This window comes from Hominimerdicola aceti (assembly GCF_025567495.1).
Lineage (GTDB): Bacteria > Bacillota > Clostridia > Oscillospirales > Ruminococcaceae > Hominimerdicola > Hominimerdicola aceti.
In genome coordinates this window covers 1-57,671 of sequence record NZ_JAOQJZ010000011.1, presented here as the reverse complement: position 1 = coordinate 57,671, position 57,671 = coordinate 1, and the positions used below count along the sequence as shown (strand labels likewise).

Sequence of the window (57,671 nt, the reverse complement as noted above, 5' to 3'; positions counted from 1 at the left end):
GCCACAGAGAGCGAGTTTGTTCTTCTTGACGCACCGACCCTTTTTGAAGCAGGTGCGGATAAGCTTTGCAGTGTTATCGTAAGCGTTGTGGCAGACTTTGGCATAAGGCTTGAAAGGATAACCAAAAGGGACGGCATTTCGGCGGAGCTTGCAAAAAAGCGTTTTTCTTCTCAGCATACTATGGAATTTTTCAAGGCTCACAGCGATTTCGTCATTGAGAACAACGGCTCTGTGAATGACACATTCCAAAAGACCTGTGAGGTCATAGAAACAATAAAGGAAAGATATAATGGCGGCTAATGGAAAAAACAGCAGGCGTAAAAAGAAAAGGCACATAAAAAAAGGTCCCGTACTCATAGCAGTCATACTTCTGCTGTGCGGTATAGGCTGGCTCACATACCTTTATCACGAGCAGATAATCAACAAGGCAAAGGATATTCCGAACTCTTTTTCATATCCTACAGATTATGAGGAGTATGTAATAAGATACAGCACCAAGTACAAGTGCGACCCTGTGCTTGTGTTCTCTGTAATAAAAGTGGAAAGCGGCTTTAATAAGGACGCTGTTTCATCAGTGGGTGCCAGAGGTCTTATGCAGCTTATGGAGGACGCATACGATTGGATAAAATATCGCCTTGACGATCAGCGTGACAACACCTATGACGATATGTTCGACCCTGAACTTAATATCCAATATGGCACATACTATCTCAGCTATCTTATGGAAAAGTATGACGGCTCTGTAGAGCTGACAGCGGCGGCATATCACTGCGGAATGAATCTTGTTGACAGTTGGATAGAAAACGGCACTGTTGACCCTGATGATTTCAAAGTCAGCGACATACCTGACGAAAATGACCAGACTTCAAACTATGTGCGCAAGATACGCAAAGCCTATGACAATTATAAGGATATACTCAGCAGTCATGGGGATATTACAGAAAACAGTTAAGAAAAACCATTTGCAGGGGCGAACAGTGTCCGCCCATTGTAACGCAGTTTCAATAAGAATACATTAAAAGGAGGACTTTACAATGGATAACAAGAAGAAAGAAAAGTCCGAGGGCGAAAAGCTTGCAGAAAAGCTTCTTTCGGATAAGAAAAACGGTGGACTTCGCCTTAGCGAAGAAAAAATCAAAAAGGCAGACAAGTTCTGTGAGGGCTATAAAAGCTTTCTGAACACCGCAAAGACAGAGCGTGAGGCTGTTATCGAGGCAGTGGCTCAGGCTGAAAAAGCAGGCTTCAAGCCTTATGAAAAGGGCAAGAAGTATGACGCCGGCGACAAGTTCTATTTTGTAAACAGAGGAAAGGCTATCATACTTACAGTTATGGGCAAGGACGGTCTTGAAAAAGGTATCAGACTTGCTGCCGCTCATATCGACTCACCACGTCTTGACCTTAAGCAGAACCCACTTTACGAGGACAAGGAGCTTTGCCTGTTCAAGACACACTATTACGGCGGCATAAAAAAATATCAGTGGACAACTGTTCCAATGTCACTTCATGGCGTTGTTATAAAGGCTGACGGCGAAAGCGTTACAGTAAATATCGGCGAGGACAAGGACGACCCTGTTTTCTGCGTAACTGATATCCTGCCACACCTTGCAGACGCTCAGATGAAAAGACCTGCTCCACAGCTCATCAAGGGCGAGGAGCTTAATCTGCTCATAGGCTCCAGACCATTCAGAGATGACGCTGTTTCAAACAAGGTAAAACTCAACATAATGGCTATCCTTAACGAGAAGTACGGCATCGTAGAGGACGATTTCGTTTCTGCAGAGCTTGAAGCTGTTCCTGCATTCAAGGCACAGGACGTTGGCTTTGACAGAAGCATGGTAGGCTCTTATGGTCAGGACGACAGAGTTTGCGCATACACAGCTTTGCAGGCTATCCTCAAATGCAAAGACCCTAAAAAGACCTGCATGACCATACTCACAGACAAGGAAGAAACAGGAAGTGACGGCAACACAGGACTTAACAGCTCATATCTGCCATACTTCATTGCTGACCTTGCAAAGGTATACGGACTTGAGGGCAGAAACGTTATCTCTGCTTCCGAGTGCCTTTCAGCAGACGTAAATGCGGCATATGACCCAACATTCTCAGAGCCGTTCGAGATAAGAAACTCATCACAGATAAACTACGGCGTTGTTGCCACAAAGTTCACAGGTGCAAGAGGCAAGTCAGGCACTTCCGATGCTTCTGCTGAGTTTGTGGGCAGAGTAAGAAAGCTCTTTGACGAACACAACATCGTTTGGCAGACAGGCGAGCTTGGCAAGGTAGACGGCGGCGGTGGAGGAACTGTCGCACAGTATATCGCAAACCTTGACATGAACGTTATCGACGTTGGCGTACCAGTGCTTTCAATGCACGCACCATTTGAGATAACCTCGAAGATAGACACTTATATGGCATATAAGGCTTTCTCAGTTTTCTTTGCTGACTAATTTGATATCAAATAAGCATATCCGCTTTCCCATTTGGGGAAGGCGGATCTTTTTTTGTCCCCATTGCGACAATTTTTCCATCCAAGCAGTGCTATCATAATATCAAAGGGAGGAACGCCATGAAAATTTACATAGATATACTCCTTGTGACAAACGCCATTATGACGCTTATCATGCTGGAAGCGGCAGGCAGGATATGTCACAAGGTCATAAGTCCGCTGCGGCTGTTGACAGCTTGCTCGGTGGGAGGACTTTCGTCGCTTGTTATGACTATAGACAGCAGAGGATATTTCACTGCAGTTCTTATTGTGGTGATAAAGCTTGTCAGTGCGGTATTCTCAGTGCTTATAGCCTTTGGGTGTAAAGACCCTTGGCAACTACTTCGATACTTTATAATATACAGTGCCGTGAACGCAGTTTTCACGGGTATAGTGGTGACCCTTTGGCAGATATCAGGGAGCAAGGTGATTTTTTTCAGAAACCTCACTGTGTATTTTGACATCTCTCTATTTAAGCTTGCCCTTGCCTGCGGTATAACATATGGTCTGCTCTGTCTTTATGAGAACATCACACGCAGGTGTTTCAACAGGGCCGCAAAATACGAAGCCATATACGAAAATGGTGGCTTTATAGTGAAAGTCCCTGCCATTTGCGACAGTGGGAACAGGCTTTGCGACAGCTTCACAGGAACGCCAGTGGTGGTTTTCTGCTGTGACAGGCTTTTCTATCACTACGACCTTGACCGTGACGAGCCTGACCCTTTAAGCGGTTTCAGGCTTATCCCCTGCTCTACTGTCAGCGGTGAGGGAATTATCCACATAACCGCCGCAGGGAGCGTAAAGATAATCGACGATAAAGACCGTGTACACAACGTCAGGTGCTATGTGGGCATAAAGCCCTCGCTGAACGGAAAGTCACGGGCTATATTCAACCCCGCATTGCTGGGATAATACAGGAGGAATACAAATGACCACACTTAAAACACTCGCTCTAGGGCTGAACAGATTTTTGAGCCGTTTGTTTTCAGACGACCCCGAAACTATAGATTACCTAAACGGTGCAGATTCGTTACCGCCGCCCCTAAACAAAGAGGAAGAGAAAAAAGCCTTTGAGCTTCTTGAAACAGACCCGAAAAAAGCCCGAGAACTGCTTATCGTGCATAATCTCAGGCTTGTGGTATATATAGCAAAGAAGTTTGAGTCAACAGGCACAGGCATAGAGGATCTTATCTCAATAGGCTCTATAGGGCTTATCAAGGCGGTGAACACCTTCTGTCCTGATAAAAACATCAAGCTTGCGACCTATGCTTCACGGTGCATAGAAAACGAGATACTTATGTTTCTTAGAAAATCAAATCAGTATAAAAATGAAATATCCATAGACGAACCGCTGAATGTTGACTGGGACGGCAATGAACTGCTTTTATCCGATATTCTAGGCACCGATGACGACACCGTGAACAAGGGCATAGAAAGCGAAGTTGAGAAACAGCTTCTTCTGGAGGAGATCGAAAAGCTCTGCCCTCGTGAAAAGCAGATAATGAAAATGCGATTTGGGCTTTCAGGCAAAAAAGAAATGACCCAGAAGCAGGTCGCTGATGAAGTCGGTATATCCCAATCCTACATATCAAGACTTGAAAAGCGGATAATAAAATCCATACGGCGAAATTTAGAAAAAATATGCTGACTAAAAAACTGGCGAACACGCAAAATGTTCACCAGTTTTTATGTTATATGGGATAATTTTGTTTTCACAGCAGTGTAATTCTTCTCAGAAATAGGGATCACCTTGCCATATGTAAGCTCTATTCTGTAACGGCTTATGCGACTTACATATTCAGGATTTACAAGATAATTTTCATGACAGCGCACAAACATATCCCTATATCGTCTTTCAAACACCTTAAGGCTCTGCACTGATTCAAATGAGCCGTCAATGGTATATATGACGCAGTGACTGCCGCTGCTTTCCACATAAGCTATCCATGACCTATCCAGAAAAACAAGCGACCTGTCTACGCCATTTACTATCACTCTCTTTGTACGCCTTTCACCTGAACAGACATTTTTCTTGTATATTTCTTCATAATGTACAGGATATATCCTGTCACGTTCATCATATTTAATGGCATTGGAAATGTGACAAAGCTTTATTTTTTCTACGCCGTTCTCGCTCACCCATGTAAACTGTATCCTTTGATCTGCTCTCCCAACACTGCTGTCAGGCCAAATCGTATCCAAAATGAAAAACATTATGACCTCGCAGGAACATTCCGTAAGACCTATGGAAAACACCTTTAGGTCGCTGAGCACAAATTCAAGCTTGTGGTCTTCTTGCGAAAAAGCATCGACAAGCGCCTTTCTGGTGCGTATCACATGCTTCTCAGCGGGACCTATCCAAAGAATGTCTTCATGACAGGCATTAAGAAAGCTGTCTATCTCGTTATTGTAGTACTTAGTGAGAATATCGGCTGAACGTGTTTCAAGAACTCTATATTCCATGAAATCAAATCCTCCGTTTGCTGAATTAATTTGTACATTTTTTATTGTTTCTTCTATTATACGACATTTTTATTATTTTGTCAATAATACTGACACAATTTCATTTTCGCAAAATTTCGACAGATAAACTATGTATAAATTCTTCAGAAGTTTTATTGTAATTTTAAAGCATATGTGATATACTTAGACCATACGATAAATGAAAGGAGAAGATATCTTGGCGATAGATAGATTTTATGCGGTGATACCCGCTTATGAGCCTGATGAAAAAATGCTGGCTGTTATTGACGATATATCTTCATTGACCGATTTTCATATAATTGTCATTAATGACGGCAGCGGCAAGGATAAGCTGCCGATTTTTGCCGAAGCTGCAAAAAAAGCCATAGTTCTCACCCATGAGGTAAACAAAGGCAAGGGGCGTGGCATAAAAACCGCACTTGAATACATAAAAGAACATGAAGCCGATACTGTGGGCATCGTCATTGTGGACGCAGACGGACAACACAAGGTGGAGGATATAATAAGGGTGTCGGAAGCCCTGAAAAGCTCCCCTGACAAGCTTATTATGGGTTGTCGCAGATTTTCGGGAAAGATACCACTGCGAAGCAAATTCGGCAACAACATCACAAAATTCGTTTTCTCATTTGCCGCAGGAGTAAAGGTAAGCGACACGCAGACGGGTTTGCGTGGCTTTTCCTCAAAGCTCATACCTTTTATGCTATCAATAAGCGGTGACAGATATGAGTTTGAGATGAATATGCTACTTGAATGTGCAAGAGAAGGCATAATATTCTATGAAGTGCCTATCGAAACAGTTTACCTTGGCAAAAACGAGTCATCACATTTTAATCCTATCAAAGACTCATGGAGGATATACAAGGATATACTAAAATTCTCCTGCTCATCACTTCTTAGCTTCTGCGTGGACTATATTTTCTACAGCATTTTCGCAATGATAAGCGGGAACGTAGCGTTTTCTAACATATGTGCAAGAGTGATAAGCTCCATTTTCAACTTTTCCATGAACAAAAAATTCGTCTTTAAAAATAAGGAAGGCATTGCAAAGACAGCCGCAAAATACTTTCTGCTTGCCGCATTAATACTAGCTGCAAACACAATAATGCTAGAGCTATGTGTGAAATATCTCATACACAACAAATATATCAGCAAAATACTTATAGAAGTGCTGCTTTTCTTTATAAGCTGGGCGGCGCAAAAAAGTTTCGTTTTCAGAAAGAGGGAAAGAAAAATTGACGAATAAGACAAAAAAGCCAATGCCTGTCTGGGCAATGATCATAACGGACGTTGTGCTTACAGCGGCAGCCATAGGCGTATTCATGCTTTTTGACTACGTTATGCCGCAAAGTTCAGGAGTAAAGGGAGAAGTGATCGCAACAGTTGACAGCTCCGCAGAGGGTAGCTTCACCCTGCCAAATGCGGCTGACAACTCGCAGGCAGAAAGCACTGCGCAGGACGACAGCGAGCCTGCAGTTACCACAACAGCTCCGCAGGCAGAAAAGGCTACAACCACACTGCGTACTGAGCAGACCAACCACAGAAACTGGGGCAATCAGGACACTGCCGACTATCGTTCAGACCAAAACGCTATAAGCAGTATAACAAACGGTGCCATAACCTCTGAGGAGCTTGGCTCGGCTTCAACTGACAATGCTCAGGTGACAGTATACAAAAAATCTATCGGTGAGGGCAGCAACAAGATAACCTATTTTGTAGCTGATGTTTATGTCACAAGCGCAAGCGAGGTAAAAGCCGCCTTTGCAGACGGAGAATTCGGTAAGAACATCAAGGACTCAGTATTCAGTATGGCGGTGGAAAACAACGCTCTTTTCGCCATAAACGGTGATTTCTATGGTAATTCAGAACGCAGTATCGTTATAAGAAACGGTATAAAATACCGTGATGATGTCAACGACGCAGACGTGTGCGTGCTGTTCACAGACGGCACAATGCAGACCTACTCCCCGTCTGAATATGACAGCGACGCTGTTATAGCAAAGGGTGCATGGCAGGCTTGGAACTTTGGTCCTGCACTTCTTGACGGAAGTGGCAACGTTCTTGAAACGTTCAACACAACAAAATATCTCAACAGTGCAAATCCACGTTCAGCTATCGGCTGTGTGTCGGCAGGCCACTATATTTTCGTGACAGTTGACGGCAGAAACGAAGGCTACTCAAAGGGCGCAACTCTCAGCGAGCTTGCGGCTATCATGAGTGATGAGGGCTGTATGTCTGCGTTCAATCTTGACGGTGGAAAGTCCGCTATGATGTACTTCAACAAAAGCATTGTGAACGCTCCTGACGGCGGTGGACGTGACCTCAGCGACATTATCTATATAGGAGGATAAAAATGAAAAGACTAAGCAAAATTCTCCCACATATCACGATAATACTTGCGGGAATGTTCATTGTATTCTGGATATTGGATATACTCAACCCTACAATGAATTTCATAAACAGAAAAATATCCAACAAGCTTCTGCTGGCATTTTGCATATCAGCCATAATAACAGCGATACTAGCGGTCTACTATCAGCGCAAGAGCGACAGAAAAGAATAGAACTAATGCAGAGTCACACGGCTCTGCATTTTTTTATGGTCAGATTTTCCTAAAAATATCTGTATAGTTCCTGATTGAAAGGTAATAATTATATTATCACGGCAGCATAAAATGCTGCTTTTTAACAGGAGCGTGCGATGCAGTACAATAAAGTTGAGATAAGCGGAGTGAATACCAATGAGCTTAAAACGCTGAAAGAGTCGGAAAAGCTGGAGCTTTTGAAAAAAGCCCATTCAGGTGACAAGAAAGCCCGTGAGGAGCTTATAAACGGCAATCTCAGGCTCGTGCTGAGCGTTTTGCAGAAGTTTGTGAGCCGAAGCGACTCCCCTGACGACCTTTTTCAGGTGGGTGTTGTGGGGCTTATCAAGGCGATAGATAATTTCGATACCTCTCTTGATGTGAAGTTTTCTACCTACGCTGTGCCTATGATAGCAGGAGAGCTTAGAAGATTTCTTCGTGATTTTCAACCCATGAGGGTGAGCCGTTCTCTCCGTGACCTTGCTTATAAAGCAATGCAGGCGAAAGAACAGCTCATATGCGAAAACCAGAAAGAGCCTACTGTTGAGCAGATAGCAGACACTATCACCGAAAAGCCTAGTCAGGTGGTCATTGCCCTTGAAGCCATAACCGACCCGGTCTCACTCTATGAGCCTGTGTATTCTGACAACGGCGATGCTCTTTATGTATTGGATCAGGTGAGCGACTCCTGTGACGATAAAAGCTGGCTTGAAGAGCTTTCATTGAAGCAAGCCATGAGCGAGCTTCAGCCTCGTGAACGTAATATACTCTTCCTGCGCTTTTTCAAAGGACAAACTCAGGTGGAGGTAGCAAAAAATATTGGCATCTCTCAGGCACAGGTATCACGGCTTGAAAAAGGTGCATTGGAACACATCAAAAAAAGTATCTAACTTCTGTCGCAATACGTTAAATCGACATTTATGAATATTTTTGTTATATACAATTACATTAAGGTCACTTTTTTGAAACAATTTGATTAATAATGTGCCATTAAAGTTGCTTGTAGTCAAAAAATTTGATATAATAATATAGGAGTTGTTATGTTAAATCGTCATAAGGGAGTTGAAGTGTATGCTGACTGATTATTCGGTCCTTATTTCCGAGTCATATGACGGCCAGCATAAACTGTTGACCGAGGAACTGAAACGCAAGGGTACAAAGGTCCATATATGCGGTGATACTGAAATAGAGCTTGAGATAGGTGCAGTAAAATATACTCCTGACGTTATCGTTATTGACTGTTGTAAGCTGGGATATAAAAAGCTTTTGCATTTTCGTGAGATACTTCACGAAGATGACATTCATCCCATAATATATAACATCTACACTTATGATGACACAGAAACGATCCGTATTCTTCTCGATTATGATGATATTCTGCACATACTTATGCCATACAACGCTAAGAACGTATGCCACTATATGCTTGACAAGCTAAAAAGGATACCTGTCGATCCTGATATCCTTAGACAGAATATTTCAAAGGAGATACATAGGATCATAACATCAACGGGCATAAACCGCAAGCATTCAGGATATGACCATATCTACTACATGATATTCCTTATTATATTCAAATATAACGGTAAAAAAGTACAAATAGGCGAACTTTATAAGGACATTGAAAAACAATACGGAAAAAGCACTGCGGCTATTGAACGCTCAACAAGAAGTGCTATAGTTTCAGGCTGGGAAAAAATGAAGCCTGTGGATAAGCAAATGCTTTTTGAAAGTTGCCTTGCTAACGGAACAAAACCTACAAATGCAATGTACATAAACACCATAGCTTTATATATAAAGCATTTGTATAACGATCAGTTGGAGATGTATTACAAAAACAAAAACGATCATACATAGGACGATCCCCAAAGTGCATACCTATTATAAAGGGTATGCACTTTTTTTGAAAGGGGAAGGTTTCATGATATGTAGTTTTTCAAGCTTACGAAATAAAGAGGTCGTCAATATGCGAACAGGACTGAAAATAGGCTATGTTGATGATATAGAAATGGATACTCAGGGAGCGAATATAGTTTCACTGATCGTCTATGGCAAACCAAGGGCTTTCGGTATCATGGGCAGAGATGAGGATATTATCATAAAATGCTCGGATATCGAGCTTATCGGCGAAGATACCATACTTGTAAAATTCAACGATAGTGCAGTATGCACAAAGAACAGAACTGTAAAAATTGAAAATTTGTTAAAATAAATTGTCGTAAGCTCTTGAAATGAAATAGAAAATATGATATAATATTAAAGCAATTCGCACGGACAGGTTTTTGCCGTTGGTCCTGCCGTAAGACAGGTGAAAGCAAGTAAAGCCGTTCGGAGGATAAAAACATCTGCATAAGCAGAAATCTAAAACCAAACAGGAGGTTACTACAATGGGAGTAGTATCAATGAAGCAGCTTCTTGAAGCTGGTGTACACTTTGGTCACCAGACAAGAAGATGGAACCCTAAAATGGCTCCATACATTTTCACAGAAAGAAACGGAATTTACATCATCGATCTTCAGAAGACCGTTAAGAAGCTTGAAGAAGCTTATATGTTTATCCGTGACATCTCAGCTAATGGCGAAGAGGTACTTTTCGTAGGTACAAAGAAGCAGGCTGGAGATTCTATCAAGGAAGAGGCACTGAGAGCTAATGCACATTATGTAAATGCAAGATGGCTCGGCGGTATGATGACAAACTACAAGACGATCCAGCAGAGAATCAAGAGACTTGAGCAGCTCCACACAATGGAAGAGGACGGCACATTCGACCTTCTCCCTAAGAAGGAAGTTGTTAAGCTGAAGCTTGAGATAGAAAAGCTTGAAAAGTTCATGGGCGGTATCAAGAACATGAAGAAGCTTCCGGGCGCACTTTTCGTTGTTGACCCAAGAAAGGAAAAGATCGCTGTAGCAGAGGCTAAGAAGCTTGGCATACCTGTAGTAGCTATCGTTGACACAAACTGCGATCCTGACGATGTTGATTATGTTATCCCAGGTAACGATGACGCTATCAGAGCAGTTAAGCTTATCGCTGGTTGCATGGCTAACGCTATAATCGAAGGCAGACAGGGTGAGGACGCTGAGTCCGCTGAAGAGGCAGATAAGGTGGAAGAAGCTGACGAGGCTGCTGAATAAGAGCTGAAATTTCAGGCAGGCATTTATAGTATATTTGTCTGCCTATTTCGATATAAAACACTAGGAGGAATAATAATGGGTAAGGTATCCGTAGCAGAGATCAAAGAACTTATGACAGCAACAGGCGTTGGCATGATGGACTGCAAGAAGGCTCTTGTAGAAGCTGACGGCGATATGGAAAAGGCAGTAACACTTCTCCGTGAAAAGGGACTTGCTACACAGGCTAAGAAGAGCGGCAGAGTTGCAGCAGAGGGTATCTGCACAGCTGTAGTTAAGGGCAACGTAGGCTGCGTTCTTGAAGTAAACATCGAAACAGACTTTGCTGCTAACAATGATGAGTTCAAGGCTTTCGTTGCAGCAGTTGCTGATACAGTAATCGAGACAAACCCTGCTGACGTTGACGCACTTAAGGCAACAAAGATCAGCGGTGGTGACAAGACAGTTGAAGAGACACTTCAGGATCTGTTCATCAAGATCAGAGAGAACATGGTAATCAGAAGATTCAAGAGAATGGAAGGCATTCTTGTTCCTTACGTTCACGGTGCAGGCAGCATTGGCGTTATGGTAAAGCTTGATTCTGATATCGCAGCTGACAATGCTGAACTCCTTGCTGCTGGTAAGGACTGTGCACTTCAGGTTGCAGCTATGAATCCTGCATACCTGAACAGAGAGGCTGTTCCTGCTGACGCTCTTGACAAGGAGAGAGAGATCATGCTGGCTCAGATGGCTGAAGATCCTAAGATGGCTAACAAGCCTGAGCAGGTTAAGCACAAGATCATCGACGGTAAGATCGGCAAATACTATTCTGAGAACTGCCTCCTTGAGCAGGCATTCGTTAAGGATGATAAGGTATCTGTTGGCAAGTACGTTGAGTCTGTAGCTAAGAAGCTTGGCGGCAAGATCGACGTTGTTGAGTACGTTCGTTTCGAGAGAGGCGAAGGCGTAGAGAAGAAGGAAGAGAACTTCGCTGACGAAGTTGCAGCAATGACAAAGTAATCTTTCTGACATAAATGAAAATCCCTCGGTGGTGAGCCGAGGGACTTTTTTTATGGGCTTTTGATTGTAACTTGTCAAGTTTTATTATACTGCGTCATTGAAGTAATGTGTGATTTGAGTGACAGATACAGAAAAGAGGATGAAGCCCGTGGTGAGGCACGTGGTTTTATTAAAGGCAGGGCAAAAGAAATAATTTGCTTTGCTAAGGATATCAACTACACATATGAAGAAACCAAAGCAAGGTTGAAGCAACGTCTGAACATTAATGACGACGAGGCTGAAAACTATATGAAACTGTACTGGGATGAGAAATAAGATAAGAAGCGGCATCCTCTGAACTTATAGCTCTTGACTTTTTATTAGCATTGTGATATAATAAAAATGACAAAAGGGTACTGCATAAGCCTATTGGCTAAGCGGTTTCTCCCAAAGATTTAGTGAAAAGAAACACCGTTACTTGTGAGATTATTGGCGGTGTTTCTTTTCGTGAGGGTTTGCCAAAGAAAAGTCTATTTTGTCAAGTAAAAGCGAAACGAAAAGCCCACTCAGTTTTGTAACTGAGTGGGTGTTTCTTTTCGTAAGCGTTTGCCAAAGAAAAGTCAATTCGCTCCTGCTGGGATGGAAATCCCTTGCATGGTCTGTTTTTTAGAGTAGGGTGCGGAGGATTTGACGGGTACATTGCATTTATTTCATCATACTCAAAACAAAGCCCCTCGGTTATAAGCCGAGGGGTTTTGTTTATGCTTTAAAATATTCAAGGACAGCGTCCAAACTGTCCATTTTCTTGTACACCATTGACAATATCTCATCTGTCGGTGCAATAAGATCTGGCACCATTATTGGTATCATCTTCGCATTGTAAGCCGCCTTTATGCCATTGTAAGAGTCCTCTACAGCAACAGTTTTCTCATGCCTTACTCCCAGCTTTTCACAGGCAAGTAAATATATCTCAGGCTGTGGCTTTGAATGTTTTATCATATCTCCGCCAATAATCACATGGAAATAATCAAGCAGACCTGCTCCCTTTAGATTTTTGATAACCCCTTTGTAAGACGTTGATGAAGCAAGTCCTACCTTTATATCACGCTCTTTAAGATAAGAAAGCAACTCCCTTGCTCCGCTTTTCAGAGGCAAACCACGCTCAGCGATAATATCTGCACAAATGGCTTTTGCTTCGTCATAAAGTTCGGGTATTGATACTTTGTCACCATATGCGGCTTCTAGGATAGCCATTGTATCAACAGTGCTTCTGCCAATGCACTTCATAGCATTTTCGTGAACGTTGGTCAGACCATATTTCTTTCCAAGGCGCTCCCAGCTTTCAAGACCTATTACTTCGCTGTCGAAAATAACGCCGTCCATATCGAATACGATTCCGTCAAGTTCTGATAATTTCAAACCCACCACGCACCTCACTTGAAATACATATACAGATTACATTTTATCATGCCGTTGTAAAGCTTGCGCTTTTTGTCAGCCTTTTTGCCGAAAAACACCTCAAACTCCTCATGTGGGGAGATTATATAGCATGGGTTCTCCTTTGACGGGCAAAGTCTTTGTCCCATTTTCTTATAAAGCTCCTCGGCTTCCTTTATTTCAAGCATACGCTCGCCATATGGGGGATTGACAATTGTTATCGAACCCTCTATCTGGCTGTATTTTGAGATATCCTGCTGTTTTACTGTAAGCTTTGAGCCTACTCCTGCCTTTTTAGCGTTGTTTCTTGTTAGCTCAACCGCTATATCATCAACATCAAAGCCAAATGCCTTGAATGCACCCTGCCTGTCGATAGCGTCCATAGCCTCGGCTCTTGCATTGCGCCACGCTGTTTCAGGTATCTGTGACCACTGCTCTGCCGCAAAATTTCTTCTCAGACCAGGTGCAACTTTCAGTGCCTTGTATGCCGACTCAATAAGAAATGTACCTGAACCACACATAGGATCCACCACAACTGAGTCCGCACGAACTCTTGCAAGGTCAACTATACCTGCGGCAAGTGTTTCCTTGATAGGTGCGTCGTTGGAATTTCTTCTGTAGCCACGCTTGTGAAGTCCTACACCTGATGTATCAAGATAGATAGTCGCAATGTCCTTATGGATAGCAAACTGTATCTGATGTTTCGCTGCAGTTTCCTCAAAATAGCTTATGCCATAGGCTTTTTCAAGTCTTTTAACGCAGGCTTTTTTGATTATCTTCTGACAATCAGGGATAGAATGAAGCTTTGAATTAAGGGCATGACCCTTAACAGGGAAAGCGTCTTCCCTGCCGATAAAATTCTCCAGCGGAAGATTCATAACACCGTCAAAAAGCTGTTCAAAGCTTTCTGTTCTAAAGCTGCCAAGCTCGATAAGTACACGCTCTCCTGTGGCGATCCAAAGATTTGCCTTTGCAAGCACGTCAAAGCCACCTTCAAAGCTTATCTTGCCGTCAGTTGTGGTAAGATTTTCACCGCCTATCTTTTTTATCTCATATGCAAGCACGCTTTCAAGCCCGAAATGGCATGGAACGCACATTCGCAGTTTATTTTCCATAATGATTTCCTTTCAAAAAAGCCTCCATAGAGTTATGGAGGCTTTAATTTTAATGATTTCCGCTACAATACTCAGGCTCGTTGGACTTCTTGTAATATCCAGTTGCCGTGCTATAGCATGAATTTGACGCAAGCTTACCTGTCTTTGTGCAGTAGGTGAGCTTTTCAACTGTATCAGGCATTTTGAAAGTCTTGTCAAATGACTTATGCTTCTCATTCTCAGCGATATCACCAAAAACGTTCTTCCAAATCGCACCGATATTCTGATACTCGTTCGTAGGGATAGTGGCAGGGTTTTCATAACCTATCCAGATACCTGAAACGTAGTCAGGAGTACAGCCTACAAAAGAGAGGTCAAACCAGTCAGATGAAGTACCTGTCTTACCGACAAGGTCAGTATTGTTTAGCTTAGCATATCTACCAGTACCGTCCTGCTGAGTTATAACATTCTGCATCATTCTGTTCATAACGTAAGCAGTAGACTCGCTGATAGCCTGCTTGTATCCGTCGCTCTTTTCATAGATAGCGTTTCCGTCAGCGTCCTCTACCTTTGAAACGTAGGTAACATCATACTTCTTACCGCCATTGCCGAATATCATATAAGCGCCTACAAGCTCCTCAAGCTTAGTACCATTTGTAAGACCGCCGACAGTTACTGGTGAATAGTCAGCGTCGGAGTCTGCAAGCGTAGTGATGTCAAGCTTTTCCTTAAGGAAGTTATAGGAATAAGCAGGTGTCATTTTTTTGATAAGCTGTGCAGGAAGCGTATTAAGCGACCTTGTGAGCATTTCCACAGTTGTAAGCTGCTGATAAGACCAGTTTGCACTGTCGCCTGTTTCAGAATAGTTTACAGGCCACTTTTTGTCCTTGCCCTTTACCTTAATAGTGATAGGCTCATCAGTGAACAGCGTTGACCATGTCATAAGGTCCTGATCCAGCGCTGGAGCGTATGACGCAATAGGCTTGATACAAGAACCTGGTGAACGTTTGGCATCAGTAGCAATATTATAAACTCTCGACTCCTCTTTCTTATCACGTCCGCCAACGATAGCCTTAACATTGCCCTGATAGTCCATGGCGATAAAGCCTGACCATAGAGTATCGTCCTTTTTGTTCATTTCATAGGTGGTGAAATTGCTTTGCTTTTGCATTTCCTTTTCCACCTTCTTCTGCATACTTCTGTCAACAGTGGTATATGCAGTAAATCCGCCGTCATAAAGTCTTGCGGAAGCGTCCTCCCATGAAATGCCATAATAATCAGCGATTATCTGTATAGTCTGATTGATAGCAGCGTCCATGAAATAAGATGTCGGACCCTGATCTTTTGTTTCGTCCTCATAGATAGTTGAGCTTGTATATGTTATATCACCTGTTATTTTAAGCTCATAGTTGAGGGCTTCGTTATATTCCTGCTCAGAAATTGCACCGTTATCGAGCATATGATCCAGCGTATACTTCTGTCTGAGCTTGTTGTTTTTCATATTATCATATGGGTTGTTTGCAGCAGGCCAGCTTGTCATACCCGCAAGTGAAGCTGCCTCAGCAAGGTTAAGATCCTTTACGTCCTTGCCAAAATAGAAGTTTGCAGCAGCCTGAACTCCGATGATATCATACTCCTGAGTTGTCAGTGGCACAAGGTTAAGATAGCTTTGGAGGATATCTTCCTTTGTGTAGGTCTTTTCCACGTTGATAGAACGGAAGATCTCTCGTATCTTACGCTCGATACCATGGATAGAATCTCTGGAGTCATCACCCGTGATGTTCTTGATAGTCTGCTGAGTGATAGTCGAACCACCTATCTGTCTGCCGCCGTATATCGGTATGAATACATTGACAAATGAAGCGAACGTTCTCTTGAAGTCAACGCCGTCATGAGAATAAAATCTCTCGTCCTCGGTGTACACAAAAGCATCCTGAACATACTGAGGGATATCCTCAAGATCAGCCCATACAACGTGCTTATTGCTGTTTTTCAGAGCATAATAAAGGTCATACTCCTGTGAATCCTCATCATCTTCATCATAGTCAGGGTTGACAGACAAAAATCTCGAAATGTTGCTTGTTTCCGTCTTGTCCAGGCTGATAGTTGTTGTGGTATCTGCAAAGTTAAGGACGTAAATAGTCAGAACTGTTGCAAATATAGAACAGGTGATAATGAGTATCAGGAATATCGACAGCAAAGCTGTGCCTAATATTTTGAGAACTCTGACAGCAGGATTAGTGGATCTTTTCTTTTTGCGTTTTTTCACTGCCGTGTTTTTTATTTCATCCATAAATTTAACCTTTCGTCTTTATTTGATCTGATATTATTATACCACATACGAATCAAAAAGTTAAGTCTTTTCGGTAAATCTTTAGTTTTTTCTAAGGATTTTTTGACAGAACAAAGCTGCCGTTATTTCATTGAAAATAAAAAACGAGGGCGATCACTCGCCCCCATGAATTTTATTGCTTATTCAGCGTCCTCAGAAGCCTCGTCATCAGCAGGAAGCAAAGCTCTCATAGACAGGCTGATCCTTTTCTTGTCGAGATCAATCTCTGTGATCTGGCAATCAACTACCTGACCTACAGAAAGGATATCTGCAACATTGTTTACTCTCTGGTTAGCGATCTGAGAGATATGGATAAGACCGTCAATACCGTCAATGATCTGTGCAAAAGCACCAAAGCTTGTGATAGAAACAACAGTAGCCTTAACTACCTGACCTACCTCATAGTTAGCCTTGAAGATCTCCCATGGATTCTCAGAAGCCTTCTTATATGTCAATGAAACCTTCTTTGTTTCGCTGTCGATATCCTTGATAGTAACAGTGATCTTATCGCCAACAGAAACAACGTCTGAAGGGTGCTTGATCCTGTTCCAAGAAAGATCCATTCTTCTGATAAGGCCGTCAACACCACCGAGATCTACGAATACGCCGTAATCTGTGATAGACTTAACTGTACCCTCTACCTCAGAACCGATCTGAGCTGTCTCAAAGAACTTAGCCTGAGCTGCTGCTCTTTCCTCTCTTGCTACTGCACGGATAGAACCAACTGCTCTCTGCTTAGCCTCGTTTACCTCAAGGATCTTGAAGCTTACTGACTGCTTGAGCAGATCGTTAAGATCGAAATCTCTTCTTGGAGCTGCCTGTGAAGCAGGGATAAATACCTTAACACCGTTAGCTGATACGAGTACGCCGCCCTTAACAACGTTTGTAACTGTACCTGTAAGTGTAGCGTCAGCCTCCTTAGCCTCAACTATCTTCTGGAAACCAAGAACTGCGTCAACCTTCTTCTTAGAAAGTGTAACGATACCCTCCTGGTCATTTGTCTTAAGAACGATCAGATCGATCTTGTCGCCTACCTTTACGATATCCTCTGGCTTCTTAGTAGGATCATCTGTAAGTTCAGATGCAGGAATATAGCCTGTGTGCTTTGTTCCGATATCTACGGCTACTTCACCGTTATTGATATCGGTGACAACGCCCTCAACCTTCATTCCCGTATGTATTTTTTTCAGAGTCTTTTCCAGTTCCTCCTCAAAATTAAATTCTTCGTCAACATTGTTCAACATTTCACTCATGGTCTGTTGTACCTCCTTGATTATATAAGCCGGCGTCGATGCACCAGCAGAAATCCCGATAAATTTTGCACCTGATAAGTCAATATCACATGCCCTCAGTCCTTCGGCGTCCTCCACAAGCCAACATTTGCAATATTCATCGCATATGGCTTTAAGCTTGTGAGTATTGGAGCTGTGCAGCCCTCCGACTATTATCATTATGTCGGCAGCCTTCGCAAGCTCCGCCGCCTCCTTCTGTCTTTCAGAAGTGGCACTGCATATGGTGTTATACACCACAGCTTCAGGCAGATACCTCTCAAAAAGCTCTTCGCACTTTCTCCACATATTCTTATTATACGTTGTCTGAGCCAGAATTGCAACCTTTTTTGACGAAAAATCTTTCTCTTTCACCAAATTTTCAAAATCGTCACATGAACTGAACACATAACTCTCTCCGCTGCAATGACCTCTTATACCCATTATTTCCGGGTGAGCCTCATCACCTGCGATAAGAATAACGTATCCCTCGCCCGATTTTTCGGCTGCTATCTTGTGTATCCTTGCCACAAAGGGACAGGTAGCGTCAATTACTTCCGCACCTACCTTTGCAAGCTTTTCATACACGTCCAGTCCAACGCCGTGGGATCTGATAACAACTGTCTGGTCTTTCGTGACCTTATCCACATCGGTGGAGTAAACTCCTTTTGCTTCAAGGTCAGAAACTACGTTTGGATTGTGAATGATTGGGCCTAACGTTACAACATTATTTCGGTTATCTAATTCATTATACACTATTTTTACGGCTCTGTCTACACCAAAACAGAAACCTGCGGTCTTTGCAACGCAAATTTTACACTTTGTTAACATTTAATGTACCAACTCCGTGATATTTTTCATGATCTCGTTCTTGATAGTCCTAAGAGAATGAGGGTCGGTGGCTGTAACGCCTATCTCGCCAGGCACTATAGGCTTGCCAAATCTTACAACTACACGCTTTCTGAATTTGAGCTTGCCCTCGAAATTGATACCAACAGGGACCACAGGCACCTGAGCCACAGCCGCCACCAATGCAACGCCTGTTTTGCCCTTTCCTACCTTGCCGTCCTTTGAACGTGTTCCCTCGGGGAATATAACAAGGTTTCTTCCCTTTTCAAGCTTCTCTATAGATGTATCTATGACCTGAGTGTCGCCCTTTCCTCTTGTAACAGGGAATGCTCCGAACGCTTTTATAAGCAGGGTGAAGAACACATTCTGATGAAAAAGCTCCTCCTTAGCCATATAAGAAAGCGGCACTCTTGTTGGCAGTGCGATAAAAACAGGGTCCTGATAGCTTCTGTGATTTGATGCGAATATATTCCCACCGTCCTTTGGGATATTTTCCGTACCCTCGAAAGTGATGTTAAAATACAGATGATAAAGTCCGATAACGATATATCTCAGCACTGTGTACCAAAACATATGGAAATGACCAAGCCTGTGTTCTTTTTTCACAGGTCTCACCGGCATTATCTCTTTTATCTTACGCTCTTTTTTTTTAGTCTTGTCGGTTATTACCTTGTAGATAGCCTCAACAGACTCTTCAAGAGTCAACTCAGTAGAGTCCACCTCAACAGCATCATCAGCCTTTTTCAGCGGTGCTATCTCTCTGTGTGTATCGTTATAGTCACGCTGGATTATATCCTGCAATACCTCGTCATATGTAGACTTGTCGCCCTTTTCCTGAAGCTCCTTGAAACGTCTTTCTGCTCTTGCCTCTGGAGCGGCTGTGAGAAATATCTTCACGTCAGCGTTTGGCAAAACCACAGTACCGATATCTCTGCCATCCATGATGATGTTGTTTTCTTTTGCGATATTCTTCTGAAGTTCAAGCAGAAATTCTCTTACCTCAGGTATAGCAGACACCTTTGACGCACCCATGGATATCTCAGGCGTTCTTATTTTGTCTGAAACGTCCTCGTCATTGAGCATTACTCTCTGCCCTGCTTCTGTGTAGCAAAGCTTTATGGATATCTCACCAAGAAGGGGTTTTATCTGCTCAGGGTCTGAAAGGTCTGCACCCTTGCTTATAACATAATAAGCTATAGAGCGGTACATCGCACCTGTGTCTACATATACATATTCAAGCTTTTTCGCTACCGCCTTTGCGATAGTGGACTTTCCTGCTCCGGAAGGTCCGTCGAGAGCCACGTTTATTCCCATATTAAAATCTCCTTATCCTATTTTATCCGCACAGCTATACGCCGTGGAAAACGCTATCTGCAAATTAAAGCCCCCTGTATAAGCGTCAACGTCAAGCACCTCACCGATAAAGTAAAGTCCTTTACACAGCTTTGACTCCATTGACCGTGGGTCTATCTGCGAAACATCAACTCCTCCACGGGTGATGATAGCTTCCTCTACAGGGCGCATACACTTCACCGTGAACGTTAGCTTTTTCACTGTGGAAACAAGCCTTTCACGCTCCTCACGGGTTATCTGATTGACCTTTTTCTCAGGGTCGATGCCGCACCTTTTTATTATAAGTGGTATTATCTTTGAAGGCAGCAGTTTGCCCAGTGAATTCTGAAAATCCCTGTTTGGAAAATCACCGAAATCACGAAGTATCCTGCTGTCAAGCTGTTCATGGCTCAGTGCAGGTTTAAGGTCGATATCCATATAATACCTTGACTTGTTCATATCACCAAGGTGAGCCGAAGCCGAAAGTACAAGAGGTCCGCTCAGACCAAAGTGTGTGAAAAGCATTTCCCCAAGCTCGTGGAAAAGTGGTTTATCTCTGTCCTCTTCACGAAGCGTCAAGGTGCAGTTTCTAAGGGAAAGCCCCATTGCAGAAGCACATTCCTCACGCTCATAAGTGACTACAGGGCAAAGTGACGGAGTTATTGCCGTGACCTTATGCCCCACAGACTTCGCAAGCCTATAGCCGTCGCCTGTTGAGCCTGTCCGTGGATAGGACTTTCCGCCAGTTGCAACGATAACGCTGTCTGCGTAATAATCCCCATGCTCGCATTTAAAACCCTCTGCTCTGCCGTCCTTTATGATAAGCTCTTTTACCTCATCGTCGATAAACTGCACACCACTGTCCTCGCAGGCTTTCACAAGTGCTTTTACGATATCCTTTGCGTTGTCGCTCACAGGGAAAACTCTGTTGCCACGCTCAGTTTTAAGCTCCACCCCAAGGCACTCAAAAAAGCTCATAACGTCCTCTGGAGAAAATCTGCTCAGTGCTGAATACATGAACTTGCTGTTGCGTGGGATATTTTTCATAACAGTGTCAGCGGTACAGTTGTTTGTGACGTTACACCTGCCCTTTCCTGTTATCATGAGTTTTCTGCCCTGACAGCCGCTATGCTCGATAACAGCAACGCTCTTTCCACGCCAGCCAAGCTGAACTGCGCAGAACATTCCTGCCGCACCTGCGCCTGCTATAACTGCGTCAAATCTTCTCACTGTGTATCTTCCTCGCTTTTTGCGTAAACATCATACTCAGCCCATACCTTTTCAAGACGTTCAAAGGTCTGGGACACTCTGTCGATATTTCTTATGGATACCGCAACGATAAGTGCATTTATAAGGCTCAGCGGTGCAACGAGAGAGTCAACGAACGAAGCCATATCGCTTCTTGCAAGAAGCAGGCTGTCTGCATACTTTGCGATAGGCGAAGCCTTTGAGTCTGTTATAGCTATAACGTTCGCACCGTTGCTCTTTGCATACTTCAAAGCCTTGACAGTCTGCTTTGAATACCTCGGGAAAGATATGCCTATCATGGCGTCCTTTTCGTCTATTCTCATTATCTTTTCAAAAAGCTCGGAAGTAGTCGTACTCTGAACAAGCTTTACATGTGGGAAAATAAGTCCAAGATAATAAGCAAGGAACGAAGCGATAGAAGCTGCACTTCTCGTACCCATTATGTAAAGGGTATTGCAGGATACGATAGTGTCAACGGCATTGTTAAAGTCCTCCTTTGAGGTTTCCTCCAAAGTACGCCTTATCTTGTCGATGTCGAGGTTGAGTACCCTTTCAAGCACGTTGTCACTGCTCATAAGGTCGGAAGTGACCTCTATTCTCTGAACAGTTGTAAGCTTGTTTCTCATAAGCTCCTGCAAGCCTTTTTGAAGGGCAGGATAGCCGTCATAGCCAAGCTCCGAGGCAAATCTTACCACCGTTGATTCGCTGACGCCCACGGTTTTTCCAAGCTTCTGAGCCGTCATAAAAGCCGCTTTGTCATAATGGGAGAGAATGTAATTCGCAATAAGCTTGTGTCCCTTTGATAAGCCTGAAAGCTTTTCATTGATAAGCGTAAATAAATCTTTTTCCATTTCTATCTATACCTTTCAGCATATATTTAAGCCCACAGATCCTCCTGTAGGGCGAGTATCCTTTTTCTTCTTGCTTCTGTTTTGTCCTTATCTGGGATATAAACGCCGTCCTTTAAAATAAGCACGTAACCCTCATGAACGTCTTTTGTTTCAGAAAGCGGTATATCCTTTTTTTCACCCTGCTCAGTTTCGCACACGGCATAGCCGTTTTCTATCCTGTCAACTATAAGAATCTCTTCCATATCACTTTTCACCCTTTTCAGCAGAAACGCTCAGACCCTCGCCATCTGAGCTGAAAACTATCGTTCCCACATCTGCAGTGACATACAAATGGGAAGCATATTTTTTCAGCCTTGTGACAGTTTCCTCGTGTGGGTGACCATACTTGTTGCCCTTGCCGCAGGATATAACAGCATATCTCGGCATGACCTTGTTAAGAAAATCGACCCCCGAAGAAGTGGAACTGCCATGATGACCTGCTTTAAGCACCTTTGCGGAAACATCATAACCCTGAGAAAGTATATCTTTCTCTTCAGTGGTCTCGCAATCCCCCGTGATAAGAAAGCTGTTCTCACCGTCTGTTATCTTCACAAGGGTGGAATAGTTATTAAGATCATCATAATCCTTTTTTGGTGTGAAAAGCTCCACCTTACAGCTTCCAAGCTCAAATTCCATAGGCTTTGCCTGTGTTATCTTCAAGCCCTTTGCCTTTATGCTTTTGAGCATTTTCTCATATATCGTTGTGGTGGGCGTCATATCAGCCTTAACTTTCGGCATAATGAATTTATCCACCTGAAACTGGTCTATTATCTCGCTCATTTCACCAATATGGTCAGCGTGAGGGTGGGTGGCAATGAGATATTTTAACTCTGTCACTCCCTGCTTTTCAAGATATTTTTCTATTTTATTACTGTCATCTTTATCGCCGCTGTCAATGAGCATAGCCTCGCCTTGTGATATCACAAGGGTGCTGTCGCCCTGACCAACGTCGATAAAATGCACCTCTGTCTGAGCGTGTTCCGCCGGCTTGTCCTCAACGCCTGCCTTGATAAGCAAGCTGTCGAAAGAAACTAACCCTGTCAGGTCAAGCACTGTAAAAAGCAGCACCACAAAAACCGCTATGAGCGTTACCGCCTTTTTAAGCGGTGCTGTCGAATTTTTCTTTTTCGCAGATCTGCCTGCCATGTTATCCCTTTCCGCCTGAGCTATCTTCTTGCCTGCATTTCAGCCCATTCTTCTTTTGTTATGTTTATCTTTCGTGCCTTAGAGCCTTCCTGTGGTCCTATTATGCCCATTTCCTCTATCTCGTCCATGATACGGGCGGCTCTAGGGAAACCGAGCTTTAGCTTTCTTTGCAAGAACGCAGTGGAAGCGTTATTTGTCTGCACGATTATGGATATTGCCTGATTTACAAGGTCATCATCAGGATTTACGGAAACATTATCGCTGCCTGCCGAACCGCTGTCCTTAGGCTGTGGAGTATTCTCCTCCACCTCTGCGATAACTTCATCACTGTATTCTGCGGTATGCTCGTTCTTGAGGAAGTTTACAACCTCTCTTATCTCAGAAGTCGCTGCATAGCCGCTCTGCATTCTTATAGGCTTTTTAACGCCAACAGGCTTATAAAGCAGGTCACCATTTCCAAGAAGCTTCTCTGCACCGCTTTCATCAAGTATAACTCGTGAGTCAACATTGCTGGATACACTAAGAGAAACTCTCGATGGGATATTTGACTTGATAAGTCCTGTCAACACGTCCGCTCTAGGGGACTGTGTTGCGATTATCATATGTATTCCTGCCGCACGAGCGAGCTGTGCAAGTCTTAAAACTGAGTCCTCTACCTCGCTTCTCGCAGCCATCATAAGATCGGCGAACTCATCGACCACAATAACTATCTGCGGCAGCAGGTCGATCTTTGCACGGACTTCGTCCTGCTCCTCGGCAGGCTTATTGCGTTCTTCAAGAACCATGTCGTTAAACTCCTGCAAGTTCTTTACATTGTTCGCCTCGAACATAAGATAACGCTTGTTCATTTCATTTACCGCCCAGCCAAGCGCACCAGCCGCCTTTAAAGGCTCGGTAACAACAGGGATAAGCAAATGAGGTATCTTATTATAAATAGGAAACTCGACTTTCTTAGGGTCGATAAGTATAAGCTTTACTTCGTCAGGGGACGCATGGTAAAGTATAGAAAGTATGATAGAGTTTGTAAAAACAGATTTACCTGAACCTGTTGTACCTGCAACGAGCATATGCGGCATTTTGGCGATATCGCCGATAATGATATTACCCTCGATATCCTTGCCCACTGCAAAGGTAAGCTTGCCCTTTGCCTTTCTGTATTCCTCGCTGTCGATAAGCTCACGGAGAGAAACCGTATCTCTATGATCGTTCGGCACTTCTATGCCTATGCACGCCTTGCCCGGCACAGGAGCTTCGATACGAACGCTCATTGCCGCGAGGTTAAGTGCGATATCGTCTGCAAGACCCGTTATCTTCGACACTCTTACGCCTGCTGCAGGCTGAAGCTCATATCTTGTAACAGACGGACCTCTGTGTATGCCCACGATCCTTGTTTTAGCGCCATATGTTTCAAGCGTTTCCACAAGCTTCGCAGATTTCTCTTGTATCTCCTGCTGGACTATCTCGGAAGCCACAGGATTATTAGCATATTTGAGTATATCCACAGGCGGATAAACGTAAGCAGATATTTTATTATCTTTCTCAAAGAACGTTGTCTGACCGTTCTTATCAACATTCACTACTGGTGGCTTAACAGGCTCATCCTTGGACTTCTTTTCTTCTCTGCTGTCGCCTATGGCGTTTTCTATTATCTTTTTAAGCTCCTCATTATCGGTAGTCTTAGCCGTTTCTTCAAGCTTTTCATGTGTTATCACAGGAGCTTTCACAGGGTGGACCGGCATATCTATCTTTGAAGCGTCCACCTTGTCGGTAGCTTCTTCCGCCTCTGCAACAGGCACAAAGGCTTCCGCCGCAGTGTCAGGGCCATCATCAGGATAGAACTTTGCAATATCCACTCTGCCGTTACGCTTAGGTTCTTTCTTCTCTCTTGGAGGCTTCGGAGGCTGAGCCGCACGCTCGATACGCTCCTCGTTCACCGCTTCATAGCTCTTTACAAAAGGCTTTGAAATCGCTTTGAGAAGCTGCGGAAGCGTAACATTTGTAAGCAGCATTATAAAAGTGAACGCCACAAGCACGATAACGATACCTGCGCCAACTCTTTTGAAAAGCGAAAGCAAAGGCCAGCCAAGCAATGCGCTTGCAAGTCCGCCGCCACGGAGCTGTTTTCCATCATTGAAAAGCCCCACAAGTTTGAGCCAGAACGAACTTCCGTCCACAGAGCCCACTTGGATTATCTGAGCCATGCCGCTTATAAGAAGCATAAGAACGCTTCCCTCCACCACCTTCGCTATGACCTTGTTGTGTGTCACATCTGAAGCTATCATAAGGGCAACATAGATGATCATAGGTGCAAACAGAAATACTGTCACGCCGAAAAGTCCTCGGTTCAGCTCATGGAGCCATTTCCACAAGCCGTCCCCCTCCACGAACGTGATAAGCAATTCAAGTATGCCAAAAAAGAAAAGTATGTAAGACCAGAAGCGTCTGTTCTCTCTTTCTCTCACTGCTGTCATGGAATTTGACTGTGGCGGCTTGCTCTGAGGCTTTTGCTGTTTTGTATTCTTTTTTGCAGCTTGCGCAGGCTTTTGTGCGGGCTTTTTCTTTGCCGCTGTCTGCTTTGGCGCAGGCTTTGAGCCTTTCTTTTGAGCTGCCATTTATTTTACCATTCCTTTCGGTATTTGTCTTATTTAAGCAAATAAAGGCAAAATGTTATTTGCCTTTATAACCCACAAAAAAGCCTGAAAACAGAATTTCAAGCTTTTTCACAGAAACTGTATTATCTTATGTCATTACTTTGCAAAGGATATAGGGTGACCCATGCACATCTCGATAAATGAGATAACAAGGACTATGACGCCAAGCACAAGGGTATAATAAGCAAACACCTTGAATTTATCCGTTTTAACGAGCCAGTTTACAAGCTTGATAGCACAAAGTCCCACAAATGCGGCAACTACAAATCCAACTGCACAGCTAACCCAATCTATATCAGCATGTGTTGAAACTGCATCCTTGACTTCAAGCAGACAGCTCATAAGTATAACAGGTATGCCCAGAATGAAAGAATACTTTACCGATGTTTCTCTGGTCATGCCTGAGAAAAGTCCTGCTGAGATAGTCGAGCCTGATCTTGAAACGCCAGGCAACAGTGCAACTCCCTGAAAAAGTCCGACCGTTATTGCGTCCTTATAAGCTATATTGCCCTGAGTCTTTTTACCCTTTACACAGCGGTCTGACATAAAAAGTATTGCCGATGTATAAAGGAAACAAAGACCCTCTGCAAAAATGCTTGAATCCTCTGCAATGCCCTCAAACCAGCCCTTAAATGGCAGGAACGGTACAAGGCAGAAGCAGGAAACTATTATCATAACTATCATACGCCGTGGAGGATTCATATTTTTAAGAGTGAACTTGCCCGTAAAAATATCCTTTATCATAACGCCAAGCTCTTTTATCATATCCCATATTGTCTTCCTGAAAGCCACAAATACTGCTACCAGCGTGCCAAGGTGAAGTATCGCCGAGAAAAACAAAGCTCCCTCTCCGCTGTTTCCTGTAAAATGCTGATACAGTGAAAGATGTCCTGAACTTGAAACTGGAAGAAACTCCGTCAAGCCCTGAATTATAGCCTGAAAAATCGCATTGATGATACCCATTGCTGTCCTCCGAAATTTTGTTGTTTGTCAGAGATAAAAGCCGTCACGGCTGAGATAATGTGCCGGGTCTGTGTCCACAGCAGTATCATCACCCTCAAACTCTTCTCCGATATCTACGTCAGTCCTGAATACGTCATAAAGGTCGATTATTGTCTGAAACATTTTCAGCTTTCTCCTTTTCAGAACTGTTTTCTATCATATCATAAAGGCAGTCTATCGCCTCGGAAAGCCCTCCGAGCCTGTCGATAAGCCCCTCTTTTACAGCCTGCTCCCCGTCGATAACAGAACCAACGTCCATTACAAGCTCGCCCGTTGACATCATAAGCTCACGGAAACGCTCAGGCTTTATGGCTGAATTATCGCACACAAAGCGAACTATCCTTTCCTGCATTTTATCAAAATAAGAAAGCGTCTGAGGTACTCCCAGCACAAGCCCGTTCATTCTAACAGGGTGTATAGTCATTGTGGCGCTTGGCACTATAAATGACTTTTTCGCACACACCGCCAACGGCACGCCTATGGAGTGACCTCCGCCCACAACCATTGACACAGTAGGCGTTTTCATACTAGCAATAAGCTCTGCAATGGCAAGTCCTGCTTCCACATCTCCGCCCACAGTGTTGAGGATTATCACAAGTCCCTCGATGCTTCTATCCTGCTCGATAGCAACAAGGGCAGGTATGATATGCTCATACTTGGTGGTCTTGTTTTGTGCAGGCAAAATATAATGTCCCTCCACCTGACCGATAATGTTCAGGCAGTGTATAACGTGCTTTGCATCTGGCAATGTGACAGAACCCATTTCCTTTATCTGCCTTATATCCTCAGCAAGCTTTTCGCTCTCTACATTTTCTTCTTGTTCAGACACTCAGATACCTCCCGTTCTTCATTAGTAACTTTCGTCACAAGAGAAGTATTTGCAGTGTTCATTGAAAATATGCAGGAAAACCGCCACACCTTTAATATAATAGCACAAGTTCTACCTAATGTCAACAACTTGCAAGGGCTAAAAAAAACAATTTTGCAGGAAATTTACGCTATCCTGCAAATTATTTATAAAAAGTTTAAATCTATTTTTGATACTCCTCAGCAAGCACCTGTTCACACCAAAGTATAAGATCCGCGAAATCTTCCTTGTCAAGATAGGAGAAATACTTGTTCACAGCCTCACCCTCAGCAGCTTCTATGGTGTCCGTCAGGCAATAGCCGTCAGAAGAAATAGTTATCTCTGTTTTGGTGTTCTCTTTAAGTCCTAGAGTTATCTGTATAAAATCAAGTCCCGGATCTTTAGACGGCGCCGTCCTGTATGAAGCGTTGCCGAAGCTGTCTATCATTTTCACAAGCTCGTTGTAATCATCATGATCGGCAAGATAGCATTCTCCGTATTCTCCGCCTACTTTCACACAAACCTTTGCATATGCGCCCTCGTAGATATCATAATTATAAAAGTCATCAAAGCAAGCATAGTATATGCCGCCATTCTTTGTGAGCTTATAAAAGCCTTTGTACGCCTTATTTGTATCTATGCTGTCGGCTGATATCTTCTCAACAGAATCCCACTTATCCGAGCCGTCTGATGACACAACATTTTTACCGTCAGGAATCATAAGTGAATAAACAGCGTCCGTGCCGCTGTCATCAGCCTGCGACTCATATGTATAAAGGCTGTCAGCGGAGAATTTCTTATGCTTATAGTCACTTAAATTTCCGTCGCTGTCATATTTCATATACTGCATAGGAGCGTTGCGCTCCTTATCATAAGAAAGCTGTAGAATACCATTGCTCACCACAGTTATTTCAGTGTACTCATCAGCTTCAAGCACAACGTTTCCCGACTTGTCAAGAAGTCCCACTGCTCTGCCGTCACGATAAGTGAAGAAAAGATCCGCAAGAAGCTTTTCACATTTATATTCCTCAAAAGGCTGCTCCTCAACCTCGGCAACATACTGAGTGCTGTCAAAGCTTGTATAAAGCTTTCGTGAAAGCTCGTCAAGGCTTTTTATTTTATTCAGAAACTCCGGAAATTTGTATTCCTTGACCTTCACATTGCTTGGTTGAGCTGAGTCGCTTGTCTTTATCTGCGACACCGCAGACGACTGTGTTGTTTCTTTGTCTTTTTCACAGCCGAACATAGAAATTGTCAGCGTCAATGCAAGCGCAAGAGCCGCACATTGTTTTCTTTTTGTCATCGTTATCCCCTCGTATTTTATTTTGTTATCTCACAGCACGAGCCGTTACACTATATTATAATACACAAATCTGATTTTTGCAAGATATATTAAAACTTTTTATTCTTTATCATAGCAGTATGGTAATACGCTAAATGTTATAAAAGTGTTAAATGTTTAAAAGTGCCTTTACATATAGAATGTTTTGTGCTATAATATCCTAGTGGCAGTGTTGACATTGATAAATATCTGCTACTAATTTTGCTGTTTTATGGCAAGGAGGATAAAATTAAATGGTTAGAGCGATTGTCGGCGCAAACTGGGGCGACGAGGGTAAGGGCAAGCTTACCGATATGCTTGCTGAAAAGTCTGATATAGTAGTAAGATTTCAGGGCGGTGCTAACGCAGGACATACTATTGTAAATCACTACGGAAAGTTCGCTTTGCACACTTTGCCTTCCGGCGTATTCTATGATCACACAACAAATATTATCGGCAACGGTGTTGCACTTAATATCCCTGTATTTTTCAATGAGCTTAAAAAGGTAACTTCCGAAGGCGTTCCAATGCCTAAGATACTTATTTCCGACAGAGCGCAGATGGTAATGCCATATCACGTTTTGTTCGATCAGTACGAAGAAGAAAGACTCGGAAAGGCAAGCTTCGGCTCAACAAAATCGGGTATCGCACCTTTCTATTCTGATAAATATGCAAAGATAGGTTTCCAGGTACAGGAGCTGTTTGATGAGGAAGCCCTCAAGACAAAGATCAAGAGAGTTCTTGAAACGAAGAACATTCTTCTTGAACACCTTTATCATAAGCCTCCTATCGACGCTGACGAGCTTTTCAATACTCTTATGGAATACAAGGAAATGGTAGCACCATACGTTTGCGACGTATCTGCATTCCTTTGGAACGCTATCAAAGAGGGCAAGAACGTTCTTCTTGAGGGTCAGCTTGGCTCACTGAAGGATCCTGACCACGGTATCTATCCAATGGTAACATCTTCATCTACACTGGCAGCATACGGTGCTATCGGTGCAGGTATACCTCCTTATGAGATAAAGACTATCGTAACTGTTGTTAAGGCTTATTCTTCCGCAGTAGGCGCAGGCGCATTCGTTTCTGAGATATTCGGTGACGAGGCTGACGAGCTGAGAAGGAGAGGCGGCGACGGTGGAGAGTTCGGTGCAACAACAGGCAGACCTAGAAGAATGGGTTGGTTCGACTGCGTTGCAACTAAGTATGGCTGCCGTATCCAGGGCACAACAGACGTTGCTTTCACAGTAGTTGACGTTCTGGGCTATCTTGACAAGATACCTGTATGCGTAGGCTATGAGATAGATGGTGAGGTAACAACAGACTTCCCTACAACAGGAAAGCTTGAAAAGGCAAAGCCTGTTTTTGAAGTTCTCGACGGCTGGAAGTCAGACATCAGGGGAATCAAGAAGTATGAAGATCTTCCTGAAAACTGCAAGAAGTATATCGACTTCGTTGAAAAGCATATCGGCTTCCCTATCACAATGGTTTCAAACGGACCAAAGAGAGAGGACATCATCTACAGAGAAAGCCCACTTTCAAAGTAATTTCAGATATCACAAAAGGCTGCGGCAAAAAGTCGCAGCCTTTTTTCTATATTTTTGCCTTGTTAAGGAGATAGAGGATATCTTTCGGTGAATAGACTTCTATTGCTCCGTCACGGAGAAGCGCACACTGTCCTGCGTATTTCTCGCTGAAAATGTCATGAGGCGGTATAACAAAAACGTCTTTATTCTGGGATAAAGCATGATTTACAGTATTCAGGGTGCCGCTGCGTATTCCTGCTTCAACCACAAGAACGCAATGTGAAAGTGCCGAAACAATGCGGTTTCTTATACGAAAATTCTCAGGAACAGGTCTTGCCTGCGGGAAAAATTCCGATATGGCTACCCCATGTGTTGCTATCTCACGCTTGAAGCCCGTCCTGCCACGAGGATAATCATATTCTAGCCCACAGCCCATAACAGCTACAGTGCTTCCACCTGCACGCATCGCACTGCGGTGTGCGGCAGTGTCGATACCCATAGCAAATCCGCTTATGATATTAACCCCACGTTCTGCAAGAAAGCTTGAAAACTCCTCCGCCACGGCTACAGAATAATCGCTTGGTTCTCTAGTGCCGATAATGGCAACGCTCTTTTCAATAGACAGACAGCTTACATCGCCACGGCAGAAAAGCACAGCAGGTGGACATTCTATCTGTTTCAACCGTTCAGGATAAAGAGGATCGTCAGGGGTGAGGATGTATATACCCTTTTTCTCGCAGTATTCAGCCACCTGTTTCGCCTGAAAGAACGTACAGCAGGATATCTTTTCAGCCTCCTGCTGAGTAACATATCCACAGCGCAGTGACAATAGATCATCGCACATTTCTTCAACGCTGTCATAATATGACATAACGTCCCACAAACGCTTGTCCGCAGGTCCGAACGCAACATCGAGCCACAGCCACAACAGCTTTCTATCTGTATTTTCAAGCATTTTTCCCGCACCTCCAGTTGTCAGATTTCTTTTAATCTTATTGTATCATATTTTATTGTTAAAAACAACAAAATTTTATAGCATTTTGGTTAAATCAAACGATTTCGGTTGAAATGGGCAAGACCATATGTTATAATGGATATTGAAAATTTGAACTTGAAAGGATAGTTGCTTAATGGTAAACAAGCTTGACCTCAGCGGAGAATGGCTGCTGTGTCTTGACAAGGAATGTAAGGGTACTGACCTTGTTTTTGATGATACAATAAACCTTCCAAACACTACTTCCAACGCTAAAAAAGGCGAATACAATACTGAGAGAGAAACAGGCTTTCTTACAGACACATATAAATTTGAGGGCTTTGCATGGTTCAGAAAAAACGTTGACTTCTCTGCTCTGCAATGTGAAAATCTTAAACTTTATCTTGAAAGAACAAGAATAACTGAACTTTATATAGACGGCAAAAAGATAGGCAGGCAGGAGAGCCTTTGCACTCCGCACATCTATGACCTGAACGAGTATATCGGTACTGGCGTGCATGAAATGACTATCTGCGTTTCAAATGTTGGCTACAAGACCAAGGGCGGACACCTGACTTCACCTGACACTCAAACCAACTGGAACGGAATCACAGGACGCATCGAGCTTATAGGCTACAAAAACGCTCACGCTGAAAATGTTATGCTTTGGTGCGATATCCACAGCAAGACAGTAAGAGTGACTGCTGACATAACAGGGGGAAAAGGCGGAAAAGCTGTCATAAGCGCTGAGAGCTTCAACAGCGAAAAGAACCATACACCTGCTGTGCAGAGCTTTGAATACACAGACGGCAAGCTTGACGCTTTATACAAAATGGGCGACGATTGCCTGCTTTGGAGTGAGCATGAGCCTAATCTCTACAAGCTGAGAATAGATATCGACGGCGACATGAGCGAGCATATCATCGGTATGCGTGAGTTCAGAACTGAGGGTGGAAAGTTCACCATAAACGGCAAAAAAACCTTTCTCAGAGGAAAACATGACGGCATGATATTCCCTAAGACCGCTTTTGCACCTACCGACCTTGAGGAATGGCTGAGGATAATGAAGATATCAAAGTCATACGGCATGAACCACTACCGTTATCACACCTGCTGTCCCCCTGAGGCTGCGTTTATCGCTGCGGATATGCTTGGAATTTATATGGAGCCACAGCTTCCTTTCTGGGGAACTATCACAGAAGAGGGCGAGGAAAACCACAATCAGGAGGAGCAGGATTTTCTCGTTGAAGAGGGCTTCAATATGCTGAGATACTTCGGCAACCACCCTTCTTACTGCATGATGTCAATGGGAAATGAGCTTTGGGGCTCAAAGAAGATACTCAACGATATAATAGGCGGTTATAAGAAGTTCGACAGCAGACACCTTTATACACAAGGCTCAAACAATTTCCAGTGGTTCCCTAACGTTATAGAAAATGACGATTTCTTTGTTGGCGTAAGACTTGCAAATGACAGGCTTATAAGAGGCTCATACGCAATGTGTGATGCTCCTCTCGGTCATATTCAGACTGACAAGCCTGCGGCAAATCACGATTATGACAGCATTATAAGACCTAAGAAGCAGGCAAGCTCCACAGAAGTTTCTGAGGACGGCACTGTTCAGATACAGTACGGCACGACCATGAAAACTGTCAAGGCAAGCGAAGCTGACGCAGATTTTATCCCTGAAGTGCCTATCGTTACTCACGAAATAGGTCAGTATGAAACTTATCCGAACTTCAAGGAGATAGAGAAATACACAGGCTCCCTTAAAGCCAGAAACTTTGAGGTATTCAGAGAAAGACTTGATGAAAAGGGTCTGCTTCCGCTGGCTGAGGATTATTTCAAATGCTCAGGCAAGCTTGCTGTGCAGTGCTATAAGGAAGAAATGGAGGCTGTTTTCCGTTCAAGACTTCTTGGCGGTTTCCAGATACTCGATATTCAGGATTTCAGCGGTCAGGGTACTGCCCTTGTGGGTGTACTTGACGCATTCATGGACAGCAAGGGACTTATCACAGACAGCGAGTGGAGAGAGTTCTGCAATGACGCTGTTGTAATGGCGCGTTTTGACAGCTATGTTTTCGAGGCAGACAGCAGTTTCAAGGCGCACACAGAGCTTTGCAATTACAGACCTGACCTTAAAGAAGGCAAGCTTATTTGCACTCTCACTCTTGAAAACGGTGATGTCATTGGCAAGGTCGAAAAGAATTTTGTTGCAGAAGGCAACTACACTGACATTTGCGATGTAGAGTTTACTCTCCCACAGGTAACAAAGAACACAAAGGCTGTGCTTGCACTTGAAATTGAGGGTACTGACATACACAATCACTATGACCTTTGGGTGATACCGACAGTTGAAAAGACAGATATAAGCGGCGCATACATTTTTAACGAGGTAAATGACGAAGCTGAAAGTCTGCTGAAACAGGGCAAGACAGTGCTTATCGTCCCTGACCTTTCAAGGCTTGAAAATTCTATTGAGGGCTTCTACTGTCAGGACTTCTGGTGCTATCATATGTTCTGTATCATCTCACAGATGATGAAAAAACCTGACCCTGTTGGCACAATGGGACTTCTTATCGACACCGAACACCCTGCTCTTGCAGGCTTTGCAGGGGAAAAATACTCAACGCCACAGTGGTGGGAGATAGTTCAGAACTCACGCTCGGTTATTCTTGACGACTTTAAGGGCGAGAAAAATGTTATCGTGAGAACTATCGACAACTTTGACCGCAACCATGATCTTTCACTCCTCTACGAGTATGAAAAGAACGGCGGCAAGGTGGTAGTTTGCTCATGCGATTTTGATAAGCTTTCCAAGTCACCTGAGGGACGTGCGTTCATAAAGTCTGTTGTTGACTATGTAAGAAACTAACAGAATATTTATTGCTAAGGGCTGTACTGTTTTGCGGTACAGCCCTTATTATGTTTGTGCTTGTTGCATAAAACGCCCGCAAAACATTTGTCTGATATAACAAAAGTGCCGACACTACAGTGGCATATGGTTCACTTATTACGAAAAATGTGTTATAATTTAGGTGTATGTTATACAGGAAGGTGATGTTAAGTGCCAAAAGTAAAACGTTATAAATACAAGAATATTGCAGCGGCTCTTGCCATACTGCTTTTGATCATTCTGGGAATATCTACATCGTGCAGTTCAAAAGCTGACAGCCCTAAGAAAATTTCCGACAACTCGTCAAACTCCTCTACGGTCAAGGCTGACAGCAGCAGTAAAAAAGCTGTAAAAAAGCTTACGGGCAATTATATGTATGTTACCGCAAAAAACAAAACCGATATGGTAAATGGAGATCTTATTCTCGTTAATGGCGACCACTCATTCACCGGTACAGTGAATAACACAGACACAGTTTATTCCTATTTGTTTGACAAGAACGGAAGTCAAATAATGTCCACCAGCAGCACTCAACTGACGGCTAAAAAAGAGACCTTTGAAGCCTTTGGCAAAATGGGCAATGATTTTTATTCTGACAAGAAGATATCAACACTTATGATAAACACAGCTATGCCTGCGGAAGATGATGAAGACAGCAGCTCTGCCTGCTACGAGCATGACACTGGACTTGCCTTTGACCTGCATCTTTATGACGCAAGCACAGGCGCATATCCTGAGTTCACAGGCGAGGGAGATTATAGTTGGATATCTGAAAACTGCTGGAAATACGGACTTATCCTCAGATACCCAGAGGACAAAGCTGACATCACAGGTGTAAGCCCTATGGCTTATCATTTCAGATATGTTGGTATACCACACGCTGAGATAATGACAGCAAACAAGCTTTGCCTTGAAGAATACATAGATTTTGTCAAGGACTATACATTTGAAAAACCGCTCACATTCACGGCTTTTGATGACACTGAGTATTCAGTTTACTACGTTGCCGCAGACAAGGGCAGCACCACGAACGTGCCTGTACCACTTGATGACAGCAACAATGAGCGTCCTAACACTATCTCAGGCAACAACGTTGACGGTTATATCGTCTGCGTGAATATGACAGAAAATGCAGCACCTGCTGACTCGTCCTCTCAGACAGACCAGCAGGCGGCTACAGAATAAATTTTTTCGGAGGAAATAAAATGCTTAAAGAAACAGTAGAAATAAAAGTAGATTATGAAAAGGCTGGCGTTTCAGGCGAAGGCTGCGCACCTGTGCTTGATTGCTATTACAACACACTCACTGAAGAAATAGGCAGAAAGAAGCACAAGGCAATTATAATCTGCCCAGGCGGAGGATATGATTGGTGTTCTGAGCGTGAAGCTGAACCTGTTGCATTCAGATTTTTGGGTGCAGGCATATGTGCATTTGTGCTAAGATACTCATGCGTCAAGAAAAAATTTCCTACTGACGCTTTGGAATGTGCAGCGGCTGTCAAGTATGTTAGAGATAATGCGGAGAAATTTGACATTGACCCTGACAAGATAATAGTATGCGGTTTTTCAGCAGGCGGACACCTTGCGGCAACAATGGCAAACTTCTGGAACAGCGAGCTGCTCACAAGGCCTCTTGGCTGCAAACCTGAGGACATCAAGGTAAACGGCTCTATCTTGGGCTATCCTGTTATCACATCCGACCCTGAATACACTCATGAAGGCTCAATACTCAATATTATTGGCGAGGAAAAATCATCGGAGCTCAGAGAGCTTGTTTCAATGGAGAAGAGAGTATCGGAGAACACTCCTCCTACATTTATCTGGCACTGTGCTGATGATGGCTGTGTAAGGGTTGAGAACACACTTTGGTATATGTGCAGTCTTTCAAAGTATCACATTCCATTCGAGAGCCACATTTATGAATACGGTGGACATGGACTTGCATTGTGCGACGAAACCACTGCCACATGGGAAGGTCACTATCAGCCGGTGGCGGCTCATTGGGCAGAGGCGGCTATTGATTGGGTACATAGGCTATAAAAATATGTTGCGTGTGGCAACATATTTAAGCTAAAAAAATGACTCACATCAATTTGATATATACTCATATAGACATTTTCAAAGAACTAATATGAATGACCTATATAGTGAAATATGAACAAAACAGGTAGATACCTCAATTGAGTTATCTACCTGTTTTTATTTATCCTTTTCTCTGCACTCGTATGATCTGTTAATAAGTCGGATATGTTTTGACATGAGTCATTTTTTATCAAGAATATTGAGTATCCCTCGGGATATATGTTAAATCTGTTGGTTATCCCCAAACTTCCTCTGCGATCTCCTTAACAAGAGCAAGCTTTGCCCACTGTTCCTCCTCTGTGAGCTTGTTGCCTATCTCGCAGGAAGCGAAGCCGCACTGTGGGCTAAGGCAAAGTCTGTCAAGTGAGATGTATTTTGCAGCCTCGTGGATACGGTCGATAACAGCCTGCTTGTCCTCAAGCTCAGGCTTCTTTGATGTGATAAGTCCGAGGACTACCTTCTTGTCGCCGCTTACTGCTTTCAAAGGTTCAAAGCCACCTGAACGCTCATCATCAAATTCAAGATAATACGCACTTACATTTTCGCCTGCGAAAAGTGTTTCAGCTACACTGTCATATGCGCCACTGCTTGCATATGTTGAGTGGAAGTTGCCACGGCAAACGTGAGTTGTGATAACAAGATCCTCAGGCTTGCCATCGATAGCAAGGTTGTTTATTCTCAGCAGAAGTCTTTTTATATCCTCAAGTCCTGCGTCGTCAACTCCAAAAATAGCCTTTGCATTAGGGTCAACTATCATGCCCCATGAGCAATCGTCAAACTGAATATTGCGGCAGCCTGCTGCATAAAGGTCAGCGATGACTTTTCTGTAGCCCTTTGCGATATCCTGAACAAGCTCTTCTGTATCGTTATAATACTTCTTTGTGTTCTCCAGTGCGAAAGGCATTATCATCTGCTCAAGAAACTGTGCAGGTGCAGGGATAGTCTGCTTTGCGACTGTATTCTCGTCCTCGAGAGCCTTAACAAATTTAAAATGCTCAACAAATGGGTGGTCGCCAACTGATACCTTGCCTGTGAGGTATGTATCGTCTATCATTGCTGCCTCGCCATGGAAAGGCAGACCTGTCTGTGTCTTGCTGTGACCAACGCCGTTGAAGCCCCACATAAAGTCAAGATGCCATGTTGCTCTGCGAAACTCGCCGTCTGTGATGATATGATAGCCAGCCTTTTTCTGTTTTGCAACGAGGTCAAGGATAGCCTTATCCTCTACCTCTTTAAGCTGCTCGGCTGTGATAGCGCCGTTTTCAAAATCTGCTCTTGCCTTTTTCAGATAGTCAGGTCTGAGAAAGCTGCCCACAAAATCGTAGCGGCATGGTGCTTTGATATTATTGTTCATTTTCATTACCTCTTTCATTTTACTATAGTTTATTTCCTATTGGTTTGCTGGTATTTAGTATAGCACGAAAAAAGGCGATAGTAAAATATTTATTTCTGTGGGATAGATATAGTTTCAAACTATATCGGATCGAATAGTTTGCTTGACTTTGGGGCATATGGTGTGGTATAATGAATAATACGATATAGTTAGACGATAAATCGAGATTAGATAAACAAAGGTATGTAATATGATAAAAATTGTGTGGTCAATAAAAGATATAAATAAATATCAAACAGGAAACTTACCCGATAATGCAATAAAGATAGAAACGCCTAAGAGCGTCGATGAACTGATGAAAAAAGCGTTGCCGATAGCTGTAATTCTATGTGTTTTACTTTTTGCCGCTATGCTTGGTAAAACCATTGTGTGCAAGGTGGTCGTGATCTCTCCAATATTTATTCTGGTGGGATTTGCTTTAGGCTTTTTATTGTTGATAATTCACGAGTGGTTACACGGAATCGTTTATCCTAAGGACGCAGGTGTAACAATAGGAAGAATTAAAGGAAAGACAACATTTGTGGCATTAGCATCATATCCATTAAAACGAGATAGGTTTATATTGATGTGTCTGCTGCCTTTTGTTCTTGGGGTGGTTCCTTTTATATTATTTTTAATTAGTCCTGCCGAATTTAGAGTATTTAATGGATTGAATTTTGGTATGGCGTGTATGGGTATGGTTTCGCCATTTCCAGATGTTTATAATGTCCTTACCGTTCTAAGGCGCTCTGAAAAAAACGATTCAATAATGTTCTACAAAAATGATATGTACAAGATCTCTTGAATTTCCAGACTAAGCTTTACACATATATTCCACCGATACAGCCCCCTCTGTATCGGTATTTTTCTGTCCTTACCGCCTTCCATCGCCCCAATTCTATTGACATTTCCACCTTGTTGTGCTATCATAAAAGTTTACGAGTTAGTCATAACTAGCTATATGATACCGCAGAAGTAAGATAGATAAGAAAGGCGGAACATAAATGAAAAGTTCTGCAATAGTAAAAAAGGCACTGCATAAAGCGGACGGCGTTTTGTATCCTGTTGCAGGCAGGAAAGATAAATTAGTTATCACAATGTCAATTTACAACGTCATGCAATGAATTTTTTTACTTTTATCATGCTTTTTGTCCACCTAATTTTTTTGAACAATCATGCTTTTTCTGACATATTATAAAAATGAAAATGCAAACGCAGTCACACTGATCTAATGCGTTTGAGATATGGAGGGTAATTTATGTCAGAAAAGTATTTTTTGGGCGCAATGACGCAGAATGGGTTTTCCACGGAATTTGGCAAGATAATGGCTGATAAGGAGTATTTCACATTCATACTCAAAGGAGGTGCAGGCACGGGAAAATCTTCACTTATGAAAAAGATAGCCGCTGAGTTTGAACCGACAGAGGAAGTCACTAGGTTTTATTGTTCCTCTGACCCTGCTTCCCTTGATGCAATCGTTCTGCATACATCAAAGGCCATAATCTGCGACGGCACTGCGCCACATGTTATGGAATGTTCATATCCAGGAGTTTGTCAGAAAATAATCAACTTAGGAGAGTATTGGGACGAAGAAAAGCTGAAGACCTTCAAATCTGAAATAATCGAGGTCACAGACAAAAACAAGTCGCTTTTGGCAAGAAGCAAAAGGTTTACCACTGCCCTGTCTAACGTTTGCTTCGATACCTACAATTGCGGTGAAGGCTGTCTGCTGGAGGAAAAGCTGAAAAGCTTCACAGAACGATCAGCAAAACGTCTTCTAAACAAAAAAGGCTCTGGCAGCGGCAAAACTGATCTTAGACAGCTGACCGCTTTGACAGAATACGGCTGTATGACGCAGCTTGCCACTCTTGACAGCTACCTTGACGTGTTCGCCATGAACGATGATTATTATGCCGCTTCCCACAAGTTCGTCACCCTCATGGCACAGCAGGCTGTAAAGCGAGGTTACGATGTTATACTCTGCCCTGCTATCATATTTGGCAACACCCTTTACGAGCATTTGCTTATCCTGGAGGCTGGCATCGCATTTGTGATAAATTCCCCTATAAGCAAGCTTGACGGCTTTGAAAAAGCTATCAACATGGGCAGATTTTATGACAAGAAAAAGATCTCAGCCCTGAAAACAAGACTGAGATTAGATAAAGTCACCGCCTCCGACCTTGCAGAGGAAGTGTATTCAGGCATCAAGAAAGCCAAGAAAGTCCATGACGAGATAGAAAAGTATTATATCGCCGCAATGGACCACGCCGCACTTAATAAGGTCTGCGACAGCATTTCAAGGGAAATTCACGAAAGGACTATAAAATAGTTTTCCACATTCCGTCGTAAGGCGCAGGCTCAAAGCCCATTTTCTTATAAAGTGATATGGCTCTGCCGTTTTCAAGCTCGACTTCAAGTCGGATACGGCGGAGCTTTTTGTCGCCATTTTCCTCGATATACTTAAAAAGCTCCCTGCCTAGACCTTTTGAGCGGTATTCCTCCAGCACAAAAAGCTCGTCTATCCATATAGTAATACCGCCTGCTTCAACTGAATATGTTTTCATTGTAACACAGTAGCCAACATTATTGCCGTCACAAACGAGCATATAACCTTGCACATACACATCAGACCTCATCATTTCATCGAAGCCCTGCTCAAAATGCTCTCTTGGAACAGGCTTGTCCACCGCAGAAGAATTATAGAACTCAGTGGAAAATCTGATATAATCTTCCCTGTCCTCAGGCACAAATTTTCTTATCATTTTTTATCTCTCCGTTTCTTTGGTATTAGCCTATTATAGCATTTTATTTACCAAAAGTCAAATGCACAAATTTTGTTGCAAAAGTCCATATTATATGATATAATTATTTTGGATAGTTTTAATCATATTTGTGAGGATACATAATGAAATATACTTTTGATTGCGACCGCTGGGGAAGCAGTTTTTCAGTGCCGTCTAAAGTGGTCGATAAATACATAAAATTAAGTGATGGCGACTTTGTAAAGGTACTTCTCTGCATACTCTGTTCAACGGAACGTGAATGCGACAGTGCAAAGCTTGCGGAAAAGTCCGGGCTTTCTGAGAACACTGTCATTGACGCTGTGACACACTGGGTATCACTAGGAGTCATCGCCACAGAACACAGTGATACGGCAAATCCTGCACAGGTCAAAGCCGTTTCTACACCTGTTTCAGAGCCTGAAACAAAGGCCGAGCCTGTTTCAAAAGTTGAGGCAGTTGCCCCGAAACGTCAGAGCGTTTCAAACAAGCTGTGCATAAGATACAAAAATTCCGAGATACTGGAAAAACAGCAGAAGGACCCTAACCTTGCACATCTTTTTGACGAGATACAAACCGTTTTACAACGCACTATCAATGGAACTGAGCAAGGGGAACTTCTTGCTCTTTATGAATATTACCGATTTGATGCTGCATCTATTCTCTTAGCCGCAGAATACTGTGTGTCACTTGAAAAGCACAACGTGTCTTACCTTGTGACAGTAATGCGTGGGTGGTTTGAACAAGACATCTGTACTTATCAACAAATTGAGCAAGAAATAATTAGGCTTTCCAACATAAAAAAGTATGAATTCAAGGTACTGAAAATTTTCGGACAGACCGCAAAGCCGTCAAAGCAGCAGCTTGAGTTTATAGAAAAGTGGCGAACAATGGGCTTCACTGTTGAAATGCTGGAGATAGCCTATAACAAGTGCGTTGACAATACCAACAAACTGAATTACAAATATATAGACACTATACTGTCAAACTGGGCTGGCAAGAGCATCAGTACCCCTGAACAGGTCACACACGAGGACGAAAAGTACCACACCTCCAAGAAAAATAAGAATACTAATAAGCAAACTTCCTATGATCTTGATGATTTTGAAAAATTCGCAATGAATTTCGATCTAGAAAAATCAGGAAAGCTATGATAAGGAGTAGAAAATGAAATATTCAATAAGCGCATATGACAAGGCTGAAAATGAACTTAAAAGACGGCGTGAAGCTGTCATGAACGAGCATGAGGTTCACGCTCAGGAGATAGCACAGCGACTTCCTGAAATAGAGGTTCTTACAAGATCACTAAAAGCAAATAACTGTGAACTCATGAAGGGCATAGTAGGCAAAAATGCTCATGGAAGAGAATATATACAAAAAATGCGTCAAAACAATGCCAATACTAAACGTGCCATTAAAGGGCTGCTTAAAATGGGAGGTTATCCTGAAGACTACCTTGATTATCACTATTACTGTCCTAAATGCTGTGATTATGGCTATCGTGACGGAGTGAAGTGCAAGTGCTTCACCGACTTGCTGAAAAAATACACCACTGAGGAGCTTAACGAGAATTGCAGTATCCAGCTCCACGATTTCTCTGAGTTCAGAATAGAATTTTATCCTGAAAGCGACGGTAACGGAATGTCACCGAGAGAGAAAATGAGAACGGTGTATTCAAACTGCCGTGCATATGCTGACAAATTTCATGAAAACTCTCCATCACTGTTTTTCATTGGCAAAACAGGTCTTGGCAAGACTTTTCTTTCAGCCTGCATTGCAAATGAACTTATACAAAAGGGCTACAGCGTCATTTTCGCCTCTCTGCTGAAGCTTCTCAGACAGATAGAGGACGAGCATTTCGGCAGAGCTACAGGTCAGACACTTGACATCATAGAGAATGCCGACCTTGTTATCCTTGACGACCTCGGCTCAGAATTTCAAACGAGCTTTACAGATTCCGTGATCTATGAAATAATCAACGAGCGTATCAACCTTGGCAGGCCAACGATAATCTCTACCAATCTCACCAATGAAGAATACAATGCAAAATATAATGAGCGTATAGTTTCGAGGCTCACAGGCTGTTTCATGCCTATTATGTTTGTGGGAAACGATATTAGACACGTAAAGCTGAAAAATAATCTTTAAGGGGTAAAAAATGAAAAAAATTAGGGGAACTTTTCTTTCTATACCGGTGCTTCTGCTTGCAAACGCACCTGCGCTGTGGAAACTTATTGACATAAATTCTCTGCTCAAAACGCTTATCATCATACTTTTGACACTATACACCTTGGTTTTCATGTTAAAATCACATGGACGCAGAGGTTCTCATGGAAAAATCCGACGGCTTGATTCCGGAGCGTTTGTACTTGGTTGCGGTGTTTTGCAAAGCGTTATACAGCTTATAATAGTGATAGTGCTTTGCTTTACAAAGCTAAACGGTTGGCGGCTTCTTGCAAATTCACTTTGCGCTTATGCTATAACAACGCTTTTGTGTCTGAGTGGCATTGCGCGGATAGCGGCTTCGGCACGTCAGGTGAAAATACTGTGGTATGTTATTCTGTTATTCACCTGGTACATACCACTTGTGAACTGCATCGTGTTCAGAAAATTCTACAAGGCAGCGAGAAGTGAATACTACTTCGAGCAGGCAAAGCTTGACCTTGACGCTGCACGAAAAGAGAACGAGATATGCAAGACAAAGTATCCTATACTTATGGTGCATGGCATATTCTTCCGTGATTGGCAGGTAATAAACTATTGGGGCAGGGTACCTAATGAACTTATTAGAAATGGCGCAGAGGTCTATTACGGCAAGCAACAGTCTGCCAACAAAGTATCCGTCAGTGCAACTGAGGTAGCTGAAAGGATAAAAGAAGTCATTGCAGAAACTGGCGCAGAAAAGGTCAACATAATCGCACACTCAAAAGGCGGGCTTGACTCGAGATACGCTATCTCTCACCTCGGCATGGACAAATATGTGGCAACTCTTACCACCATAAACACGCCACACTATGGCTGTAAATTCGTTGATATGCTTCTTGGAAAGATACCTGAGAGCATACAGAGCTTTGTTGATAGAAAATACAACAAGCTTTTCACTGCTCTGGGTGACAAAGACCCAAGCTTTTTAGATGGCGTTTATGACCTGACTTACAAAAACTGCTCTGAGCTTAATGCAAGCACCCCTGACAGCCAGTTGGTTTCCTACCGCTCCGTCATGAGCAAAATGAACAGTATACGTTCCGCAGGTTTTCCGTTAAATATCGGCTATCTGCTCAACAAGCCATACGGCAAGGGCAATGATGGGCTAGTAACAGTTGAGTCGGGACTATATGGTGAAAACTCCAAGATGATAGAACACAAGGGCAAACGTGGCATTTCTCATGGCGATGTTATCGACCTTTTCAGGGAGAACATCAAGGACTTTGACGTGAGAGAATTTTATGTAGATATAGTAAAAGAGCTTAAAGAACAAGGCTTCTGATAAAAAAGCACCCGTATCGCACATGATACGGGTGTTTTGCTATTTTCTGGGGCGAATTAAATATTTCATTCTGAAACGCTGTCTGCCCTTGATAGTTTTGCGATTGAAGTTTGCTATCTTCCCATTAAACGCAGACATCATTCTAAGCTCATGGGTTGGAAGCTCCTCCTCACCATAAAACCGACAGTCTGACAGACTATCGGTCAAAACTCAGTTATCTATTTTTGTCACATTGTCATAAACTATCTTATATTTTTCGCAGACCTTTTCATAATCCTGCTCATAGCCTGACAGCTCACCGTCCCTAAGATCCTCTGTAAGGTCATAGCTCGCCTTGTAAAGCTCATCAAAGCCAAGATTGCTGCAAATGCCTTTGAGGGTGTGAGCCATACGGAAAGCTTCCTTGGCGTTTTTCTCCTCTAAAGCCTTGCACATATCCTGAAAAGTTGTATCATCAGCAAATCTTTTTGCAAACTTTGTTATCATTTTCTCACTGCCGAAACGTACCAGAACGTTGTCATAACTTGCGCCAATGCTTTCATAAAATTCTCTAGTAGTCATCAGGACACTCCTTACAAATCATATCATCTCTTATTCTACACCCTTTGCAAGCTCGTTCTGAATATCTTTAAGACATTCGACAAGCACAGGGTTGAATGTGCCGCACTCTCCGTTTAGTATCAATGCCATAGCCTTTTCATGAGAATACGCCTTTTTGTAAACTCGCTCGCTGACAAGTGCGTCATAAACATCGGCGACAGAAACTATCTGAGCCGATATCGGTATCTCGTCGCCTTTTAGTCCGTCAGGATAGCCCCTGCCGTCATAACGCTCATGATGCCACCTGCATATGTCATGGGCTATCTTCAAGAGTGGCTCGTCACGGAACTGCTCAAGACTTTCAAGCATATTCGCTCCGATAGCGGAGTGAGTTTTCATTATCTCAAACTCCTCTTTTGTTAGCCTGCCGGGCTTATTGAGTATCTTATCGTCAATGCCTATCTTGCCGATATCATGGAGTGCCGCAGCCATTGGTATGAGAAGCTGCTCAGTGCCGCTGACAGTATACTTGTTTGTGCGCATGGGAAGCCTATCCAAAAGCAGCTCCGTTATGCGCTTTATGTTCACCACATGGCTTCCACTCTCGCCGTTTCTGAACTCTACTATCTGGCTGAGTATGCTTATCATCATACGGTTGTTTTTATCTTTTTCATACATCTGGTCGCTGACAAGGGAAATAAGTCTGCGCTGTTTTGCATAAAGCTTAATGGTATTGAACACACGCTGATACACAACGCGTGAATCAAAGGGTCTGCTGATATAATCAGAAACGCCAAACTCATATGCTTTTCTTATAGAGGACGCAGAATCCTCGCTTGATATCATTATAACAGGGATATCATCTATCCAATGATGTTCCGCCATATAGTCAAGGACTTCAAATCCGTCCATTTCGGGCATGATTATATCTAAAAGCACAAGTGAAATTCCAGTGCCATACTGACTAAGCAGGTCAATACACTCCTCGCCGCTTGCCGCCTCATGTATGATATATTCATTGCCAAGCATTTCAGAGAGTATCTCTCTGTTTATATTTGAATCGTCAACAATAAGTATCTCCTGCTTTTGAGGCTCACCGACAACACTTTCGTGACCATCTGTGACAACTGTATCTTTCTTTGTCTTTGCCTGATACATAAGCTTATCAGCCTTGCTGACAGCTTCGTCAAGGCTATTGCCATCAGAGAAAACGCCGCCGACGCTTGCTGACAGACGTATATTTGAATACCCTGGCACAGTTGCCGCATGGATATTTCGTTTTATCTTCCTGAGCTTATGGGCAAAATCGTCCTCCTGAATACCAGGCATGACAAGCAAAAACTCGTCGCCACCATAACGCACAAGCACATCAGATTTTCTAATACAGCGCCTTATAGCATCAACCACTGTCACAAGCACCATATCTCCTGCGTCATGACCGCATGTATCATTATAAACCTTGAAGTCGTCAAGATCTATCATCGCAACACCCGCAGGCACATGGGACTTTTTAAGCTTATCTTCAAAATATCTCCTGTTGCTCGCACCTGTCAATGCATCAGTATACATTGCCTTATGATATTTTGACAGCTTATTCATTATCTTTTCTCTGTCCTGAACACCCAGCAGAGAGTCCTCATCAAGCTTTTTGATAAGCTCCATAACATACGGCTTTCCGTCAATCTGAACATACTTTGAAAAGACCTGATAAATGTCAGTTCCCATAAATTCAAGCTTAGTTCTCGGCTTTTTATCAATAAAAGTTTTTAAGGATATACAGTTTTCACAAGGCTCGTCCACTTTCCAAAAAGAAAAACACTGACATGGATTTTCAACGCAGCCGATCACTCCATGAGGACCATCCGCTTTCAGAAGCCTGACAAAATCAAAAGTTTTCCTGAGAACGTCAATTTCCTTTTCTATCTCCGAAGAGGTAGAACTCAGTTGGCTTTCGCTGTTATCATCGCAGGTCCATAATTTGTACACGTCCATATTCACGTTCTCCTTACGCTTAGTGTAGACTTATTGTTGCTTTTTTTACTTTTTTCGACATTATTAACTGATTTATTATACCACACCTCAATCACATTGTCAACCGAACGATACAAATTATAATATTATTCATAATATTAACTCATTCATATTTCTAACGACTTTGCTCTAGTTTTTCATATATTTATCGTCATTCATAAAGTAAATATGGCACTCCACCTCAGTTTCCTCACTGAGCGAAAGCATTTTTCTGAGTATCTTTTCGTAGAAATCAAGCTGTGGACGATATGTCTTTAAAATTCTCTCCTCAAAAAGCTTTCTGTCGGCTTCTTCCTGTATGTTGGTCTTATAGTCGATTATGATAAAGCTTTTGTCTGACATTTTAAGCACAAGATCCATAACTCCGTTGCTGTATTCATTGCCGTCCATACTGTAGAATGGAAGCTCTGTATACACCGCCTGCGCAGTTTTGAGTAATTTTTCGATATCCTTATCTTTCAAAAAACTGTGAAGCTGATAGTTGATATAGTCCTTATAAAAGCTCTCAGAATCCTGCGAACTGCACTCGTCCTCAAAGTCGAGATACGCTCTGCTGACAATCTTCTGAATTAGCTCATTCTGCTGTGGCGTTTCGTTATACGGAAACAGCTTTCCACTCATATTCACCGCAAGCTCAAAGGCACGATGTACCATATGACCGATATCTATGCCCTTTGGACGTTCATAAGACAGTTTCTCCACTCCACTTGGTATAGTGACCTTTTTGCCGTCCTCAAGGTGGCTAGGAGTGATTTTGCTAACATATTTCTCACTAAGCTTTTTAACGCTTTCATCAAAAGCATTTCGGCTGTTATTCACCTCGTCGAATATATCCTTGACGTTTATCTGCGCCGCCTGCACAGCACTTTGCGCTGTGGCATTGTTTATCTGCGGCAGTTCTCTGCCTATTTTGCTCATTGTAAGTTTGTCGATCACAGGTTTTTTCCGTTCAAAAGTATACACAAATATAAAAGCCTGCTTTGCTCTTGTGGCCGCAACATATTCAAGCCTGAGCTGTTCGCCAAAATATTTATCCTCTGCCTGCTTCCTCTCATTAGGATAGAATGTCAGATAGTCCATATATGAATAATCGCTTGTTTTCAAAGGTACATAGACCTGTCTTTTAGCCACAAGGTCGGTGTACTTTTCTCCGCTGAATTTATGATTTTTAGCCTCCGCCATAATAACGATATTTCCCTCAAGACCCTTTGCCTTGTGAAGATTCATGAGCCTTACGCAGTTCTGCTCACTGCTGTCAAGGATAAGCTCTTTTTCTTTCAGCACAGAAAGCTCGTTTTTCATCATGTCCATAAGCTCATCGCTTCCTGCAAAATCCTGTTTTTCCCATTTTTCAATAAGATAGATAAGATTTGAAAGCTCATATTCCCTGTTGCTGGTATTATCGAAAAGAAGCTCAGGAAAATCAAGTATCTTATAAAGCTTCGCTATAGGCTCATTGACAGTATCGGCAGACGCCTTTACTGCAACAAGCGTGGCGTCATTGCTTTCACAGTTTTGTTCATAATTGTCTACGTCAATTTCAGCGTCTTCAAAATCGATGCTGTCAGGCCTACATCTCCAAAGGATAGAATAAGCCTTTTCCTTTGCGGTAGGACTGTAGCTTTCAAAAACGAACTCTGCAAGAGCAATAAATCTTTTCAGCACCAGACTGTTTTTCTGAGGACGTTTGCCCCACATTGTATATGGTATGCCACGATCTGTCAAGACCATTGAATAAAACTCCATTTGAGTTGTGTTCCAAAGAAGCAGAAGAAAATCACTGTATTTTATAGGTCTTTCCACGCCCTTGTCGAATATCTTTCCAACCTTCACAAGGTCTGAAATTATCTTAGCCACACTTTCAGCACCTGGATCTTTGACAAAATACGCCCCTCTGATAACATCGTCGGAAACAGCCGCAGGCTTATCAGCCTTTGATATCATATTGCTGTATGTCATACCATATTTGCCGTTTATTTCAGGCTGGAACTTTTCATTTACCCAAGCTATAAGCTGCTCATCAGAGCGGAAGTTGTAATCAAGTGAGAAAAACCCGCAGTTTTTCTCATTATTGTTCTGGAATTTGGCTTTCATTTTGTTATAAAGCCTGATATCAGCATCACGGAAGCCGTAGATAGACTGTTTAGGGTCGCCCACCGCGAACAGCGCACCATCACGGAGCGGGCATTGCCATATATCACCACCTGCTATAAGCTTGCTGTCGTCTGCGCAAAGATACAGCAGAAGTTCAGTCTGCATAACATCAGTATCCTGAAACTCATCTATATAAATGCAGGAATACTTGTCTTTGAAAAACGCTCTTGCCTCACTGCTGTTTTTGAGAAGCTCGTGAGTGTGATACAAAAGCCCGTCATTTGAAACGCTCTCCCCGTCTTCACTCTCCTGATAAGCCTTTACAGCCTGCTCTATATACGTTGCCGTCTTGTTGAGTGCATATAGTGCATTTTCTTTCTTTACATTATCAAACCCACTTGGGCTGAAAATGGCCATGTTCTCATTGCTCTTTGGATGATCTTTCTTAATTTTAGTCTTATTAAAAGGCTCAAGGAACTTTTTGCAAGCTTTAAGATTAGCGCAGACTTTTACATAATTATACTTTGGGTCGTAGACATTCATATTATCAGGAAAAAACTTTGTCACATCACCAACAATAAAACCTGCTACATCTTCGTATTTTCCACTCAAAGCACCATTATAGAACGCACGCACAAGACTATCCCTATAGTTACACATTTCTTTATAGGCAAGCTTATTTATGGTGTCAAATGTCACACTGTCATAGCTTTTATCCCTAACAAACTCAACATCTCTGTATTCAGCACACTCAAGAAATGTTTCCATAAGAAAGTTTTTTACACGGCTGTCTCTGAGCTTATATTGATTGCTGTTCAGAAAGCCGAAATCTTCTATGTTCGCACCATTTGTGCGGTAATATCTCTCGAAAAAGTCAGCCTGTGCCTGCTTTGTTTCACCGTCCTCGGCAAGTTTTAATCCCAAATGCAGGTCAGCTTCAAAAGGCTGTTCTGACAGCATACTCAAACAAAAGCTGTGTATAGTGCTTATCTTCATGCACTGTAAATTCATAACAGCGTTCTCATACAGCTTCTTTTCCTCACCGCTGCATTTTGCGATATTCTCCGTAAGCCCTGCCTGTATCCTCTCATAAAGCTCGTTTGCAGCAGCGTTGGTGAAAGTTATAAGCACTATCTTTTCAACAGGTATACCTGCGCCTATCTGACCTATAACACGCTGTATTATAAGCCTTGTCTTACCTGCACCTGCGCCTGCTTCAACAAGGATATTCTTATCATAACTGTCTTTGTCTATTATATAGCTTCTTATCTGTTCTTCACTCATTCTGTTGCACCCCCTGAGCAAACTTCTTCATAAGCAGGACAAAACGTGCATGGAGTAATTTTATCATTCTTATTCACAATACACTTTTTAAAGCCCTCTTCTACTATTTTCTTAAATGTTATTGTTATCATGTTTTCGATTCCAGAATTATCCTTATTGTTAACTACATGGCAATTCCCTTTTTCAAGAATGAAAACGTAATCTGCGGCAACGATATCACTTTCGCTCACTTCTCCCACAGGCGTACAACCATTTTCAAGCGCAAGTGCATAAATATGATCCTGTGGGTCTTCTGGGAGCTTTTCCCTGAATTTTTTGATATCCTCCGTCTTGTAGTCAACTATCTGGTATGACACCTTTGTGCCGTCTATTATCCTGTCAAGGCGGTCTATCCTACCCATTATGGTGACTTCATACTCTCCTATCTCCACATCACCGTTGAACGGATACTCGACCTCAACGACCTCACGTTTGCCTGAGTGTATATCGCCGTGCAGTTCGTCAAGGTAAGCTTTGACACAGTTGTAATATTCCTCTCTCTCACTCTGCGCAACAGTCATATCCACAGGGGGATAGTTACGGAGATAGTTTTTAGAAACGCTCTCGAATATCTCATCAAGCGCCGCCTTGTCAACAGTTTCAGACACCTCAGCCGCACTTTTGCCTTTAAGCACAGTCTTGGCATAATTCTCCATTATCTCATGTATATACATTCCCTTGACATTGCCTTTGAGCCATGCACTGCGGTCTATATCCACCTCCTGCGGCTTTTCAACATGGGCAATACGCTCATAGAAAAACCTCAGCGGACACTGAAGCATAGTCGAAAGGCTTGTGGCAGAAATGATAAAATGTTTATTTTCGCACATTTCACGCAATATATCTATACGGCTTTCTCTTTGCTTATCAAGATACTCCGTAAGGCTTTTGCTTTGCTTCGCACCGTCATCATGAAGCCCGATTTTTTCTGCCTTGTTTAGAAAATCACTGTTTAATGATATCTCAGAACGCACGCTCACCTTGCGTCTGTCAGAAAGATAATCATACACTTCTATTTTGTTTACATCAATGCCCTTTTCAGCCGCAATAACAGTATACACTGCCGACGGGCTTTGCGCTCTTATTTCTACGGTATCATAAACACTACAGCTTACAACAAGGTTTGCTCTCTCAGCCATGAGAACAGTTCTCACAAGGTCAGTGAGCTTTCTGCGCTCGATAGCGTCAGAACAATGGTCACGGTTGCCGAAAAGCTGTTCTCTCTCCTTATCGTTAAGCACAGGTGACTCGTCCTGCATAACAGGAAATCTTCCTGTTGTCAGACCAAGAACATATATGTTTTTCATGAAAAGCGCAGAATACCGCCCCATAAGACAGCAGGTAACAGCGCCTTTTGATGCAGGCAAAGAATACCTTGCGTTCTCTGCAATATCGGTGATCTCAGTCATTGCTTCCTGCAAGCTAAGTTTCTTGTCATAGTCTGCATAAAATCTGTATCTGCCTATCAAAGCGTCCTTAACACTTGATATGGAACTTCTCTGCTCAGCGTTTGTACCTCTCACATACTCATTCACCAATTTCAGCACGCCACCGTAAAACTCTTTTGCGCTGACATTATCTTTTTTAAAGACATCATAAAAGACCTTGAACACCTGACTATCCCTTGTGCTATACCATTCAATGCCCCAGCCGTTTCCTGAGTTCTGTGCTTCAAGGAATATCCTGCCCTTGCTTTTGGTCTTGCCGTCCTCTACTTTCTCCTCATATTTGAAAACAGGCGAAAGCATTACATCTCTGAATAGGTCAAATCTATAGTCATTTTTGCACCATTTGAGCATTGCCCTGAAAAATGCAACAACGTCACTGTGTCTGCATGAAATGCCCTCAGGAAATTCCACGGGGACTTTGTATTGATCGCACATATTCATGAGCAAGTCCATATACTCATCATCTGGACACAGCACAACGGTATCGCAAAGCTCGTAACCACTGTTCACGATATGTAGAACAGTTCTCTCCACCTCGTTTGTTACGCCATAATTTCTCCAAAGCTCCGCCTTTTGTGCTAATTTTCTCAGACCATTCTGATACTGCTCATCGCTCATATCAGCCATGTTATCTATAACCGCAGGATCAGGCAAAAGCCCTATATACTCCGCTGTCAGCTTGTCAACTTCTATTTCTTTGTCATATGCAAAATGAACGCTGTTCACGTCTGCCTTACCAGCCTTTATAAGACCGCTGGCGATGCTTATGAGCTTTGCACTGTCATATAGTTTGCTGTCTGAAAGCTTATTTTCATACGCTTGAAAGATCGCACTCAGCGTGTTGATACGTCTGCTGTCCAAGGACAATGAATCAGGGCCTATACAGTTCATTCTAAGCTCTGATATTGTCTTGAATATCTCCATGCAGGCATTATGGTCATCGCTTTTAAAATAGTTTATACCGCTTTCATCAATAATACGTCTTACTATCTCACAGCCCTCAGCATTTGACAGTGTTATTATCCTGCTGTCCATATACTCGGCACTGGTTTCGATAATATGCTTTGCATGATCTGCGACTGTGTATCTTTCAAGCCTTATAACAATATTTTCACCGCTTGCGTTCTCCAACATTCTCTCGGCGTTGAGATAATCATTACATATGTAAACCTTTTTAGTCAAATGGTCTGCTTCATTACAGTCTTTGAGCCACTCTATAAAAGTCATTACGCTTTCTCCCCTAACATAAATTATCATAATAACATTTTACCATAACAGAAAAATCTTGTCAATCTACAATTAGCGTGTTTGTATACTTTTTTGAAACACAATATTAAAGAAAATTCATTGACAAAATCATACCGCTATGTTAAAATATACTTTGTAAAACTTGCGTGGATTTTTCCTGACAGTATGTCACTTTTCGCCACACAGCAAACAGGCTGTGCGGCTTTTTTTCTGCCCACAGACAAAGGAGTGTAAAAAATAAATGAACAGTGATTTCATGAAAACAAGACCGATCTTCCCTCTTCTGCTTTCAATGTCCCTGCCAATGGTGATATCAATGCTTGTAAACTCTCTTTACAACATCATTGACAGCTTTTTTGTGGCAAAGATAAGCGAGGACGCAATGACATCGCTTTCACTGGTGTTTCCTGTGCAGAATTTTATAAGTGCCACTGCTATCGGCTTTGGTATCGGCATCAATGCGGTCATTGCCATATATCTTGGTGCAGGCAGAAAGGAAAAGGCTGACATTGCCGCAACTCAGGGACTTGCACTTTCAGCGGTGCACGGCATTGTCCTCATGATAGTTTGCATACTCATAATGCCTGCATTTCTATCTATGTTCACAAGTAATAAAAACGTTGTAGATCTTGGCGTGCAGTATTGCAACATTGTATTTACATTCTCTCCTGCATTAATGCTTGCCATTGCATTTGAGAAGATATTCCAATCTGTCGGCAGAATGAAGATATCAATGTTCAGTATGCTCTGCGGCTGTATTGCAAACATAATCCTTGACCCTCTGCTTATTTTTGGCGTTGGATTTTTTCCTGAGATGGGTATAAAGGGTGCGGCACTCGCCACCGGTATCGGTCAGGTGCTGACCCTTGTCATATACATAATAGCATATCTTCGCTGTGAGCTTCCTGTTAAGCTTTCCGCAAAACACAAGCGTCCTGACGGCATGATAATCGCAAAGATGTACTCCATAGGCATTCCTGCAACACTTAATCTTGCACTGCCGTCACTTCTCATATCCGCCCTCAACGGCATACTTGCGGCATATTCACAAAGCTATGTGCTTGTTCTTGGAATTTACTACAAGCTCCAGACCTTTCTTTATCTACCCGCAAACGGTGTTATTCAGGGTATGCGACCAGTTATCAGTTTTAACTACGGAGCAGGCGAGAGGGAGCGTGTGAAGAAAATTTACCGCATTGTTCTTTACATGACAGGTGTGATATTGGCGGCAGGAACTATCATATGCGCACTTTTCCCAGCCAAACTCATAGGGCTTTTCACGGAAAACGCTGACACTATCGCCATAGGCAAAACAGCACTTCGCCTAATTTGTATCGGCTTTGTTATCTCCGCAGTATCCGTCACCTCATCAGGTGCGCTGGAGGGACTTGGCATGGGCATTCCGTCGCTTATGATATCTCTGTGCAGATTTATTGCGATAATACTGCCACTTGCGTTTTTCCTCTGCAAGCTCACGGGACCAACAGGCGTATGGAACGCATTCTGGATAACAGAAGTCGTCACCGCTTTGATATCTTTATTTATCTACAGATTTTCAGTTTCAAGGCAAAAAGATTTAAAATAAACACCGTTGCCATTCCACAATCACCATTTATTTCTGTTTAACAACTTGTAATTTTCAAAAAAAGCGTTGACATTTTACAAAAAAAGTGTTATAATATATCTTGCATGCCGCTGTGGTGGAATAGGCAGACACAAGGGACTTAAAATCCCTCGGGGTAAAACCCGTACCGGTTCAAGTCCGGTTAGCGGCACCAAGCTATAAAGTTCCGTAAACCCTTGATTTTACTAGGTTTGCGGAACTTTTTTATTGTCTTAATTGTCTTAAAATATATTTATACCAACACTAAAACTTTCACTCTTTTTCACTCTTTTTCCCTATCTTTCATATATTTTTACACACTTTTTACACACTTTACAGGCAAACAAAGACGAATTTAATATTTGCACATTAGATTTTATTTAAGCACATTACACAAAGTTTATGATAATAATAATCAAATTTTCTACATTTCATTTTTACTATTTTGTCTCAAATCATAGCAATAAAATGATAAAAAAAATAAGGGTATGCCACAACGGACACACCCTTATCTTCTGCATTTGTAACCAATTATTAGGTCGTACCAAATACAAATATGTTTCAACTCACTAGCTGTAGCAATACTACAACTGACATATATAATATAGCATAAAAAAATCTATTTGTCAAGACGTTACAAACTTTTTTTATAATTTTAACTAGCTATAAATTTGGCAATCATTTTACTGCAATGTAAATAAAAAAGGTGTATTCATAAAGAACACACCTTTTTCTTGCAACTTAATTAGTTACACATAGAATACAAATATATTTCAACTCACAAGCTATGGCATCGCCATAACTGACATTTATACTATATCAGACTTGTAGTGGTTTGTCAACACGTTTTACTATGTTTTGTATCATTGCACAAATTTGGCTTGTCATTTTTGCTGTTTTGTACATATAAATTTTATAAGACTTTTATAAGACTTTCATAAAACTCTGTCTTATAATTTTCTAATAAAATCCTTGTAATTTTTTAATAAAATCTTTATTTCATAGAAACCTATTCTTCCACTATCTCGTTAGCCCTTAACGATATTTTCTTTTTAACCTTTTCGCTTAACCCTTTAAACTGCGGTGTTATGCCAAATCCGCTTTCCATTATAACCATAGCATACGCATTTGCGTCGATCTCTGCACTTTGCAGATTGTATTGTTCAATGTCGGTATCTGTAGAATTAATATAGTTCTGGAAAATCTCAGGGCAATTCTTCATTTGCCATATGTGTCTTAACTCATGTGCGATTGAAAACATAGTATCAAGTGGTATTTTGTCCATACGATATTTAAGTACATTATCCGCAGGAACATACTCTGCTAGTTGTGTAGGTGTATGCAAAAACAATACTTCTTCAACTATCGGTTTAGTAATTTTCAAATTACTACATACTATTTCTATGAACTCAGAATAATTTACCATAAAATTGACCGCCTTTCGCTTCAGGTAATATTATTATATCTAATTATTTATATTTCGTCAAGCGTAAAAAATAGGGTACTAGATTAATTTCTAGTACCCTAAAATTATTTCTGAACCAATGTCAGAAGTGGGTAAATACCAAACTCAGCATTGACTGGTCTTGCGTGAATTGTTCTTTTATCAATATCATAATATCCGTAATAATTCATACCCGAATATGACGATAGCCACATTCCACCAGTAGTATCATAACCAAAGCCTGTTAAAGCTGTAGTAATTGGCTTGTTTGCAAAGTATGGTAACTGTGACTCCATGCCTGAATTATCATAGCAACCTGAAGTAACATAATGTCCGAAAATCTCAGGCTCACTTGGTAATCTAAGCGAATAAGATGTATAGCTATCACTAGAGCCATAGTTTTCCACACTTCTTCCACCACCATTGACATAAGTGTAACTTGTGGCTGATTTGTTAATCATAAGTGGTAATGGGTCTGAAAACTCGGCAAGATTATTTCCAAAAATATTTTTAAAATGCGCAGTATAAACAGGCATAACCTTTTGCTGAATGAATGTTTGAGAGTATGCGTGAACATCACCTAAACCTGTAGCGTTATCAATAACATTTGTTCCTATTGGTGACCCAAAAGGCATAAATGTATATGATCGTTTTCCACTTGAGGCTTTTGTAGTCCTAAGAAAATCCACAGCCACACATACAAAATAAGTATCATACTCTACCGTTTTTGTACTTTCTTCACCATTAATAATACAAGGAACATTTTCAATAGTTCCTTTTAATTTCAGTTCTGTACCAAGACCCAATTCGGAAATATCGCCACGATTTATTTGACCGAGAAGCCCATTTATATTATCTGGATCATTACAATTCCATGTTCCACCTGCGGTATGAGCATTACGATTTAATTCCCCCATGCGAACACAACTTCCACTCAGAATAGATATTTCATCTGTGTTTCTTTTAACCGAGGCGGTCAAATTTTCTATTTGACTTGTAATATCTGCCGTACCGTCATTGTTCATCAGCTCCGTTTGGTTCGCTAGTGGACTAAGCTTGTTATCAGTTTTATTATATATACTTACGCTCATTTAGTCTTTCCACCATCCTCGTTATCCTCGCTTTCATACGCTTGTCCTGTGATTTTCTCATACTGCTCAGGGGTTATCTTCCCTCTGTCGGCGAAGTCTTTGACCTGCTCAGCGGTGTACAGCCCTAAATCGTACAAGCGTTTGACTTTTCTATACATTGTCATTGTCCTCCTCAATCAGTGTGTCGGTCATCAGTGCGGTATATAGCACCTGCGCTTCTAGCTCATCCACCTTCGTGGCTTTCTTCGGCTGAAAATCGTCAGGGGTCAGCCCCAGTTTGTCAGCCATTTTCTTTTGCAAATCTGTCATATTGTACCTCCTACTTCACTCAGCTTCACAACGTACTCTTCCTCGCTTGGCACTGGTATTCGATAGCTGTCATTGCTGTTTTTGAACGTTATGCTACCCCCTGCTTCGACCTCGATGTTCCGTAGAAAATCGTCGTCAATCAGGGTTGAAATATCGGTTACGATAGGGTTCGCTAGTTCGTAATACAGGATAACACCCTGTATTGCCTGTTTGAATGCGGTGACGTCGGTGTAGGACGTATCGTTGACATAAACAAATCCGTCAACGTTTGCAGCAGCTGTTATGCCTATCACATTGGGTTTGCCCCACAATTCATCTTGCGTTTTTGTCGAATATTTTAAACACATGAAATTTG

The 57,671-nt window shown here is 42.4% G+C and carries 52 protein-coding genes and 1 tRNA gene (1 of these 53 running past the window's edge); 25 read left to right on the top strand and 28 right to left on the bottom strand.

Features of this window, described 5'->3' with window-relative positions; genetic code table 11:
- The 5 genes from coaE to sigE all read left to right on the top strand — a co-directional run.
- Positions 1 to 300: the 3' end of a dephospho-CoA kinase gene (gene coaE, locus OCV57_RS10635; RefSeq protein ID WP_267301525.1), read on the top strand. 303 nt of this gene lie to the left of the window's left edge; 300 of the gene's 603 nt are visible here — the last part of the coding sequence; the start codon falls outside the window, past its left edge; its stop codon occupies positions 298 to 300.
- Entirely contained in the window at positions 290 to 952 is a 663-nt protein-coding gene (locus OCV57_RS10630; RefSeq protein ID WP_267301524.1) for a lytic transglycosylase domain-containing protein, read from the top strand. The genes coaE and OCV57_RS10630 overlap by 11 nt, the downstream gene beginning before the upstream one ends.
- An 82-nt stretch (positions 953 to 1,034) precedes the next feature.
- Positions 1,035 to 2,447: an aminopeptidase gene (locus tag OCV57_RS10625; RefSeq protein WP_046440354.1), complete on the top strand. Its 1,413-nt coding sequence runs from the start codon at positions 1,035 to 1,037 to the stop codon at positions 2,445 to 2,447.
- Positions 2,448 to 2,566: 119 nt separating this feature from the next.
- Positions 2,567 to 3,397, top strand: coding sequence for a sigma-E processing peptidase SpoIIGA (locus OCV57_RS10620; RefSeq protein WP_267301523.1), 831 nt, complete (start codon positions 2,567 to 2,569; stop codon positions 3,395 to 3,397).
- 16 nt (positions 3,398 to 3,413) lie between these two features.
- The gene (gene sigE / locus OCV57_RS10615) at positions 3,414 to 4,133 is read left to right on the top strand and encodes an RNA polymerase sporulation sigma factor SigE (protein WP_051706493.1); all 720 of its coding nucleotides are present in this window, start codon (positions 3,414 to 3,416) and stop codon (positions 4,131 to 4,133) included.
- Positions 4,134 to 4,171: 38 nt separating this feature from the next.
- Here the strand turns inward: sigE and OCV57_RS10610 are convergent, their stop codons facing one another.
- Positions 4,172 to 4,948 (bottom strand): LytR/AlgR family response regulator transcription factor, encoded by a 777-nt coding sequence (locus tag OCV57_RS10610; protein WP_195551465.1) that lies wholly within the window; start codon positions 4,946 to 4,948, stop codon positions 4,172 to 4,174.
- 199 nt (positions 4,949 to 5,147) lie between these two features.
- Here OCV57_RS10610 and OCV57_RS10605 point away from each other — a divergent pair, with 199 nt between their 5' ends.
- The 9 genes from OCV57_RS10605 to OCV57_RS10565 all read left to right on the top strand — a co-directional run bounded on the left by OCV57_RS10605 (position 5,148) and on the right by OCV57_RS10565 (position 11,989).
- Positions 5,148 to 6,212: a bifunctional glycosyltransferase family 2/GtrA family protein gene (locus OCV57_RS10605; RefSeq protein WP_267301522.1), complete on the top strand. Its 1,065-nt coding sequence runs from the start codon at positions 5,148 to 5,150 to the stop codon at positions 6,210 to 6,212.
- Positions 6,202 to 7,317 carry a phosphodiester glycosidase family protein gene (locus tag OCV57_RS10600; RefSeq protein WP_265290444.1) on the top strand — a complete coding sequence of 372 codons (1,116 nt, stop codon included), beginning with the start codon at positions 6,202 to 6,204 and terminating at the stop codon, positions 7,315 to 7,317. The genes OCV57_RS10605 and OCV57_RS10600 overlap by 11 nt, the downstream gene beginning before the upstream one ends.
- 2 nt (positions 7,318 to 7,319) lie before the next feature.
- Complete coding sequence (locus OCV57_RS10595; protein WP_038671587.1) at positions 7,320 to 7,529, top strand: hypothetical protein; 210 nt, start codon at positions 7,320 to 7,322, stop codon at positions 7,527 to 7,529.
- A gap of 137 nt (positions 7,530 to 7,666) precedes the next feature.
- Entirely contained in the window at positions 7,667 to 8,437 is a 771-nt protein-coding gene (gene sigG / locus OCV57_RS10590) for an RNA polymerase sporulation sigma factor SigG (protein WP_038671585.1), read from the top strand.
- A gap of 181 nt (positions 8,438 to 8,618) precedes the next feature.
- On the top strand, positions 8,619 to 9,404 hold the full coding sequence (locus tag OCV57_RS10585) for a sporulation initiation factor Spo0A C-terminal domain-containing protein (protein WP_267301516.1): 786 nt from the start codon (positions 8,619 to 8,621) through the stop codon (positions 9,402 to 9,404).
- A gap of 64 nt (positions 9,405 to 9,468) precedes the next feature.
- Complete coding sequence (locus tag OCV57_RS10580) at positions 9,469 to 9,759, top strand: YlmC/YmxH family sporulation protein (protein WP_117923874.1); 291 nt, start codon at positions 9,469 to 9,471, stop codon at positions 9,757 to 9,759.
- A 175-nt stretch (positions 9,760 to 9,934) separates the two neighbouring features.
- Positions 9,935 to 10,678, top strand: a complete 744-nt coding sequence (gene rpsB / locus OCV57_RS10575; protein WP_038671579.1) for a 30S ribosomal protein S2 — start codon at positions 9,935 to 9,937, stop codon at positions 10,676 to 10,678.
- Positions 10,679 to 10,753: 75 nt separating this feature from the next.
- The gene (tsf, locus tag OCV57_RS10570; protein ID WP_022287299.1) at positions 10,754 to 11,674 is read left to right on the top strand and encodes a translation elongation factor Ts; all 921 of its coding nucleotides are present in this window, start codon (positions 10,754 to 10,756) and stop codon (positions 11,672 to 11,674) included.
- Between the two features lie 114 nt (positions 11,675 to 11,788).
- On the top strand, positions 11,789 to 11,989 hold the full coding sequence (locus OCV57_RS10565; RefSeq protein WP_267301513.1) for a hypothetical protein: 201 nt from the start codon (positions 11,789 to 11,791) through the stop codon (positions 11,987 to 11,989).
- Between the two features lie 423 nt (positions 11,990 to 12,412).
- On the opposite strand, the gene OCV57_RS10560 is transcribed toward OCV57_RS10565, so the two are convergent.
- The 14 genes from OCV57_RS10560 to OCV57_RS10490 form a co-directional block, all read right to left on the bottom strand.
- Positions 12,413 to 13,072 carry an HAD family hydrolase gene (locus tag OCV57_RS10560; protein WP_267301512.1) on the bottom strand — a complete coding sequence of 220 codons (660 nt, stop codon included), beginning with the start codon at positions 13,070 to 13,072 and terminating at the stop codon, positions 12,413 to 12,415.
- 14 nt (positions 13,073 to 13,086) lie between these two features.
- A complete protein-coding gene (locus OCV57_RS10555) occupies positions 13,087 to 14,205 on the bottom strand; it encodes a THUMP domain-containing class I SAM-dependent RNA methyltransferase (RefSeq protein WP_118053882.1) in 1,119 nt (372 codons plus the stop codon).
- 49 nt (positions 14,206 to 14,254) lie between these two features.
- Positions 14,255 to 16,477, bottom strand: coding sequence for a transglycosylase domain-containing protein (locus tag OCV57_RS10550; RefSeq protein WP_117923864.1), 2,223 nt, complete (start codon positions 16,475 to 16,477; stop codon positions 14,255 to 14,257).
- 179 nt (positions 16,478 to 16,656) lie between these two features.
- Positions 16,657 to 18,615, bottom strand: coding sequence for a bifunctional 4-hydroxy-3-methylbut-2-enyl diphosphate reductase/30S ribosomal protein S1 (locus OCV57_RS10545; RefSeq protein ID WP_022287303.1), 1,959 nt, complete (start codon positions 18,613 to 18,615; stop codon positions 16,657 to 16,659).
- The gene (gene cmk, locus OCV57_RS14305) at positions 18,616 to 19,947 is read right to left on the bottom strand and encodes a (d)CMP kinase (RefSeq protein ID WP_046441017.1); all 1,332 of its coding nucleotides are present in this window, start codon (positions 19,945 to 19,947) and stop codon (positions 18,616 to 18,618) included.
- A 12-nt stretch (positions 19,948 to 19,959) separates the two neighbouring features.
- Entirely contained in the window at positions 19,960 to 21,195 is a 1,236-nt protein-coding gene (locus OCV57_RS10530; RefSeq protein WP_195551457.1) for a BaiN/RdsA family NAD(P)/FAD-dependent oxidoreductase, read from the bottom strand.
- Positions 21,192 to 22,064, bottom strand: a complete 873-nt coding sequence (locus tag OCV57_RS10525; protein ID WP_022287306.1) for a MurR/RpiR family transcriptional regulator — start codon at positions 22,062 to 22,064, stop codon at positions 21,192 to 21,194. Before OCV57_RS10525 ends, OCV57_RS10530 begins: the two co-directional genes overlap by 4 nt.
- A gap of 26 nt (positions 22,065 to 22,090) precedes the next feature.
- Positions 22,091 to 22,306: a DUF3006 domain-containing protein gene (locus OCV57_RS10520; protein WP_117957848.1), complete on the bottom strand. Its 216-nt coding sequence runs from the start codon at positions 22,304 to 22,306 to the stop codon at positions 22,091 to 22,093.
- A gap of 1 nt (position 22,307) precedes the next feature.
- Positions 22,308 to 23,249: a ComEC/Rec2 family competence protein gene (locus tag OCV57_RS10515; protein WP_117897480.1), complete on the bottom strand. Its 942-nt coding sequence runs from the start codon at positions 23,247 to 23,249 to the stop codon at positions 22,308 to 22,310.
- Between the two features lie 20 nt (positions 23,250 to 23,269).
- Positions 23,270 to 25,861 carry an FtsK/SpoIIIE family DNA translocase gene (locus tag OCV57_RS10510; protein WP_267301507.1) on the bottom strand — a complete coding sequence of 864 codons (2,592 nt, stop codon included), beginning with the start codon at positions 25,859 to 25,861 and terminating at the stop codon, positions 23,270 to 23,272.
- 135 nt (positions 25,862 to 25,996) lie between these two features.
- Entirely contained in the window at positions 25,997 to 26,863 is an 867-nt protein-coding gene (locus OCV57_RS10505; RefSeq protein WP_117856282.1) for an undecaprenyl-diphosphate phosphatase, read from the bottom strand.
- A 27-nt stretch (positions 26,864 to 26,890) separates the two neighbouring features.
- Positions 26,891 to 27,025, bottom strand: coding sequence for a hypothetical protein (locus OCV57_RS10500; protein ID WP_256321493.1), 135 nt, complete (start codon positions 27,023 to 27,025; stop codon positions 26,891 to 26,893).
- On the bottom strand, positions 26,997 to 27,665 hold the full coding sequence (locus OCV57_RS10495) for a ClpP family protease (protein WP_081856029.1): 669 nt from the start codon (positions 27,663 to 27,665) through the stop codon (positions 26,997 to 26,999). Before OCV57_RS10495 ends, OCV57_RS10500 begins: the two co-directional genes overlap by 29 nt.
- Before the next feature lie 268 nt (positions 27,666 to 27,933).
- Entirely contained in the window at positions 27,934 to 29,052 is a 1,119-nt protein-coding gene (locus OCV57_RS10490; protein ID WP_267301506.1) for a hypothetical protein, read from the bottom strand.
- Positions 29,053 to 29,324: 272 nt separating this feature from the next.
- Here OCV57_RS10490 and OCV57_RS10485 point away from each other — a divergent pair, with 272 nt between their 5' ends.
- Positions 29,325 to 30,617 carry an adenylosuccinate synthase gene (locus tag OCV57_RS10485; RefSeq protein WP_117856280.1) on the top strand — a complete coding sequence of 431 codons (1,293 nt, stop codon included), beginning with the start codon at positions 29,325 to 29,327 and terminating at the stop codon, positions 30,615 to 30,617.
- Between the two features lie 46 nt (positions 30,618 to 30,663).
- On the opposite strand, the gene dprA is transcribed toward OCV57_RS10485, so the two are convergent.
- Entirely contained in the window at positions 30,664 to 31,551 is an 888-nt protein-coding gene (gene dprA, locus OCV57_RS10480) for a DNA-processing protein DprA (RefSeq protein ID WP_267301505.1), read from the bottom strand.
- 175 nt (positions 31,552 to 31,726) lie between these two features.
- Between dprA and OCV57_RS10475 the strand changes: the two genes are divergently transcribed.
- The 3 genes from OCV57_RS10475 (at position 31,727) to OCV57_RS10465 (ending at position 36,504) form a co-directional block, all read left to right on the top strand.
- On the top strand, positions 31,727 to 34,444 hold the full coding sequence (locus OCV57_RS10475) for a glycoside hydrolase family 2 TIM barrel-domain containing protein (protein WP_267301504.1): 2,718 nt from the start codon (positions 31,727 to 31,729) through the stop codon (positions 34,442 to 34,444).
- A 192-nt stretch (positions 34,445 to 34,636) separates the two neighbouring features.
- A complete protein-coding gene (locus OCV57_RS10470) occupies positions 34,637 to 35,650 on the top strand; it encodes a M15 family metallopeptidase (protein WP_267301503.1) in 1,014 nt (337 codons plus the stop codon).
- A gap of 20 nt (positions 35,651 to 35,670) precedes the next feature.
- Complete coding sequence (locus OCV57_RS10465) at positions 35,671 to 36,504, top strand: alpha/beta hydrolase (protein ID WP_267301502.1); 834 nt, start codon at positions 35,671 to 35,673, stop codon at positions 36,502 to 36,504.
- 277 nt (positions 36,505 to 36,781) lie between these two features.
- Here the strand turns inward: OCV57_RS10465 and OCV57_RS10460 are convergent, their stop codons facing one another.
- The gene (locus OCV57_RS10460; RefSeq protein WP_195249404.1) at positions 36,782 to 37,900 is read right to left on the bottom strand and encodes a 5-methyltetrahydropteroyltriglutamate--homocysteine S-methyltransferase; all 1,119 of its coding nucleotides are present in this window, start codon (positions 37,898 to 37,900) and stop codon (positions 36,782 to 36,784) included.
- Positions 37,901 to 38,129: 229 nt separating this feature from the next.
- Here OCV57_RS10460 and OCV57_RS10455 point away from each other — a divergent pair, with 229 nt between their 5' ends.
- Complete coding sequence (locus OCV57_RS10455) at positions 38,130 to 38,723, top strand: DUF3267 domain-containing protein (protein ID WP_267301501.1); 594 nt, start codon at positions 38,130 to 38,132, stop codon at positions 38,721 to 38,723.
- A 453-nt stretch (positions 38,724 to 39,176) separates the two neighbouring features.
- Positions 39,177 to 40,247: an ATPase gene (locus tag OCV57_RS10450; RefSeq protein ID WP_267301500.1), complete on the top strand. Its 1,071-nt coding sequence runs from the start codon at positions 39,177 to 39,179 to the stop codon at positions 40,245 to 40,247.
- Here OCV57_RS10450 and OCV57_RS10445 read toward each other — a convergent pair.
- Complete coding sequence (locus OCV57_RS10445) at positions 40,237 to 40,680, bottom strand: GNAT family N-acetyltransferase (protein ID WP_022287322.1); 444 nt, start codon at positions 40,678 to 40,680, stop codon at positions 40,237 to 40,239. The genes OCV57_RS10450 and OCV57_RS10445 overlap by 11 nt on opposite strands.
- A 143-nt stretch (positions 40,681 to 40,823) precedes the next feature.
- Here OCV57_RS10445 and OCV57_RS10440 point away from each other — a divergent pair, with 143 nt between their 5' ends.
- Genes OCV57_RS10440 through OCV57_RS10430 form a run of 3 tightly spaced genes read left to right on the top strand, consistent with a single transcriptional unit; the run spans position 40,824 to position 44,185 of the window.
- Positions 40,824 to 41,852 carry a DnaD domain protein gene (locus tag OCV57_RS10440; RefSeq protein WP_267301499.1) on the top strand — a complete coding sequence of 343 codons (1,029 nt, stop codon included), beginning with the start codon at positions 40,824 to 40,826 and terminating at the stop codon, positions 41,850 to 41,852.
- A gap of 13 nt (positions 41,853 to 41,865) precedes the next feature.
- The gene (locus OCV57_RS10435; RefSeq protein ID WP_038671544.1) at positions 41,866 to 42,846 is read left to right on the top strand and encodes an ATP-binding protein; all 981 of its coding nucleotides are present in this window, start codon (positions 41,866 to 41,868) and stop codon (positions 42,844 to 42,846) included.
- Positions 42,847 to 42,856: 10 nt separating this feature from the next.
- Positions 42,857 to 44,185: an esterase/lipase family protein gene (locus tag OCV57_RS10430; protein WP_267301496.1), complete on the top strand. Its 1,329-nt coding sequence runs from the start codon at positions 42,857 to 42,859 to the stop codon at positions 44,183 to 44,185.
- A gap of 39 nt (positions 44,186 to 44,224) precedes the next feature.
- Here OCV57_RS10430 and OCV57_RS10425 read toward each other — a convergent pair whose 3' ends face one another.
- The 5 genes from OCV57_RS10425 to OCV57_RS10405 form a co-directional block, all read right to left on the bottom strand.
- Entirely contained in the window at positions 44,225 to 44,392 is a 168-nt protein-coding gene (locus OCV57_RS10425; protein ID WP_267301494.1) for a hypothetical protein, read from the bottom strand.
- A gap of 3 nt (positions 44,393 to 44,395) precedes the next feature.
- A complete protein-coding gene (locus OCV57_RS10420; protein ID WP_117878444.1) occupies positions 44,396 to 44,746 on the bottom strand; it encodes an Hpt domain-containing protein in 351 nt (116 codons plus the stop codon).
- Positions 44,747 to 44,776: 30 nt separating this feature from the next.
- Positions 44,777 to 46,717, bottom strand: a complete 1,941-nt coding sequence (locus tag OCV57_RS10415) for a diguanylate cyclase (protein WP_267301492.1) — start codon at positions 46,715 to 46,717, stop codon at positions 44,777 to 44,779.
- A 168-nt stretch (positions 46,718 to 46,885) separates the two neighbouring features.
- Positions 46,886 to 50,134 (bottom strand): UvrD-helicase domain-containing protein, encoded by a 3,249-nt coding sequence (locus tag OCV57_RS10410; protein ID WP_267301491.1) that lies wholly within the window; start codon positions 50,132 to 50,134, stop codon positions 46,886 to 46,888.
- Positions 50,131 to 52,848 (bottom strand): PD-(D/E)XK nuclease family protein, encoded by a 2,718-nt coding sequence (locus tag OCV57_RS10405; protein WP_267301490.1) that lies wholly within the window; start codon positions 52,846 to 52,848, stop codon positions 50,131 to 50,133. Before OCV57_RS10405 ends, OCV57_RS10410 begins: the two co-directional genes overlap by 4 nt.
- Before the next feature lie 262 nt (positions 52,849 to 53,110).
- Between OCV57_RS10405 and OCV57_RS10400 the strand changes: the two genes are divergently transcribed.
- Positions 53,111 to 54,454 carry an MATE family efflux transporter gene (locus OCV57_RS10400; RefSeq protein WP_267301489.1) on the top strand — a complete coding sequence of 448 codons (1,344 nt, stop codon included), beginning with the start codon at positions 53,111 to 53,113 and terminating at the stop codon, positions 54,452 to 54,454.
- Between the two features lie 106 nt (positions 54,455 to 54,560).
- A tRNA-Leu gene (locus tag OCV57_RS10395) sits at positions 54,561 to 54,647 on the top strand.
- A gap of 834 nt (positions 54,648 to 55,481) precedes the next feature.
- Here the strand turns inward: OCV57_RS10395 and OCV57_RS10390 are convergent.
- From OCV57_RS10390 to OCV57_RS10370, 5 genes are all read right to left on the bottom strand, one after another.
- The gene (locus tag OCV57_RS10390; protein ID WP_267301488.1) at positions 55,482 to 55,856 is read right to left on the bottom strand and encodes a hypothetical protein; all 375 of its coding nucleotides are present in this window, start codon (positions 55,854 to 55,856) and stop codon (positions 55,482 to 55,484) included.
- Between the two features lie 146 nt (positions 55,857 to 56,002).
- On the bottom strand, positions 56,003 to 57,007 hold the full coding sequence (locus OCV57_RS10385; RefSeq protein ID WP_267301487.1) for a hypothetical protein: 1,005 nt from the start codon (positions 57,005 to 57,007) through the stop codon (positions 56,003 to 56,005).
- Entirely contained in the window at positions 57,004 to 57,165 is a 162-nt protein-coding gene (locus OCV57_RS10380) for an XkdX family protein (RefSeq protein ID WP_267301486.1), read from the bottom strand. The genes OCV57_RS10385 and OCV57_RS10380 overlap by 4 nt, the downstream gene beginning before the upstream one ends.
- The gene (locus OCV57_RS10375) at positions 57,158 to 57,316 is read right to left on the bottom strand and encodes a hypothetical protein (protein ID WP_267301485.1); all 159 of its coding nucleotides are present in this window, start codon (positions 57,314 to 57,316) and stop codon (positions 57,158 to 57,160) included. Before OCV57_RS10375 ends, OCV57_RS10380 begins: the two co-directional genes overlap by 8 nt.
- On the bottom strand, positions 57,313 to 57,671 hold a 359-nt coding region (locus OCV57_RS10370; protein WP_267301484.1), incomplete at its 5' end, for a hypothetical protein. The genes OCV57_RS10370 and OCV57_RS10375, both read right to left, overlap by 4 nt.

What these genes read in the sequence shown, in the direction of transcription:
- OCV57_RS10630 (WP_267301524.1), top strand. Translation starts at nt 290, where the DNA reads ATGGCGGCTAATGGAAAAAACAGCAGGCGTAAAAAGAAAAGGCACATA.
- OCV57_RS10625 (WP_046440354.1), top strand. Translation starts at nt 1,035, where the DNA reads ATGGATAACAAGAAGAAAGAAAAGTCCGAGGGCGAAAAGCTTGCAGAA.
- OCV57_RS10620 (WP_267301523.1), top strand. Translation starts at nt 2,567, where the DNA reads ATGAAAATTTACATAGATATACTCCTTGTGACAAACGCCATTATGACG.
- sigE (WP_051706493.1), top strand. Translation starts at nt 3,414, where the DNA reads ATGACCACACTTAAAACACTCGCTCTAGGGCTGAACAGATTTTTGAGC.
- OCV57_RS10610 (WP_195551465.1), bottom strand. Translation starts at nt 4,948, where the DNA reads ATGGAATATAGAGTTCTTGAAACACGTTCAGCCGATATTCTCACTAAG.
- OCV57_RS10605 (WP_267301522.1), top strand. Translation starts at nt 5,148, where the DNA reads ATGAAAGGAGAAGATATCTTGGCGATAGATAGATTTTATGCGGTGATA.
- OCV57_RS10595 (WP_038671587.1), top strand. Translation starts at nt 7,320, where the DNA reads ATGAAAAGACTAAGCAAAATTCTCCCACATATCACGATAATACTTGCG.
- sigG (WP_038671585.1), top strand. Translation starts at nt 7,667, where the DNA reads ATGCAGTACAATAAAGTTGAGATAAGCGGAGTGAATACCAATGAGCTT.
- OCV57_RS10585 (WP_267301516.1), top strand. Translation starts at nt 8,619, where the DNA reads ATGCTGACTGATTATTCGGTCCTTATTTCCGAGTCATATGACGGCCAG.
- OCV57_RS10580 (WP_117923874.1), top strand. Translation starts at nt 9,469, where the DNA reads ATGATATGTAGTTTTTCAAGCTTACGAAATAAAGAGGTCGTCAATATG.
- rpsB (WP_038671579.1), top strand. Translation starts at nt 9,935, where the DNA reads ATGGGAGTAGTATCAATGAAGCAGCTTCTTGAAGCTGGTGTACACTTT.
- tsf (WP_022287299.1), top strand. Translation starts at nt 10,754, where the DNA reads ATGGGTAAGGTATCCGTAGCAGAGATCAAAGAACTTATGACAGCAACA.
- OCV57_RS10555 (WP_118053882.1), bottom strand. Translation starts at nt 14,205, where the DNA reads ATGGAAAATAAACTGCGAATGTGCGTTCCATGCCATTTCGGGCTTGAA.
- OCV57_RS10550 (WP_117923864.1), bottom strand. Translation starts at nt 16,477, where the DNA reads ATGGATGAAATAAAAAACACGGCAGTGAAAAAACGCAAAAAGAAAAGA.
- OCV57_RS10545 (WP_022287303.1), bottom strand. Translation starts at nt 18,615, where the DNA reads ATGTTAACAAAGTGTAAAATTTGCGTTGCAAAGACCGCAGGTTTCTGT.
- cmk (WP_046441017.1), bottom strand. Translation starts at nt 19,947, where the DNA reads ATGGGAATAAACGTGGCTCTCGACGGACCTTCCGGAGCAGGAAAGTCC.
- OCV57_RS10525 (WP_022287306.1), bottom strand. Translation starts at nt 22,064, where the DNA reads ATGGAAAAAGATTTATTTACGCTTATCAATGAAAAGCTTTCAGGCTTA.
- OCV57_RS10520 (WP_117957848.1), bottom strand. Translation starts at nt 22,306, where the DNA reads ATGGAAGAGATTCTTATAGTTGACAGGATAGAAAACGGCTATGCCGTG.
- OCV57_RS10515 (WP_117897480.1), bottom strand. Translation starts at nt 23,249, where the DNA reads ATGGCAGGCAGATCTGCGAAAAAGAAAAATTCGACAGCACCGCTTAAA.
- OCV57_RS10510 (WP_267301507.1), bottom strand. Translation starts at nt 25,861, where the DNA reads ATGGCAGCTCAAAAGAAAGGCTCAAAGCCTGCGCCAAAGCAGACAGCG.
- OCV57_RS10505 (WP_117856282.1), bottom strand. Translation starts at nt 26,863, where the DNA reads ATGGGTATCATCAATGCGATTTTTCAGGCTATAATTCAGGGCTTGACG.
- OCV57_RS10500 (WP_256321493.1), bottom strand. Translation starts at nt 27,025, where the DNA reads ATGTTTCAGACAATAATCGACCTTTATGACGTATTCAGGACTGACGTA.
- OCV57_RS10495 (WP_081856029.1), bottom strand. Translation starts at nt 27,665, where the DNA reads ATGGGTTCTGTCACATTGCCAGATGCAAAGCACGTTATACACTGCCTG.
- OCV57_RS10490 (WP_267301506.1), bottom strand. Translation starts at nt 29,052, where the DNA reads ATGACAAAAAGAAAACAATGTGCGGCTCTTGCGCTTGCATTGACGCTG.
- OCV57_RS10485 (WP_117856280.1), top strand. Translation starts at nt 29,325, where the DNA reads ATGGTTAGAGCGATTGTCGGCGCAAACTGGGGCGACGAGGGTAAGGGC.
- dprA (WP_267301505.1), bottom strand. Translation starts at nt 31,551, where the DNA reads ATGCTTGAAAATACAGATAGAAAGCTGTTGTGGCTGTGGCTCGATGTT.
- OCV57_RS10475 (WP_267301504.1), top strand. Translation starts at nt 31,727, where the DNA reads ATGGTAAACAAGCTTGACCTCAGCGGAGAATGGCTGCTGTGTCTTGAC.
- OCV57_RS10465 (WP_267301502.1), top strand. Translation starts at nt 35,671, where the DNA reads ATGCTTAAAGAAACAGTAGAAATAAAAGTAGATTATGAAAAGGCTGGC.
- OCV57_RS10460 (WP_195249404.1), bottom strand. Translation starts at nt 37,900, where the DNA reads ATGAACAATAATATCAAAGCACCATGCCGCTACGATTTTGTGGGCAGC.
- OCV57_RS10455 (WP_267301501.1), top strand. Translation starts at nt 38,130, where the DNA reads ATGATAAAAATTGTGTGGTCAATAAAAGATATAAATAAATATCAAACA.
- OCV57_RS10450 (WP_267301500.1), top strand. Translation starts at nt 39,177, where the DNA reads ATGTCAGAAAAGTATTTTTTGGGCGCAATGACGCAGAATGGGTTTTCC.
- OCV57_RS10445 (WP_022287322.1), bottom strand. Translation starts at nt 40,680, where the DNA reads ATGATAAGAAAATTTGTGCCTGAGGACAGGGAAGATTATATCAGATTT.
- OCV57_RS10440 (WP_267301499.1), top strand. Translation starts at nt 40,824, where the DNA reads ATGAAATATACTTTTGATTGCGACCGCTGGGGAAGCAGTTTTTCAGTG.
- OCV57_RS10435 (WP_038671544.1), top strand. Translation starts at nt 41,866, where the DNA reads ATGAAATATTCAATAAGCGCATATGACAAGGCTGAAAATGAACTTAAA.
- OCV57_RS10430 (WP_267301496.1), top strand. Translation starts at nt 42,857, where the DNA reads ATGAAAAAAATTAGGGGAACTTTTCTTTCTATACCGGTGCTTCTGCTT.
- OCV57_RS10420 (WP_117878444.1), bottom strand. Translation starts at nt 44,746, where the DNA reads ATGACTACTAGAGAATTTTATGAAAGCATTGGCGCAAGTTATGACAAC.
- OCV57_RS10415 (WP_267301492.1), bottom strand. Translation starts at nt 46,717, where the DNA reads ATGGACGTGTACAAATTATGGACCTGCGATGATAACAGCGAAAGCCAA.
- OCV57_RS10410 (WP_267301491.1), bottom strand. Translation starts at nt 50,134, where the DNA reads ATGAGTGAAGAACAGATAAGAAGCTATATAATAGACAAAGACAGTTAT.
- OCV57_RS10405 (WP_267301490.1), bottom strand. Translation starts at nt 52,848, where the DNA reads ATGACTTTTATAGAGTGGCTCAAAGACTGTAATGAAGCAGACCATTTG.
- OCV57_RS10400 (WP_267301489.1), top strand. Translation starts at nt 53,111, where the DNA reads ATGAACAGTGATTTCATGAAAACAAGACCGATCTTCCCTCTTCTGCTT.
- OCV57_RS10385 (WP_267301487.1), bottom strand. Translation starts at nt 57,007, where the DNA reads ATGAGCGTAAGTATATATAATAAAACTGATAACAAGCTTAGTCCACTA.
- OCV57_RS10380 (WP_267301486.1), bottom strand. Translation starts at nt 57,165, where the DNA reads ATGTATAGAAAAGTCAAACGCTTGTACGATTTAGGGCTGTACACCGCT.
- OCV57_RS10375 (WP_267301485.1), bottom strand. Translation starts at nt 57,316, where the DNA reads ATGACAGATTTGCAAAAGAAAATGGCTGACAAACTGGGGCTGACCCCT.